This is a genomic window from Ruegeria sp., assembly GCF_965199275.1.
In the GTDB taxonomy this organism is placed as follows: Bacteria; Pseudomonadota; Alphaproteobacteria; order Rhodobacterales; family Rhodobacteraceae; genus Ruegeria.
Genome location: NZ_CBDAQX010000013.1, coordinates 1 through 54,320, shown reverse-complemented (window position 1 = coordinate 54,320; position 54,320 = coordinate 1). Strand labels below are relative to the sequence as shown.

At 61.5% G+C, this 54,320-nt stretch carries 61 protein-coding genes and 1 pseudogene; 19 read left to right on the top strand and 43 right to left on the bottom strand.

From position 1 onward, the window contains the following. Position 1 precedes the first annotated feature (1 nt). The 4 genes from ACOERD_RS08400 to ACOERD_RS08385 all read right to left on the bottom strand — a co-directional run bounded on the left by ACOERD_RS08400 (position 2) and on the right by ACOERD_RS08385 (position 3,138). Positions 2–703, bottom strand: a complete 702-nt coding sequence (locus ACOERD_RS08400) for a hypothetical protein (protein WP_419738709.1) — start codon at positions 701–703, stop codon at positions 2–4. Beyond that, positions 673–2,193: a caspase family protein gene (locus ACOERD_RS08395; RefSeq protein WP_419738708.1), complete on the bottom strand. Its 1,521-nt coding sequence runs from the start codon at positions 2,191–2,193 to the stop codon at positions 673–675. Before ACOERD_RS08395 ends, ACOERD_RS08400 begins: the two co-directional genes overlap by 31 nt. Positions 2,194–2,275: 82 nt before the next feature. Then, positions 2,276–2,788: an RES family NAD+ phosphorylase gene (locus tag ACOERD_RS08390; RefSeq protein WP_419738707.1), complete on the bottom strand. Its 513-nt coding sequence runs from the start codon at positions 2,786–2,788 to the stop codon at positions 2,276–2,278. Beyond that, positions 2,788–3,138, bottom strand: a complete 351-nt coding sequence (locus ACOERD_RS08385; protein ID WP_170378480.1) for an MbcA/ParS/Xre antitoxin family protein — start codon at positions 3,136–3,138, stop codon at positions 2,788–2,790. Before ACOERD_RS08385 ends, ACOERD_RS08390 begins: the two co-directional genes overlap by 1 nt. A 231-nt stretch (positions 3,139–3,369) precedes the next feature. Between ACOERD_RS08385 and ACOERD_RS08380 the strand changes: the two genes are divergently transcribed. The 5 genes from ACOERD_RS08380 to ACOERD_RS08360 are packed head-to-tail and all read left to right on the top strand — an operon-like array spanning position 3,370 to position 6,315. Then, positions 3,370–3,804 carry a hypothetical protein gene (locus ACOERD_RS08380; RefSeq protein ID WP_170689076.1) on the top strand — a complete coding sequence of 145 codons (435 nt, stop codon included), beginning with the start codon at positions 3,370–3,372 and terminating at the stop codon, positions 3,802–3,804. Beyond that, entirely contained in the window at positions 3,801–4,466 is a 666-nt protein-coding gene (locus tag ACOERD_RS08375; protein WP_419738706.1) for a MotA/TolQ/ExbB proton channel family protein, read from the top strand. Before ACOERD_RS08380 ends, ACOERD_RS08375 begins: the two co-directional genes overlap by 4 nt. Positions 4,467–4,497: 31 nt before the next feature. After that, on the top strand, positions 4,498–4,824 hold the full coding sequence (locus ACOERD_RS08370) for a biopolymer transporter ExbD (RefSeq protein ID WP_170378693.1): 327 nt from the start codon (positions 4,498–4,500) through the stop codon (positions 4,822–4,824). Positions 4,825–4,828: 4 nt separating this feature from the next. Next, positions 4,829–5,206, top strand: coding sequence for an ExbD/TolR family protein (locus tag ACOERD_RS08365; RefSeq protein ID WP_419738705.1), 378 nt, complete (start codon positions 4,829–4,831; stop codon positions 5,204–5,206). Next, positions 5,203–6,315 (top strand): TonB family protein, encoded by a 1,113-nt coding sequence (locus ACOERD_RS08360; protein WP_419738704.1) that lies wholly within the window; start codon positions 5,203–5,205, stop codon positions 6,313–6,315. Before ACOERD_RS08365 ends, ACOERD_RS08360 begins: the two co-directional genes overlap by 4 nt. A gap of 20 nt (positions 6,316–6,335) precedes the next feature. Here the strand turns inward: ACOERD_RS08360 and ACOERD_RS08355 are convergent, their stop codons facing one another. The 5 genes and pseudogenes from ACOERD_RS08355 to istA form a co-directional block, all read right to left on the bottom strand. Further along, entirely contained in the window at positions 6,336–8,501 is a 2,166-nt protein-coding gene (locus ACOERD_RS08355; protein ID WP_419738703.1) for a Tex family protein, read from the bottom strand. A gap of 155 nt (positions 8,502–8,656) precedes the next feature. Next, positions 8,657–8,944 (bottom strand): annotated as a pseudogene (locus ACOERD_RS08350) (metal ABC transporter solute-binding protein, Zn/Mn family); the annotation flags it as partial. A gap of 170 nt (positions 8,945–9,114) precedes the next feature. Next, positions 9,115–10,296, bottom strand: coding sequence for an ISNCY family transposase (locus tag ACOERD_RS08345; protein ID WP_419737631.1), 1,182 nt, complete (start codon positions 10,294–10,296; stop codon positions 9,115–9,117). A gap of 1,265 nt (positions 10,297–11,561) precedes the next feature. Beyond that, on the bottom strand, positions 11,562–12,293 hold the full coding sequence (istB, locus tag ACOERD_RS08340) for an IS21-like element helper ATPase IstB (RefSeq protein ID WP_419737606.1): 732 nt from the start codon (positions 12,291–12,293) through the stop codon (positions 11,562–11,564). Further along, positions 12,280–13,788, bottom strand: a complete 1,509-nt coding sequence (gene istA, locus ACOERD_RS08335) for an IS21 family transposase (RefSeq protein WP_419737605.1) — start codon at positions 13,786–13,788, stop codon at positions 12,280–12,282. Before istA ends, istB begins: the two co-directional genes overlap by 14 nt. Positions 13,789–13,932: 144 nt before the next feature. Here istA and ACOERD_RS08330 point away from each other — a divergent pair, with 144 nt between their 5' ends. Together ACOERD_RS08330 and ACOERD_RS08325 are read left to right on the top strand one after the other, a co-directional pair. Then, entirely contained in the window at positions 13,933–14,229 is a 297-nt protein-coding gene (locus ACOERD_RS08330) for a hypothetical protein (RefSeq protein ID WP_419738702.1), read from the top strand. A gap of 166 nt (positions 14,230–14,395) precedes the next feature. Next, entirely contained in the window at positions 14,396–14,518 is a 123-nt protein-coding gene (locus ACOERD_RS08325; RefSeq protein ID WP_419738701.1) for a hypothetical protein, read from the top strand. 63 nt (positions 14,519–14,581) lie between these two features. Here the strand turns inward: ACOERD_RS08325 and ACOERD_RS08320 are convergent, their stop codons facing one another. Beyond that, a complete protein-coding gene (locus ACOERD_RS08320) occupies positions 14,582–14,722 on the bottom strand; it encodes an integrase arm-type DNA-binding domain-containing protein (RefSeq protein WP_419738899.1) in 141 nt (46 codons plus the stop codon). Positions 14,723–15,236: 514 nt separating this feature from the next. Further along, positions 15,237–16,712: an NAD-dependent succinate-semialdehyde dehydrogenase gene (locus ACOERD_RS08315; RefSeq protein ID WP_170479838.1), complete on the bottom strand. Its 1,476-nt coding sequence runs from the start codon at positions 16,710–16,712 to the stop codon at positions 15,237–15,239. A 260-nt stretch (positions 16,713–16,972) separates the two neighbouring features. Between ACOERD_RS08315 and ACOERD_RS08310 the strand changes: the two genes are divergently transcribed. From ACOERD_RS08310 to ACOERD_RS08270, 9 genes are all read left to right on the top strand, one after another. Then, entirely contained in the window at positions 16,973–18,052 is a 1,080-nt protein-coding gene (locus tag ACOERD_RS08310; RefSeq protein ID WP_170470903.1) for a hypothetical protein, read from the top strand. A 251-nt stretch (positions 18,053–18,303) separates the two neighbouring features. After that, positions 18,304–19,422 carry a hypothetical protein gene (locus tag ACOERD_RS08305; RefSeq protein WP_419738700.1) on the top strand — a complete coding sequence of 373 codons (1,119 nt, stop codon included), beginning with the start codon at positions 18,304–18,306 and terminating at the stop codon, positions 19,420–19,422. A gap of 57 nt (positions 19,423–19,479) precedes the next feature. Further along, entirely contained in the window at positions 19,480–21,411 is a 1,932-nt protein-coding gene (locus ACOERD_RS08300) for an ATP-binding protein (RefSeq protein WP_419738699.1), read from the top strand. Next, positions 21,411–21,701, top strand: coding sequence for a hypothetical protein (locus ACOERD_RS08295; protein ID WP_419738698.1), 291 nt, complete (start codon positions 21,411–21,413; stop codon positions 21,699–21,701). Before ACOERD_RS08300 ends, ACOERD_RS08295 begins: the two co-directional genes overlap by 1 nt. 17 nt (positions 21,702–21,718) lie before the next feature. Then, on the top strand, positions 21,719–21,853 hold the full coding sequence (locus ACOERD_RS08290; protein WP_419738911.1) for a hypothetical protein: 135 nt from the start codon (positions 21,719–21,721) through the stop codon (positions 21,851–21,853). A 7-nt stretch (positions 21,854–21,860) separates the two neighbouring features. Beyond that, positions 21,861–22,766: a restriction endonuclease gene (locus tag ACOERD_RS08285; protein ID WP_419738697.1), complete on the top strand. Its 906-nt coding sequence runs from the start codon at positions 21,861–21,863 to the stop codon at positions 22,764–22,766. A 30-nt stretch (positions 22,767–22,796) separates the two neighbouring features. Continuing rightward, complete coding sequence (locus ACOERD_RS08280; protein WP_419738696.1) at positions 22,797–24,134, top strand: DUF6638 family protein; 1,338 nt, start codon at positions 22,797–22,799, stop codon at positions 24,132–24,134. Position 24,135: 1 nt separating this feature from the next. Then, a complete protein-coding gene (locus ACOERD_RS08275; RefSeq protein WP_170720793.1) occupies positions 24,136–24,402 on the top strand; it encodes a hypothetical protein in 267 nt (88 codons plus the stop codon). A 10-nt stretch (positions 24,403–24,412) separates the two neighbouring features. After that, positions 24,413–25,057 (top strand): DUF1523 family protein, encoded by a 645-nt coding sequence (locus ACOERD_RS08270; protein WP_419738695.1) that lies wholly within the window; start codon positions 24,413–24,415, stop codon positions 25,055–25,057. A gap of 24 nt (positions 25,058–25,081) precedes the next feature. Here the strand turns inward: ACOERD_RS08270 and ACOERD_RS08265 are convergent, their stop codons facing one another. From ACOERD_RS08265 to ACOERD_RS08125, 29 genes are all read right to left on the bottom strand, one after another. After that, positions 25,082–26,176: a flagellar basal body P-ring protein FlgI gene (locus tag ACOERD_RS08265; RefSeq protein ID WP_419738694.1), complete on the bottom strand. Its 1,095-nt coding sequence runs from the start codon at positions 26,174–26,176 to the stop codon at positions 25,082–25,084. Next, the gene (locus tag ACOERD_RS08260; protein ID WP_419738693.1) at positions 26,173–27,084 is read right to left on the bottom strand and encodes a flagellin; all 912 of its coding nucleotides are present in this window, start codon (positions 27,082–27,084) and stop codon (positions 26,173–26,175) included. The genes ACOERD_RS08265 and ACOERD_RS08260 overlap by 4 nt, the downstream gene beginning before the upstream one ends. A 98-nt stretch (positions 27,085–27,182) precedes the next feature. After that, complete coding sequence (locus ACOERD_RS08255) at positions 27,183–27,752, bottom strand: flagellar basal body rod C-terminal domain-containing protein (protein WP_419738692.1); 570 nt, start codon at positions 27,750–27,752, stop codon at positions 27,183–27,185. A 171-nt stretch (positions 27,753–27,923) separates the two neighbouring features. Then, on the bottom strand, positions 27,924–29,666 hold the full coding sequence (locus tag ACOERD_RS08250; protein ID WP_419737624.1) for an IS1634 family transposase: 1,743 nt from the start codon (positions 29,664–29,666) through the stop codon (positions 27,924–27,926). A gap of 132 nt (positions 29,667–29,798) precedes the next feature. Beyond that, the gene (gene flgK / locus ACOERD_RS08245; RefSeq protein ID WP_419738691.1) at positions 29,799–30,719 is read right to left on the bottom strand and encodes a flagellar hook-associated protein FlgK; all 921 of its coding nucleotides are present in this window, start codon (positions 30,717–30,719) and stop codon (positions 29,799–29,801) included. Positions 30,720–30,746: 27 nt separating this feature from the next. Then, complete coding sequence (locus ACOERD_RS08240; RefSeq protein WP_419738690.1) at positions 30,747–32,042, bottom strand: flagellar hook protein FlgE; 1,296 nt, start codon at positions 32,040–32,042, stop codon at positions 30,747–30,749. Positions 32,043–32,133: 91 nt separating this feature from the next. Then, a complete protein-coding gene (locus ACOERD_RS08235) occupies positions 32,134–32,973 on the bottom strand; it encodes a flagellar motor protein MotB (protein ID WP_419738689.1) in 840 nt (279 codons plus the stop codon). 513 nt (positions 32,974–33,486) lie between these two features. After that, entirely contained in the window at positions 33,487–33,957 is a 471-nt protein-coding gene (locus tag ACOERD_RS08230) for a hypothetical protein (protein ID WP_419738688.1), read from the bottom strand. Then, the gene (locus ACOERD_RS08225; RefSeq protein WP_419738687.1) at positions 33,942–35,168 is read right to left on the bottom strand and encodes a phage minor head protein; all 1,227 of its coding nucleotides are present in this window, start codon (positions 35,166–35,168) and stop codon (positions 33,942–33,944) included. Before ACOERD_RS08225 ends, ACOERD_RS08230 begins: the two co-directional genes overlap by 16 nt. Before the next feature lie 172 nt (positions 35,169–35,340). After that, positions 35,341–36,912 (bottom strand): phage portal protein family protein, encoded by a 1,572-nt coding sequence (locus tag ACOERD_RS08220; RefSeq protein ID WP_419738686.1) that lies wholly within the window; start codon positions 36,910–36,912, stop codon positions 35,341–35,343. Positions 36,913–36,915: 3 nt separating this feature from the next. Next, positions 36,916–38,343, bottom strand: a complete 1,428-nt coding sequence (locus tag ACOERD_RS08215) for a hypothetical protein (RefSeq protein WP_419738685.1) — start codon at positions 38,341–38,343, stop codon at positions 36,916–36,918. Then, positions 38,340–38,909 carry a phage protein Gp27 family protein gene (locus tag ACOERD_RS08210; RefSeq protein WP_419737724.1) on the bottom strand — a complete coding sequence of 190 codons (570 nt, stop codon included), beginning with the start codon at positions 38,907–38,909 and terminating at the stop codon, positions 38,340–38,342. The genes ACOERD_RS08215 and ACOERD_RS08210 overlap by 4 nt, the downstream gene beginning before the upstream one ends. Before the next feature lies 1 nt (position 38,910). Then, on the bottom strand, positions 38,911–39,210 hold the full coding sequence (locus ACOERD_RS08205) for a hypothetical protein (protein ID WP_419737723.1): 300 nt from the start codon (positions 39,208–39,210) through the stop codon (positions 38,911–38,913). Beyond that, a complete protein-coding gene (locus ACOERD_RS08200; RefSeq protein ID WP_419738523.1) occupies positions 39,207–39,635 on the bottom strand; it encodes a hypothetical protein in 429 nt (142 codons plus the stop codon). Before ACOERD_RS08200 ends, ACOERD_RS08205 begins: the two co-directional genes overlap by 4 nt. Before the next feature lie 49 nt (positions 39,636–39,684). After that, a complete protein-coding gene (locus tag ACOERD_RS08195) occupies positions 39,685–39,939 on the bottom strand; it encodes a hypothetical protein (RefSeq protein WP_419737721.1) in 255 nt (84 codons plus the stop codon). Next, positions 39,929–40,210, bottom strand: a complete 282-nt coding sequence (locus ACOERD_RS08190; RefSeq protein WP_419737720.1) for a hypothetical protein — start codon at positions 40,208–40,210, stop codon at positions 39,929–39,931. The genes ACOERD_RS08195 and ACOERD_RS08190 overlap by 11 nt, the downstream gene beginning before the upstream one ends. Beyond that, on the bottom strand, positions 40,211–41,020 hold the full coding sequence (locus ACOERD_RS08185; protein ID WP_419738330.1) for a phosphoadenosine phosphosulfate reductase family protein: 810 nt from the start codon (positions 41,018–41,020) through the stop codon (positions 40,211–40,213). A 35-nt stretch (positions 41,021–41,055) separates the two neighbouring features. After that, positions 41,056–41,418 (bottom strand): hypothetical protein, encoded by a 363-nt coding sequence (locus ACOERD_RS08180; RefSeq protein ID WP_419738331.1) that lies wholly within the window; start codon positions 41,416–41,418, stop codon positions 41,056–41,058. After that, positions 41,415–41,720, bottom strand: coding sequence for a hypothetical protein (locus ACOERD_RS08175; RefSeq protein ID WP_419738332.1), 306 nt, complete (start codon positions 41,718–41,720; stop codon positions 41,415–41,417). The genes ACOERD_RS08180 and ACOERD_RS08175 overlap by 4 nt, the downstream gene beginning before the upstream one ends. Further along, complete coding sequence (locus ACOERD_RS08170; protein ID WP_419738684.1) at positions 41,717–42,352, bottom strand: hypothetical protein; 636 nt, start codon at positions 42,350–42,352, stop codon at positions 41,717–41,719. The genes ACOERD_RS08175 and ACOERD_RS08170 overlap by 4 nt, the downstream gene beginning before the upstream one ends. After that, positions 42,349–42,570 (bottom strand): hypothetical protein, encoded by a 222-nt coding sequence (locus ACOERD_RS08165; RefSeq protein ID WP_419738334.1) that lies wholly within the window; start codon positions 42,568–42,570, stop codon positions 42,349–42,351. The genes ACOERD_RS08170 and ACOERD_RS08165 overlap by 4 nt, the downstream gene beginning before the upstream one ends. A gap of 24 nt (positions 42,571–42,594) precedes the next feature. Further along, positions 42,595–43,341, bottom strand: coding sequence for a DUF3164 family protein (locus ACOERD_RS08160; RefSeq protein ID WP_419737797.1), 747 nt, complete (start codon positions 43,339–43,341; stop codon positions 42,595–42,597). Between the two features lie 52 nt (positions 43,342–43,393). Beyond that, positions 43,394–43,561: a hypothetical protein gene (locus ACOERD_RS08155; RefSeq protein ID WP_419737798.1), complete on the bottom strand. Its 168-nt coding sequence runs from the start codon at positions 43,559–43,561 to the stop codon at positions 43,394–43,396. Then, positions 43,558–44,565, bottom strand: a complete 1,008-nt coding sequence (locus ACOERD_RS08150; protein WP_419738683.1) for an AAA family ATPase — start codon at positions 44,563–44,565, stop codon at positions 43,558–43,560. The genes ACOERD_RS08155 and ACOERD_RS08150 overlap by 4 nt, the downstream gene beginning before the upstream one ends. 163 nt (positions 44,566–44,728) lie before the next feature. Continuing rightward, on the bottom strand, positions 44,729–46,471 hold the full coding sequence (locus tag ACOERD_RS08145; RefSeq protein ID WP_419737624.1) for an IS1634 family transposase: 1,743 nt from the start codon (positions 46,469–46,471) through the stop codon (positions 44,729–44,731). Between the two features lie 113 nt (positions 46,472–46,584). Then, positions 46,585–48,477: a Mu transposase C-terminal domain-containing protein gene (locus tag ACOERD_RS08140; RefSeq protein WP_419738682.1), complete on the bottom strand. Its 1,893-nt coding sequence runs from the start codon at positions 48,475–48,477 to the stop codon at positions 46,585–46,587. Further along, on the bottom strand, positions 48,474–49,283 hold the full coding sequence (locus tag ACOERD_RS08135) for a hypothetical protein (protein ID WP_419737802.1): 810 nt from the start codon (positions 49,281–49,283) through the stop codon (positions 48,474–48,476). The genes ACOERD_RS08140 and ACOERD_RS08135 overlap by 4 nt, the downstream gene beginning before the upstream one ends. Beyond that, positions 49,280–49,603 carry a hypothetical protein gene (locus ACOERD_RS08130; protein WP_419737803.1) on the bottom strand — a complete coding sequence of 108 codons (324 nt, stop codon included), beginning with the start codon at positions 49,601–49,603 and terminating at the stop codon, positions 49,280–49,282. The genes ACOERD_RS08135 and ACOERD_RS08130 overlap by 4 nt, the downstream gene beginning before the upstream one ends. Further along, complete coding sequence (locus tag ACOERD_RS08125; RefSeq protein WP_419737804.1) at positions 49,600–50,337, bottom strand: helix-turn-helix domain-containing protein; 738 nt, start codon at positions 50,335–50,337, stop codon at positions 49,600–49,602. Before ACOERD_RS08125 ends, ACOERD_RS08130 begins: the two co-directional genes overlap by 4 nt. A gap of 273 nt (positions 50,338–50,610) precedes the next feature. On the opposite strand from ACOERD_RS08125, the gene ACOERD_RS08120 reads away from it, so the two are divergent. Next, positions 50,611–50,880 (top strand): hypothetical protein, encoded by a 270-nt coding sequence (locus tag ACOERD_RS08120; RefSeq protein ID WP_419737805.1) that lies wholly within the window; start codon positions 50,611–50,613, stop codon positions 50,878–50,880. Positions 50,881–51,280: 400 nt separating this feature from the next. Here the strand turns inward: ACOERD_RS08120 and ACOERD_RS08115 are convergent, their stop codons facing one another. Together ACOERD_RS08115 and ACOERD_RS08110 are read right to left on the bottom strand one after the other, a co-directional pair. Beyond that, complete coding sequence (locus ACOERD_RS08115; RefSeq protein ID WP_419738681.1) at positions 51,281–51,562, bottom strand: hypothetical protein; 282 nt, start codon at positions 51,560–51,562, stop codon at positions 51,281–51,283. A gap of 44 nt (positions 51,563–51,606) precedes the next feature. Next, the gene (locus tag ACOERD_RS08110; RefSeq protein ID WP_419738680.1) at positions 51,607–51,837 is read right to left on the bottom strand and encodes a hypothetical protein; all 231 of its coding nucleotides are present in this window, start codon (positions 51,835–51,837) and stop codon (positions 51,607–51,609) included. Between the two features lie 310 nt (positions 51,838–52,147). Between ACOERD_RS08110 and ACOERD_RS08105 the strand changes: the two genes are divergently transcribed. Next, positions 52,148–53,569 (top strand): S24 family peptidase, encoded by a 1,422-nt coding sequence (locus tag ACOERD_RS08105; protein WP_419738679.1) that lies wholly within the window; start codon positions 52,148–52,150, stop codon positions 53,567–53,569. A gap of 40 nt (positions 53,570–53,609) precedes the next feature. Further along, positions 53,610–53,897: a hypothetical protein gene (locus ACOERD_RS08100; RefSeq protein ID WP_419738678.1), complete on the top strand. Its 288-nt coding sequence runs from the start codon at positions 53,610–53,612 to the stop codon at positions 53,895–53,897. A 14-nt stretch (positions 53,898–53,911) separates the two neighbouring features. Here the strand turns inward: ACOERD_RS08100 and ACOERD_RS08095 are convergent. Next, positions 53,912–54,320 (bottom strand): DNA adenine methylase (locus ACOERD_RS08095; RefSeq protein ID WP_419738677.1); only part of this gene is annotated, 409 nt, incomplete at its 5' end.

The window sequence follows — 54,320 nt, the reverse complement described above, 5'->3', positions numbered from 1 at the left end:
TTCACAGCGACGATGCCAGATCGCTGGCGATTCCGCGCATCTGCGAAATCTGGTTGGAAAGCGCCTGTAGATCACCGTCAATAGGCGAGGTGGTCTGGCGGCGCTTGATCGTCAGGCTGCGCGCCTCAGCAAATTCGGCCTGCCGTTTGGTTGCCCCGTCGATGGCCAGTTCCATCTGTTTCAGATTGCCATTGGCCTCGGTCAGTTCGCGTTGCAACTCGGCCTGATCCACGGTTCCCGCTGCGGCGCGGGCGTTCAGTGCGTCCAACTCAGCCTTTTGAGCCACCAGAACTTCGTTCATCACGTTCAACGTGGTCTGCATTTCGGCGGCGTTCCGGTCCAGATCGGATTTGATCTGACGCAACCGTCTTTCGCGCCCGGCATAGCTGCGCTGCACATAGGCCACATAAGTGCCTGCCAGAGCGCCAGCACCCAGTCCGAGGGCGACGCCTGTGCCTACGTCGTCAGAACCGCCCAGCCCAAAGCCGATCGCGCCACCCGCTACACCACCTGCAATCGCCCCTTGCAGGATTGTCTTTTGCAGGGCTGCCGCTTGTTTTGCCAGATCGGCCTCGGCCTGGCTTGAGCCAGCGCCTACGGATCTCAGCGTTTCCGGCTCGCTGCTGCCACCGCAGGCGGACAGAGTCAACGATGCCCCTAACGCGGCGGCGATCAGCCGGGTGGAATTAGATCTGCCAGCCATTGATAACTCCCTTTTTTACTGTCTTCTGCCTGCGCCACATGGCGCAGAAACAATGCGGCATCCTCGCTCAGGCGCGCGTGTGCTTGCCCGAGGTTACGCGAAGTCGCCGCAGCGTCAAAGAAATCTGCGCCTGGCTCGGATGGAAAGAACACCACGGCGCGTGTCAAAAGTTCATCGTAATAACTGCGGCTTTGATCCAACCGCCTTAGAATGACACCGCGTGAGCGATAGATGTCGTAGATATCATTGCGGGCCTGTTGCAGTACTGGCAGCGCGGCAGGGTCCGAGCGGGCGATCTCTTCGATCTGGCCCAAGGCATTTTCGGCAACGGCCAAAGTGCGTTCGACACTGCGCAGTGCAACGATATCGGTACGCAGGCTCTGCAATGTCGTGGCGGCCAGAAAGACCGAGACTTCGGCGGCGTCTTCAAACAGACGCTCTGGCGTTGCGGTTTCCTGCAGCGGCAAGCGACGGCGATACTGATCGAGGGCCGGTTCCAGGTTGCGGCTTGGCCCATCTGGCATCAGCCCAAGGGTGGAAAGGGCCGCGGCCAGCTTATCGGGTTCCGCGGCAGCCAGCGTTGCACTGATCGGCGCGGCTGGGGCGGTTTCGGTGTTCCTCAACAGCTCAATCCGGTCACGCGCGAAAGCGGCGAATAATCCATCGGGATAGGTTTGCAGATAGTCTTTAAAGTCAGCTTGATCGCTGCTTGCGGAAATGCTCCGCCAATGGGCCATATCGGCCTCAAAAGCGTCCGTGGGACTGGCCGAGGGCAAACCCGGCGCAAAACTATGCTCATCCAGAACGGATTCTTCGACCCATGGGATCTGACGACCTTCAGTGTCCAGAACCACTTGTTGACGCACCCGACCGAGCATCAGCCGCACATCCAGATCTGGCGTTGCAATATGATCCAGCAGGCTCGAGGTGAAGACACTGTTGTCGCCCAGCCCGTCATACGCCACGTTGCCGGGGTCAGTGGCATAGGCGATCAGTAGACCTGCACCGCCCCGGATGCGGACGAGACCCTGTTCGACCATCCCTCTCTCCGAGAACGGGTTATTGCGACAAGCGTCGAGCAGAAGGATGCCGACATCCGGCCCAGCCTTGGCAAGCACATCGCGCACGCGGTCGATGGTGATCGAACTTCGGCTGAGGGCGGTTAGGTCACTGCCCGAGAATTCGGTGCCGATCAGGTGGTTCTGACCGCCGATCTGAACCCCGTGACCGGCGTAAAAGAAGACAGCCATTTCAGCGCCTTGCGCCGCTTGCCCAAAGGCGTGGACGGCCCGATCCATCGAGGCTGCGTTCTGATCGGTGGCCTCGGTCACGGCAAAGCCAAGCTCGCGTAGCGCTGCGCCGAGGGCCTCAACATCGTTGACCGGGTTGCGCAAGGCCATATCCGGGGCGCGGTAGTCGGAATTTCCGATCAGCAAGGCCACACGATCAGCCGCCCGGGCCGAGCCTGTCGCCAGAACCAGACAGGACATTATGCAAACCAGCAAAAATCGGAACCGACTCATACCGTCACCTTAGCGCATGGGTTTTGGACTGCACAGACAGATTGGAGCTCTATAGCCTGCCCAGTCGATCCTCATCGTCCACAACGGTCAGCCGCGTATCCGGCCCGCTCCACCGCCAGAGGACGAGGTTGAGGTTTGCCGGTGTTGTCCCCGGCGCGAAGCTGCGCACAAGTAAGCCGACAAAACCGTCCTTGATTAATTGCGCGGCCAGGTCTTGCGTCGGAACTGCGCGACGGTCCAGCATGGCCGATCGCCAACCGGGATCGGCCAGCGCAGGCGCGGTCATTTCGTATTGGGCCAAGGCGGCCTCGTCTCGGGTGTCGAAGATCGGGCCTAAATCAGCGTGGTAAGACACCAGTATCGTCGGCTGCAAATCCCCGACCTGATTGGCCTCACGCAGGGCCGTGGCCGGGTCTGTCGCCGTGTAGAGCGCAGGTGTTCCCTTCGCGTTGAACCGGCCACCATATTTCTCGGCCCCACGACCCGAGAGAGGTTCGCGCGCGTAGACCGGGTTTAAGGCGCGAAAAAGCGGCCCGCGATACCAGCCCTCGTCAAGCGGCATCAGGCATAGACACCGGCATCGACGGCATCAATGTACTCCAACACCTGCTGCGCCTTGCCCTCCTGCACCAGCTGCATGGCGGTACGCCCGTCAAAGCCGGGCAGGGGTTCCGAGCGATACCAGGCATAGGCGATCAGATCCGAGCCAAAACGCGGTTGCACCTTGTTGAGAACTTCGACCAGTTCGCGCAGGCGACGTTGGGTCTTGTCCGATTGAATGCGCGTGCGGCGTTGCAGGGCATCCTTGCCCAACCCCACGGTCAAGGCGACCTCTTCGGCGGATGTACGCAGAGCCGCCGCGATTTTCCGAGGCTCAAACAGCCCCCCTTCGGCGAATTGAGCGATCTGCATGCTACCCTCCATTCCTGTTACTTTGACGGTATATAGCGTCACTATTGCTGATTTTCAAGGGTTCATACCGTTTTGCTGCGTCTCAAACCTCAGCAAACCCCTTGGCAGACGACATGATCCTCACCAACTTGGGACCACCCGTTGATTGACGACAGCCCGAGCGGCCCTTTTACCTGTTCGCAGCCTCGGGTATGAGGTCTCAAATGGTAAGAAAACAGCAGGAGCCCATCCATGTCGTTTCATCGCACCGCTTTTGCGGCATTGTTCGCGGCCGTGTTGCCAGCCGTCAGTTGGGCGCAATCAGAAAGCGCACCGTCTGAGGCGCTGTCCGTCGAATTGAACACGGCGCAGAATGTGGGCAACGCCTGCCGACTGACCTTTCTGGTGCAGAACAGAACTGGAGTCTCAATCGACAAGGCCGTGTTCGAGACCGTGATTTTCGATTCTGAAGGCGGTGTGGTTAGCCTGTCCCTGTTCGATTTCCGAGATCTTCCGGCGGATCGACCGCGCGTGCGGCAGTTTGATCTGCCTGGAAGGGATTGCGCACAGGTGGGCCGAGCCTTGATCAACGGTGCAAACACCTGCGTGGTCGACGGTGCGGATAGCACTATCTGTCGCGATAAGCTCAGCCTCAGCAGCCGGGTCAAAGTGGAGCTTTTGGGATGAACTTCTTGGGCACTTTGCGTGAAATTCTGGCGCTTGGCGGGCCGGTGGTTGGAATCTTGATTGTGATGTCGGTTCTGACGCTTTCGGTCACGCTGTATAAACTGTGGCAGTTCGCGGCTTGTGGTGTTGGTCGGCACACGGTTCTGTCCGAAGCTCTGGCCGCCTGGGATGCAGGGGATCGCGCCGCGGCGCGCACGCGGTTGAACGACAGCAGCAGCTACCTTGCGCCGATCGTTGGGGCCGCGATGGATGGGGTGGACGTCCCCGGCGTGGATGACCGTCTCGATGCCGAGGCAGGTCTTGCCCTTGCCGGGTTGGAGCGTGGCTTTCGACTGTTAGATACGGTGGCGCAGCTTGCCCCGCTGCTTGGATTGTTCGGAACGGTGCTTGGCATGATCAACGCGTTCCAGAGCCTGCAAACCGCTGGTTCCTCGGTGGACCCGTCGCTGCTGGCCGGTGGTATCTGGGTGGCCCTTGTGACAACGGCCGTAGGACTGGCGGTGGCGATGCCGACCTCGATGGTTCTGTCCTGGTTGGAAAGCCGCACATCGCGTGAGCGGGTGTTTGCGGACAAAGCGCTGCGGACCATTCTGGTGCCCGGTCACGCGCTGCAGGCAACGGCCGGGGCACAGAGCCCGCGCGCCGCCCCCGAACATGCGTAACACGGCGCCCTTTGTTAGACGCCCCTTGTCGATGACGCCGTTAATCGACGTCATCTTTCTGCTGCTGCTGTTCTTCATGCTCTCATCCACATTTTCGCGATTTGCTGAGATCGAATTAACGCAGGCCGCTGCTGGCAGTGGCGCGGGCACTGCGCCAGCAGACAGAGTGTTCTTGCAGCTTGGTCCGGATCGGTTGGTTCTGAACGGTGCCTCGATCACGTTGGATGATCTGCTGACACAAGTTGAGACCGGGCAGGTTCTGATCAGCCTCGACGCTGATACCTCGGCGCAGCGTCTTGTCGATGTATTGGTTCCTCTACGAGGTCGCGACGGGTTGACCGTCACGGTGTTGGAGTAGGCCGATGATCCGCCAGACCCCCCAACGCCGCAGACGCGACTCCACGATCCCGCTGATCAATGTGGTGTTCCTGATGCTGGTCTTCTTCCTGATCGCCGGCACCGTGGCCCCCCCTTTGGATCCCGATCTTGAGCTGGTCGACACCGCAGAGTTGGAGGGGCGCGAGCCGCCGGATGCGCTGGTCCTGCATGCGGACGGATCGCTCAGCTTTCGCGGTCAGGCCACGGATGCTGAAACCTACATGGCTGATCATTTGGGCGAAGAGGTCCGTATCGTGCCGGACCGAGCGGCCTCGGGCCCGCGTCTGATCGAGGTGACGGGTGCGCTACGGCGGGCTGGGGCGAAATCGGTCTTTCTGGTCACGCAACAGGCCATCGAATGATCCGAACCTCGGCCATCATTGCCGCCGTGGCCGTTCTGGTTTCGCTGCTGGTGCATATTTTGGGCCTGAGCATGACCACAGCCAGCTTGACCCATTCGCCAAGCGTTGTGGGCGATGACGAAGATGCGGTGACCCTCGGCACAGCCTTTGAGGATTTGGCCGAACAGGTGCCCGAGCCGATCGAGCCAGAAGAAGCGGAGGTGCCCGAACCTCCGCTCGAATCCTCGCCCGAGCCTGAAGAAGCGGAGATTCCGACAAGCGAAGCTCTGGTTGCTTCGCCCGATCCGCAAGAGCAGACCTTCGCGCCCGATACCGGCCCCTCCAATGGCGGTCAGGCCGAGGTGCCAGAGCCTGAGGTAACCGAATCCGTAGACCAGTCCGAGACGCAAACGGCAGCAAGTGATGAGGTCGACACAACGCCTCTGGCCGAGCCATCTGATGTCGTCGAAATACCGCAAGCCAGTGCCGCAGAGCCGGTCGAGCCGGTCGAAACGCTGGAGGCTGAGCAACTGGCCGCCTTGCCGCCCGTCGAGGTCGCGCCTGTGCCGCTGGAACAAGAGGCTGTTGAGCCGGAAATCGCGGTAGAGCCTGTGCCAGAGGAAGCCGAACCCGTGGAAGACAGCGAAGGAACCGAACAGGCGGTGGCAACTTCGCTTCGACCGCGCCTGCCCAATCGGACGCCCTCGGACGAGGTTAAACCTGCGCTGCCCGGTACGCGCAATTTCGACAACCTGAAATTCCCCGAACAAACCATTGAATCCCCACTGGCGGCCTATCAGCGCGAAGGGATTGACGCGTTCACCCGCAATGACCGGGGCAACCAGTCTGGCGGGCGAGGGCCGGGCAATTCCACCACGACCAACTATGCCGGCCAAGTTCTGGTGCATCTGAACCGCGCGCCACAGGTCTACGCTCCGGTTCGCGGCTATGCGCAGGTGTTCTTTCAGATCGACCCGGATGGCTCATTGGCCTGGGTCGAAGTCATCACCAGCTCGGGCTCGGACCAGGTGGATCGGGCTGCGAAGGAGCAGGTCAGGGGGGCCGCACCGTTCCCGCCGCCGCCCGGTGGCGTCAGCCGCAAACTGTCCTTTTACTACCAGAACGGCTGAGCCTAGCGCGGTCCGCGCCGTTACTGCGCACCGCCATCTTTGCGCATTGTCAGGCCAATCCGTTTGCGTGGGACGTCAACCTCGACCACACGCACTTTTACGACCTGACCGGTTTTGACCACCTCATGCGGGTCCTTGACGAACCGATCCGCCACTTGGCTGACATGGACCAACCCGTCCTGATGAACGCCGATATCAACGAAGGCCCCGAAAGCGGCTACATTGGTTACCGTTCCCTCCAGCAGCATGCCAGGTTTGAGGTCGGTGATCTCTTCTATGCCGTCCCGGAACGAGGCGGTGACGAAGCTGGGGCGCGGGTCACGGCCCGGTTTTTCAAGCTCGGCAAAGATATCGCGCACGGTTGGCAGGCCGAAGGTCTCATTGGCGAATTGTTCAGCCCGCAAGCCCTTCAGCGCCCCGTCATGTCCCATGATCTGCCGGATGTCCCGACCGCAGGCAGCGATCACGCGGCGGGCGACGTCATAGGCTTCGGGGTGGACCGATGAGGCATCCAGCGGCTCCTCTCCTTCCCTGATGCGTAGAAATCCTGCGCATTGCTCAAAGGCGCGTGGGCCAAGGCGGTCGACCTTCAGCAAGTCTTTGCGGGACTGGAACGCACCATTGTGATCCCGGTGCTGCACGATGGCCTCGGCCAAACCGGGGCCAAGGCCCGACACATGCGACAGCAGCGGGGCCGAGGCGGTGTTCAGGTCGACACCGACCGCGTTAACCACATCCTCGATCACCGAGGCCAGCGACTGGGACAGGCGATGCTGGTCCACGTCATGCTGGTATTGTCCTACCCCGATGGATTTTGGTTCGATCTTCACCAACTCAGCCAAGGGGTCTTGCAAACGGCGCGCGATTGAGACCGCGCCGCGCAGGGATACGTCCAGATCCGGGAACTCTCGCGCGGCCAGCTCCGACGCGGAATAGACCGAGGCCCCAGCCTCGGACACGACGGTTTTGGTGGGGGCTTTGACCGATTTGGGCAGCAGGCTGAGTATGTCGGCGACCATTCGTTCGGTTTCACGGCTCGCGGTGCCGTTGCCGATGGCGATCAGCTCGATCTCATGGGCCGAGATCAGGTTCAGGATCGCCGCCTGCGCCCCGCGCAGATCGTTTTTCGGCTGAAACGGATAGAGCGTATCCGTTGCCACCACCTTGCCGGTCGCATCTACCACGGCGGCCTTGACGCCGGTTCGAATGCCCGGATCCAGACCCAGCGTGGGACGTGCGCCCGCCGGGGCCGCAAACAAAACATCCTTGAGGTTGCGCGAGAACACCTGAATCGCCTCATCCTGCGCCCGGTTGCGCAGGTCGGCCATCAGTTCGACCATCATCGACAGGGACAGCTTGACCCGCCAGGTCCAGCCCGCAACCTTGCGCAACCATTTGTCGCCGGGGCCATCGCCACGGGTCTGCAGATGTGAGGCAACAATTGCCTCGGCCCGGGCCGCGCCGGCCTCGGGCTCGGGGGCGATATCCAGCGTGACAATCCCCTCTTTTGAGGCCCGCAACATGGCCAATGCCCGGTGCGAGGGGGCAGTCGCCCAAAGCTCAGCATGGTCAAAGTAGTCGCTGAACTTCGCGCCCTCTTTTTCTTTGCCCTCAACGAGTTTTGACGACAATAGCGCCTCTTGCTGCATGAATTTGCGAAGTTCACCCAGCAGAAGGGCGTTTTCCGTCAGCCGCTCGGTCACGATGTCACGGGCGCCGTTCAGTGCGTCCTTGGTCGTTTCGACAGCCTCGGACAGATAGCCCTGAGCAAGGGTTTCCGGGTCGGCATTGCGGTCGGCCAGAATAGCGTCGGCCAGCGGCTCCAGCCCGTTTTCGCGGGCGATCATCGCCTTGGTGCGCCGCTTGGGTTTGTAGGGCAGGTAGATATCTTCCAACTGCGCCTTGGTCTCGGCCCCGGCGATGGATTTCGCCAGATCATCCGACAGCTTGCCCTGATCCTTGATCGACGTCAGGATTGTCTGCCGCCGAGCCTCCAGCTCTCGCAGATAGGTCAGCCGGTCCGAGAGGGTTCGAAGCTGCGTATCGTCCAGCCCGCCCGTCGCCTCCTTGCGATAGCGGGCGACGAAGGGCACGGTCGCGCCTTCGTCCAGCAACCTTACGGCGGCTGAAACCTGATCCGCGCGCGCGTTGATTTCGGTGGCGATTGTGCGGGCGATACGGTCCAAGGGGGCCTTCTGATACTGGGTCGGAAGGACTTCTTAGACAGCGTTTTGGCAGAGGGGAAGAGGGTCAGCGCATCGGGGCAAGATTTCCTGAAACGGTCTGCCCCTTTGCCTGTGTTCGAGGCCCGGCCGCTGAGCCGGCCGGGCGTTGGCGTGCCTTAGAGGCACTCAGCCAATGTGTTTGCCATATTGCGCAGAAGTTGGGGATAGAGCGCCGCGCCGGGCTCAAGTTCGGCGCCAAGCGGGTCGATCACGGCGGTGTTGGCCTCGGACCCTTCCATCACAGTTGCGAACAGGCCGGGGTTGAACTGCGGCTCGGACAGAACGCAATCAATCCCTTCTTCTTTGATACGACCCTGAATTTCCGCAATGCGCGCTGGGCTAGGATCGGACGCATCGCTGATCGAGATCGCACCGGAGGCCGGGAAGTCGAAGTCATTTTCAAAAGGGAATTATATACTTAAGTAACATTTATGATGTCGAGAACATTCTGAATTGTCCGGTGTAGGTAACATGCCAATTGTCCGCTTCAGTTGATTGCGCGGTGGCCCAATTCGGAGGGAGCCGTAGGCGACCGTAGATTTGGGCCACCGCGTTCGCGCCACGTCGAAGCGGGTCACGCGACTTTGTGTTTGCTATCCTCCTGTGTGATGGGTGATCCGTCAGGCTGGTAGCGGCCAATGCATCTCGGGCCGTGGAAGATGACCAGTTGACCATCGGGGTATTCGTGGACCCTGACCTTCGCCTTGACGAAATGATGACGGTGCCTGTCTGCCGCGATCTGCATGACCAGGCCCTTGTAGCGCACCGTATTGTCGTTGCCGACGACGCGGTCTTCCTGCACACACAGGGTGTCGCGCACATTGCCTGTAAACGGCACGAAGGCCGAGGTCGTATCCTCCGGCTCCTTTGCAAACAGGGCATTGTGTTCGGGAAGATAGACCTCTTTCAGGAACTGATTGGCCTCTTCAATGGTTGTGATCCCATGGGACCGCAGTTCCTGCGGCAATCGGTTCTGGAACGTGCCAAACATGCGTTCAGACCGTCCACGGGCCTGCGGTGAATAGGCCGGGATCAGCTCAATGCCGAGTTGCTGCAAGGCGCGCCCGACCTGGGTCAGATTGTCCTTGTCCACTTTGCCGCCCGCTTCGGGCGTATGCCAGTAATGAGAGCCCCGATCGGCATAGAGCGAGCAAAACAGACCTTGCGCCTCGATCACCTCTGTCAGCCCCTGAAAACTGCTCATCGTCCCTTCTTCCTCGACAAAGAATGCCGAATAAACCCGGTTGGTGGCATCGTCCATGGTGACGATCAGATCCCACCACTGACCCGGAACCCATTCATGGCTGGAGCCGTCCTGATGCAACATCATGCCAACCATCGGACGGCGGGGCCGCTTGCGCCGATGGGCACCTCGTCGGGGTGCTGCCTGAACCCGGCCGTGGCGCTGCAGTGTAAGCCGCACCCAGTTGTAGCTCTGTGTGAAACCATGGTGGGCCACCAGCTTCTCGTGGAAATGCTTCGGCGTGTAATCCCAGTACTTGGTATCAAACAGTTCAAGCATCTCCATGACCTTATCCGTGGCAACACGATTGTTGGCCAGTTTGCCAAGCCGACGGTCGTACAGACCTTCTGCACCATCCGCCTCAAATCGATCCTCCCAACGCCTGACGGTGCGCACGGATACACCCAGTATCTCAGCCGCCTGTTCTTGCGTCAGCTTGTTCGCGCTTCGCCGCGAATACACATCTTCAAACTTCATCAGTCGAACTTCCTGTAACACTTCTGCTCGGTTCATAACGCCTCCTCTCAGAGACAGAATAGAACCGGACAGATCGCATGTTACATACACCGGACATATCGCGTGTTAGCGACAACTAAAATACGAGCGCTCGACAAATACAGTTGAACAGTTTGAAATAGAGATTGATATTCTTACAAGTTTCATACTCTTTTTTCCGCCTGAGGATAGTGACAGCTTTGAGTGGGCGCGTACTGGGCTCACGCACAAGGACAAGATTGATCGATTGAATGCTGACTACGCGGCTTCAGAGAAGCTGCTTTCGATCAAGGACCCTCCCGTGAGAACGCAGGACTTGTTCCCTATGAACCCCAATGCGTATGCAAGAGCTGCTCCGGTCTCACTGAGTATCACTCAAGAAATAAGATTTGCTCACTCCAGACTTCTTGATTTGGCTGAGACTCCTGAGTTTTCGCCGATCCTAGCGATGCTGAGAGAATTTCAGCGCTGCTTGAATAGCGGTGATTGCGATGGTGTTTCTCTATGCGCTCGCTTGTCTCCACTTCTCTATACTTGGCGCACGTATCAGGGACGCATTGATAGAGGTATTGACGAATGGCGTAAAAATTCTCCGCATCCAGCTCAGATTGGGATTGTAGCTCAACTGCAGGGACTTACCGAACTGTGTTCTTCCGGTCGAGCTTGACTTACACACTAGAAAATCGCTTGGGCCTAAAGAAAAACTGCGGTAATCGCAGGTTAGATTAAAGCGCAGAGAATTCAACTTTTGGACAAAGGCGATACGGCCAACGGGGTCGGTGTGGTGTTGGTGAAGGAATAGTTGGCGGTTTAGCCCTCAGACAGCCTTTCCAAATGAGAATTAATACTCGAAGCAGGCAGGTTGTCGGTCGAGGAGTTTCCTTCAGGTCTATTTGTTAAGATTTGGTTAACTCGTAGTCACACCAACTTTGAAGCCTTGTACGACAGACGACAAGGCGCCACCTACTCAGACAACCAATTCGATAGTTTGAGAGGCAATCGAGATGAAGAAGACATTGATGGCGTGCGTTCTTGGCGGCTCTCTACTCGTGGCTGCTTGCGGAGCGCCGACAACTCCAACGCAGGCCTGTCAATCGGCATTGAATAATGACCCCCCATCGGCGTCCAAATTTGACCCCCCTTGGAGCTAAGAGGGGCGTTGAGGGGGTCGTGTTTAGGTTGATTCAGGAGGGGGTGGACAGCAGGTCAAACCGAAAAGAGAGCGTAGCTCGACTGAAGGTTTGACCTGCTGTCTGTTTTGAATTTATTCCCCGATTTCGAGGTTAGTCGCGGTGGTTAATTCGCCAGCTTTCGTTCCCGGTTTCGATGATATCGCAATGGTGTGTCAGTCGATCCAGGAGAGCAGTGGTCATTTTGGCATCTGTGAACACACTCGGCCATTCAGCAAATGCGAGGTTGGTTGTTAGCAGAATAGACGTTCGCTCGTACAGTTTGCTGATGAGATGGAAGAGTAATCGTCCACCAGACTCTGCGAACGGCAGATAACCGAGTTCGTCTATAATCACGAGGTCGACGCGGATCAGCTGCTCGCTGAGCCGCCCGGCGTTGCCTTCGCGATGTTCAGCCTCCAGCTTGTTCGCGAGATCCACAGCGCTGAAGAACCTGACCCGCCGGCGGTTATTGACCGCGTGGCCCCCGATCGCTGTTGCGAGATGCGTTTTGCCCGATCCGGTTCCACCGACCAGCACGCCATTCCTGGCCTGGTCCATAAAATCGCCGTCATGAAGATTGCGCACGACTTCCTCGTTGACGGGGCTGACCGTGAAGTCGAACTCAGGTAAGGACTTGCAGACCGGGAACTTTGCGGCACCCATCTGATACCGGATCGAGCGCGCAGTCTTTTCGGCCAGTTCGGCCGTGAGGAGTTCGGCCACGACCTGTTGGGGCCGCCAGTTGTTTTTGGCTGCGGCCTGCATCACTTCGTCAAAGCAGTTGACGATGCCTGGCAACTTCAGTTGACGGGCAAGTTCGAGAATTTCCTTACGCAGTTGCATGGGAGCCTCCAAGCCTGTCATAGCGAGCGCAATCCGCGATCGGTGCCATTTTCAGCTGCAGGTGGGCAGGCGGCTCAATCGCCTTTGGCGGCGGGGGATTGGTGCGCCGAGAGACAATGTTCAGGATCGCATCGGCCTTGCGCAGGCCAGATTTTAGAGCTTCTTCGCAGGCAGCCTCGACCACATCAATGTCGTGCTGGTAAGCAGCGAAAAGAATATCGGCAAGTTGCCGGTCTCCGTCGGATGTGCCCCGCAGATGGGTCCAGATCTGCGTCATTGCCGGTGGTAGGTCCCAGTCACGGAACGGTGCTCCATTGCGCAGAGCGCCAGGCTTGCGCTTGAGGACGGGCACATAGTGCCAAGGGTTGAAGATCGTTTTTCCTCGGCCGAAGCACCGTTCGTGCTCTCCGACAATCTCACCGTCTTGGCGCAGGACAATCCGCGTGGCGTAGACCTGCAACTGGACCTGACGTCCAACAGCTCTTGCCTCAACGCTGTATTTGTTTCTTTCGAAGTTGATCAGGCAGGTTCGGCTCACGGCGACCGTCTTTTCACGGAACCCGACGAAGGGCTTCTGCAGATGCGTCAGCAGCGGCTTTTCCTGCTGGAACTCCTCCCAGACCGTCACCTCCAGGTTTTCCGGATGCCGCAGTTCTTTTGCGCGTTTGATCGCGTCTTTTTGCAGCCGGGCATTCAATTCATCGAAGTCGGCCACCTCCAGACGCGGTGTAAAACTATAGGCGCGGCTCTCCTTGACCAGATTCTCAACCTGACCCTTCTCCCAACCGGCCGCGCGCGTACAGGCGATCGGGTTCACCAGATGATGAGAACACATCCGGGAGAATGCCTTGTTGAACTTTCTTTCCTTGCCCGACAGGATCGCATCGACGGCGGTCGTCATGTTATCGTAGATCCCGTTGATGCAGCCTCCACCAAAGAATTTGAAGGCCTCGTCGTGGGCATCAAAGACCATCTCCTGCGTCTCGCGCGGATAGGCAATGGAGAATGGCATGCGGCTATGGCAAAGTTTGAAATGGGCAACCTTCACGGTCGTGAGTGCACCGTCCATCAAAACCGTCTCCACACTCCAGTCGAACTGGTACGCCTCCCCAGGATCAAAGATCAGCGGGATGAACGCCTGCGCCTGTTGTCGGCCGTGCGCAATGCGCCAATTCTTTGTGTAGCGTCGAACACTGTCATACCCGCCGCCAAAACCATCATCGGAGAGTTCCTTCCAGATTTTGGTCATCCGCTTGCGGTGTTTCTTCGGAAGCGCCTCGTTCTCCTCAAGCGTTTCATCCAGACGCGCGCGCCAAGGCCCGAGCACCGGGTATGGCTGCGATTTGCGCTCATATTTGAACTCCGTCACTCCCGATCGGATTATCTTTCGAACCGTTGCACGGCTCAAATTGAGCGAACGGCAAATTTCCTTGATGCTCTTTTTTTCGATCAGGTGTAAGCGACGCACTTTTCTAATAGTTTCCACGCAAATCATCCCGCTTGCCTCTCCATCGACTGCTCAATGAAAAGGATGTCTACAACCATAGGGAGGGGTCAAATTTGGACGCCGATTTCCCCGCTTAGGGGGTCAAAATTGCACGCTTTTCTACAGATAAACCATTTGTACATCACGGATTCCATGAAGCTCGAAAAGGCTCAGGCAAAATGCAAACGGGAGACGTCAAAAGTCTCGCTCGCCAATCTGTTCGGACAATGCGAGAGCGTCTTCAAACAGTCACAGAAAGATGTTGAAGGGCTGAAATCGAAGTTCATAAAAATGTTTAAGGAGGAAGAACTTAGAGCTGATGCTCTGATTTCAGCCCTAGAAGAAACCAAGAAGATACTAAGCGTTCAAGTCACACTGAAGTATCAACTTCTTAAAGCGCTAAGTCTCGTCGTTGATGAACTGAATGATTTGAGTAGGCAAACCTTTTGACCAGCGCTACTGGAAACTAACCCCCTTCGCGGGCTTTACTGTTCTTGTGGCAGTACCCATCTTGGCCGGTATGACAGTGGCTGACCTATCCATTTTCCAACTCTATTGCGTTGTAATGGCTACAACGGCTGTTTTTGGTTTTGGTTGCTGGGCAGTGTGGAGCGTCTTGGCCGATACAGACCGGCAACTGTCTTTGCTCGGCTATGCCTTTGTCGGTTGGGCTGCGCTTTGTGGCGTAGTAGGCCCCGCGCTGTACGGTGCCTATTTCCTTTATTCGGGCTTTAACTGAGGCCCTACGCCGTTCAACATCAGCACCCGTACTATCGCTTCCTTTACCTTAGGGCAACGTCTTTCAGCAAGTGCAACTTGTTCGCTTCTTCACTCTTGAGGCGTTCCCGTTCTTTGATGGGTCAGAGCTCTTTCGTGCAACTGCGCGCCAGTTGTCCGCTGCCTGACGGGCTTCTTCAAGAGAGACTTCTGGGTAAGAACCCAGCCCAGCCCCATTTCACGCCTGCGACCGTGGACAGTGACACGCAGAAACCGTTGCGCCCCATCATCTTCACGACGATGGAACCATAACCCGTCGCCGTCATAATACTTCCCCGTCTGTACAGATTTCAGCGTCGACGCGCTCAACTTTTGCAAAGGGCGTGACATTCGTCCACGTCTCTATCCACCCTCAAGATATAGTATGCGTTGGGGCATAGTGGAACACGGTGATACAACTAAATTATTGAAAACAGATATATTGGTAGATTCCTGGTGCGCGATGAAACGCGCTGAAACATGAATTAGATGCCCTTCTGCGGCACCAGTTTTTCTCAATATTCATCCCGGCCGAAGGGAATAGCCGAGACGCGCGAAGTGTTGAGACGCGCGCCGTGCTGACGGCCTGCCTACATCCTCGATTCTTCATTCCGTTCTAGAGAATGGAGAAATGTCAGGCGGCGTAGGCTCTGTCATGTCGGTCGCCCCACAACACGATGAGAGAGGGGCAGTCTTCCAGTTCAGACCGACAAGCAGACGTATTTCATTTCCATATAGTCTTCCATGCCGTGGTGGCTGCCTTCGCGGCCAAGGCCGGATTGCTTGACACCGCCGAATGGGCCCAGCTCGGTCGAGATGATGCCGGTGTTCACGCCGACAATTCCGTATTCCAGCGCCTCGGCCACTTTGTAGACGCGGCTCAGGTCCTTGGCATAGAAATACGAAGCCAGACCGAAGATCGTGTCATTGGCCATAGCGATGACGTCATCTTCGTCCTCGAACTTGAACAAGGGCGCTAGTGGGCCAAAGGTTTCGTCCTGTGCGACCATCATGTCCTGAGTCACACCGGTCACGATCGTGGGTTGGAAGAAAGTGCCGCCCAGATCATGAGGCAGGCCGCCGGTGAGAACCGCGCCGCCCTTGTCGGTAACGTCCTTGATATGCTCTTCGACTTTGGCCACCGCGTCGTCGTTGATCAGGGGGCCGGTGGTTGTGCCAGCGGCTAGACCATCGCCGACTTCAAGTGCCTCAACCGCGGCCTTCAGCTTGGCTGCAAAGGCATCATAGACGCCCGCCTGCACGTAAATGCGGTTGGCGCAGACACAGGTCTGGCCGTTATTGCGGAATTTGCACAGCATCGCGCCTTCGACCGCTGCATCCAGATCGGCATCGTCGAACACGATAAAGGGCGCGTTGCCGCCCAGCTCCATCGAGCATTTCATGACCTGATCGGCCGCCTGACGCAGCAGGATGCGTCCCACCTCGGTCGAGCCAGTAAAGGTCAACTTGCGCACGCCCGGGTTTTCGCAGAACTCCTTGCCGGTCTCGCTGGCCTGAGTAGACGGCACGACGTTGAAGACTCCCGCAGGTACGCCCGCCTGTTCCGCCAGCAGCGCCAGAACCAGAGCGGACAGTGGGGTCTCTGTCGCCGGGCGCGCAACAAAGGCGCAGCCCGCAGCCAGTGCCGGGCCCGCCTTGCGGGTGATCATCGCGTTGGGAAAGTTCCACGGCGTGATCGAAGCCGCCACGCCGATCGGCTGTTTCATCACCATGATCCGCTTGTCGCGCTGATGGCCGGGAATGGTCTCGCCATAGACCCGCTTGGCCTCTTCTCCAAAAAATTCGATGAAGGAGGCCCCATAGCCGATTTCGCCAACAGCCTCGGCCAGCGGCTTGCCTTGCTCGGCGGTCAGGATCTTGCCGAGATCCTCGGCGTTTTCCATCATTAGGTCGAACCAGCGGCGCAGGATGGCGGCGCGTTCCTTACCGGTCAGCTTGGCCCATTCCTTCTGCGCGGCTTCGGCCTGTGCGATGGCGCCTGCGACCTGCGCGCGGCTGACATCGGCAACTTCGGCAATCACGTCCCCGCGCGCGGGGTTGGTCACTGCGAACGTGCCGTTATCGCCATCCACCCATTGGCCGCCGATATAGGCTTTGGTCACCAGAAGGTCGGGATTCTTCAGCAGGGATTTCAGATCGGTCGTTGCGTCCAGCATGGGTCAGCCTCCGGCAATATTTGCGTTGCGCGCACCCAAGCAGGTGTCATGCGCTTTGTCTATGTCCATTGTTGCGCGGCGATGAACCCAGTTTGCCCTTTCCCACCGCGAAGCGACTTTGGCACCCTGTCGGTGCCCATATGGCTTTCATTTCTCTTGGGAGTTTGCGACAGTTTTCGAGATTTCCGAGCGATAGGGGATGTAAATGAGTGTTACATTGCCTATCTATATAGAAATATAAAGAAAAAGGGATAGCGTAGATGTCGAACCAGCAATTTGAGGCATTGATCAAAGAGACTCAGTCCAAGGTGCGTGAGTCGCAATCGCAGATCGAAGGCCTGACCTCACGGATCGAGGCCGCACGCGCCAAGATCGGTACGGCCGAGGCGGATATCGACATCGAAAATGCCACGCTTGAGGACGTGCATGCCCATACCGAGGTAATGAACGCCAATATCGCTGAGCTGATCATGGGGCTGGACGATGTCACCAGTGCGTTTTCCAAGGATTTCGATGAGATGCGCTCAAAAACCGGGTGGGAATCGTTTGTTGGCATCTTCTCGAAAGGCAAATCCGAGTCGATGCGGCAGGAGCGGATGCGCACGGCCAATATTGATGACAAACTGCAGGATCTGATCGCCAAATCCGACGTGATCGTGAAGCTGCTGGAGGGTCAACTGTCCGTGCTGGAAGAACAGCGCGTCAAGGTTGAGGACAACCTGACCGTCACGCTGGACGACCGTGAGGCGACCGTTGCAGAGCTCGAGGCGCTGCGGGCCGAGATTCAGGGCATGGACCCGACGATAATCACCTTGGAGAACAAGATCAGCGTCGAACAGGACGCCGCCGCGCGTACCCAGTTGGAAACCGAGTTGGCCGAGCTGAACAAGCAATACAACGCCAAGGTTCAGGAAGAGCAGGTCAAGCTGGCCAAGTCACAGACGCTGGAGCGCTATATCGAAAAGGGCAAGACCTGGGTCGATTCACTGCAAAATCAGGCGGCGACGCAGATGGTGCTGATCAACAAGCTACAGACAGACACGCAACAGCGCGTGGTGCTGTATGACGCCCTGACCAAGTCGCTGAAAACCGCGCAGCAGCAGGACGTGGCCCACCGCATCAACGAGATCGGCGTGCAGACGGATCAAGAGGCGCAAACCGCCATGGCCGCTATCGGTACCGCGACCAACCAGAAAATGGCCGACATGCTTGAGGCGCACGAAGACCATATGGTCTTTGCCCGCGACGTGCTGGAGAAAAAGGCCAAAGCAGATGAACGCTTTGCCCGCCGGTTCGCCTCGATTGTCGAAAAGCATGATAAGAATTTGTATGGTGGGTGAGGACTCAATCCGTTCGCCGCTAAAGATGCTAAGTTCAGCAGTGGGCGTTGCGCTCTTTGGGGCGCTTCTCATCCTATTCGGGTACCTGACCCAATTGATTCCAGCATACCTTGGTCCCGACCTGAGGTTGATGATGTTCTTCGTACCATTGGTCTTCGCGCTTGGATCCTTTGGAGTTTCAGCCGTATTTGCAGTCTGGGGCGCGCTTTGGTTGGCATTCGAGGTATTCCTTCTATTGGTCGGTAATCTAAATGAATAACCCAACCCAAGACCATGTCGGCCTGACCGACACCTTCGCCTCGCGCCGGTATTTCCGCAAATTCGAGGTGATCACCGTCCACCTCCTGCGCGTGGCCGCGACGATGGAGGCTGAGGGCGCGATCAGCAAGCAAGAGGTGCGGATCGTGTCGCGCTACCTTTCGGGGCTGCTCTACACCTTCCGGGCGCTCAGCATGAAATACCTGCTGGTCGGGCGCGAAACGGGGCGGTTCTTTGGCAGCCTCGCCATGGACAAACGCGACAGCGGGTTTCCAGTGGCGGCCGAGCTGCTAACCATGGCCAATGACGCGCAGCAGGCTCAGGTGCATCTGGCGAATATGCCCTCGGAAGATGATCTGAAAACCGAAATGGTGCGAACAATCATCGGCGATCAGGAAATCCCGACCAAGCTGCAATTTGCGCTGTCCCAAAGGCTCTATTACGAGGAATTGCTGAAAGGTCAGCTATTCTGGGCGCGCAACGATCCCGAATGCCACTGGATCGGGAATGAGGGTGAGCGGCGCAAGTTCATGATCCATTGGGCGGTCTATGACAGCCAGATCAATCTGCCGGTCATCTACCTGATGCAGTTGGAGGATAGCGGCAAGACGGCGCTGCCCAAGGATCAACGCCGCTGGCCCGAGGTGCAGGCGCATCTGATGGCGCAATCCTTAGGCGGATTGAAACTGGTGACCATCGCCAAAGGGTTCGATCAGGATTTCGACGACCTGCATCCCAAACACCTACGCCGCATTCACGTGGGGCCGATGTATTCCTCGGCCTTCACGGAACAAACCGGCCCCTTGCGGCAAGTGCTAGAGGACGCGCAGGCGCCTCAGGGGCAGGACTGGGCGCTGGCCTGGACGACTGAGGAGCTAGAAAGCGAAGAGGTGATCGAGGAGCGCGCCGGGTGGTTCTCGACCGTCGAGCGAGAAGTTTTCGCCTTGGACCCGTTTGGCGGGCAAGGGGCCGAGACCGGGGCCACGCGCACGCAGCGCTCGATCATTCTGCCTCAGCGGCCGTTTCAGGTTCTGGCAGAACGAAACCCTCCTGGTTTTGCCGATGTGCGCAAATTCGTGGTCAGCAAATCGGGGCAGGTGTTGCGCTATTAGAATTTTTGCCTCCGGCGGAGGTATTTTTGAACAGAAGAAGAATGGGCGGTTTTTGAGATGAGTTTGACGTCAGATCAGATGGAATTGCGGGAAGACGATATTCGCAAGCATTACCCGGCGGCGACGGCCTTGTTGAACGGGTTCGAACATGCGCCGCGGATTGCGAAACCCGTTGATGTGGCGGTTGAGCGGTCCTCGGGCGTGTCGACGGGGCGGCGGTTTCGGTCCACTACGCCGGGATTGGTGACACGTCGCACTGCTCGGGCCGATGGGGTGCACCTGGTTGAGCGGATCGAGGCCTCGGATGATGGCGATACGCTCGTTTCGCCCCCTCAGGCCACGGCTCAGCAGGCCATTCGGCGGGCGATCTCCATCGCTCTGGCCGTGGCCGAGGCTTATGCGGAGCAGACGCCGTTGGCCGATTTGAAGCGGGCCAATCTGGCGGGGGATTTGCCCGTTGCGCGCAAGACCGAGTTTTCGGAGTTGCTGACGGCTGAGGCACTGATCACCTCTCATGTGCTGGGCAACGCGCTGGCGTATCTGATGTCGTCCCATCTGGGCGAAACCACCGTTGATCTGGGCGAGATCGAAGAGGTTTTGACCGACAACGGCCAGCTGGCCCTGCACGGTGCCTTGTGGGAGCTGGACCAGGTGCTGACCAAACACGCCCCTGACGACGCACATCTGATCGCCGCCATTAGCGCCTATGCCGAGCAGCTGATGGACAAGGTCGCCCTGCGCGTAGGGTCCGCTGGCCATCTGGCCCCGTTCCAGAACGCGGCCTGGCATATCGAGGCCGACGACCTGACGATCCGGGGGTTTGAGCCGGCCTCGAAGGCCAAATCAACCACCCTGACCATGACGTTCAAGAAACCGAACGAGGTGGTCGGCAACCATATCGCCAAGTATCAGGCGATGAAGTTGGCCAAGATGCTGATGGCCTACGACTTCGACCGCCGCCTGAACCCGTTCGCGGAACTCGGCGGGTTCATCTTCACCTTCATGGGCGACGGTAAACCGGGTACCGGCAAGACCACTCTGATCCAGATGATGGCCGGGCTGATCAACGATTATTGCCAGAACGCGGGCTATCCGTTCCGCTATCAGAACCTCAGCACCGACAATATCGACAGCTATCAGGGTAAATCCGGTCAGAACGCCAAGGCGTTTATCAACACGATCATCGACCCCTCGGTCATCGGCTTTGGCACCATCGACGATATCGACCAATTGGCGGGCAAGCGCGGCGACCGGCAGTCCTCGGCCGGGCAGTTGGAAATCACCGCTGTTCTGATGGAGAGCTTTGCGGGTGCCAACACCGTCGTGCGCGGCAATTGCACCTTTGGCATGTTCTCGAACTACCCCGAAAACGTGGACGACGCCCTGCGTCAACGGGCGGGGGCGCGGTTTCTGGTCGACGGCCCGCAAACGCGCGAGGACTACATCGACATCCTGCATCTGTTGATGGGCCGCAACCACGACATCCCGCTGGGCGAACACGAAGCCTATGCCGCGCAGGAGATCAAAAAGGCCGTTGCCGCCAGTTTCGAAAGCCACGCCCGCCCGCATGAGGACGCCTTGCTACAGGTCTATGAACGGGTTTCTGGCGAGATCGGCCAGATGGACACAATTGCCAAGCTGGGCACCTACCTCAAGGCGATCCAGCAGGCGGATGAGCGCTTCACCGGTCGCGCGATCAAGAACATCACCGACGCGGTCAAGGTCCGCGCGATGGATTTCGAACTGCCCGATGAATGGATGGAGAACCCCGACCTGTTCCTGTTCCGCGACTACGACACCAAGAAGGCCATGATCGAGGACCTGCGCCAGCCGATCACTGTGGAAATGGTGATGCAGGAGATCAACCGCTACGCCGACAGCGAGTTCCGCTATGCCGACAAAAGCGACGAGGTCGCCATCGAAAACGCCGTCCGCGAGATGGGCCGGATGGAAGAGGCCAAGCGGCGGTATCTGGAGGGGAAGGGATAATGCTCGTCTACGCGATTGCTGGCCTTGCGTTCGTACTGGGCCTGATCTTGCCTCTGCGCTGGGGCGTGATCGGATTTCTGGCCGCTGTGGCGGTGCTGTTTCTGACCCAGTTCGGTGTCAACGCGGGCAGCGGGTTCGAGGGCACCTCATGGGAAGAGTCCCTGATCCTGTTTGAAGGCAGCGTGGTGTCTTACCTTGGGTTCAACTTGCAGATTACAGGGCGGGCGTTTGCATTGCCGCTGTTGGTGTTGGCGGTTGTGGTTGTTGCACGCTTCAAAAGGGTGGGATGAGACAAGTGGCAGGCAAGATGAAAACCCAACTCGACGGTGAGTTCCGCATAGCCGACAAGAGTGACGAGTTCGCCATCGAGAACGTCGTCCGTGAGATGGGCCGGATGGAAGAGGCCAAGCGGCGGTTTGTTGAAGGAAAGAACATTGAATAGAAGATTTGTGATTGAAGCAGAAGGCTACCCGGAGATGCCGGGCATGATGCTGGCAACTGTAGAGGCTATGAAGCAGGTGGGGGGTTCAGCAAGTATTTACGAACTGGACGAGAAGGTTGCGGAAATTGAAGGCGTCTCTGAGGAAGAACAGTCTTACATGATGACCGGAACCAATCAGGGTCAACCACGATTGAACTACTATCTCGCTTGGGCTCGAACTTTTTTGAAGAAGGGCGGAGCCCTCGAGAATTCCGCTCGCGGTATTTGGGCGCTAACTGAGTTTGGAAGCACGATTGAGACTATTGGTGATACTCAACGGATAATCGACCAGGTTAACGAAGAAGAAAAAGCTAGAGCGCGCGAAAGACGGAAAAAGAAACAGCAGAACGGAGACGAGCCCGAGTTGTTTTCATCGTCTGATCAGAGCGACAAGTCCGAAGAGACACCTGACACAGAGACGTGGAAATCCAGGTTGCTCGCGACATTAAAGCAGATGGACCCTTATGCTTTTGAACGTTTGGCACAGCGTTTGCTACGGGAAGCGGGTTTCACCAAAGTCGAAGTCCGAGGGAAGTCCGGTGATGGTGGAATTGATGGTGTTGGTGTACTTCGCGTGAACCTCGTTTCTTTTCAGGTTTTCTTTCAGTGCAGACGCTACAAAGGAAGTGTCGGGTCGTCAGAAATTCGCGATTTTAGAGGCGCGATGATGGGACGAGCTGACAAAGGGTTATTCATCACAACTGGCAACTTCACCGCGCAAGCATCGGACGAGGCCACACGAGATGGAGCTACTGCGATTGACCTCATTGATGGAGATCGCCTGTGTGATTTGCTCAAAGAAAATGATCTTGGTGTGGCGACACAAATGATTGAGGCGGTGACAATAGATGAGAAGTTTTTTGCCAGCGTATAGTATCAAACAAAGGGAAGGAAAGTTCGCTTCGTGATACGCCTCATCGAAAAAGGCCTGATGTTCGGCAACCTCGTCCACATCTCCAGCCCGGCTCTGGTCGAGCGGTATAACCGCGCGCTGCAGCATCTGGCGGGCAAAACCACGGCGCTGACGGATTTCCATGTCGATATCTCGGGCTATTCGCCGGAGGTGGGGATTGAGCTGGACGATCCGCTCTACCTCAACCCCAATGGGGTCAACCGGCAGTTCATCCTGCTGACGACCGAACAGAAACACGCGCCTTTGCTGAACGTCAAATTCTCGACCTCGCCTGATATTCTGCGTGAATTCATCGAGATGAACGAGGCGCAGCTGTTTGCCCTGACCGCCACCGATGCGGTGGCCGGAGAGCTGGTGAACTCGGTCTTCAAACTCACCACGGCCAATGATCTGCTGAACTTGCGCAAGATCGAGATTGAGGCCGATACCGCAGGCGGCACTCTGCGCAAGGCCGAGCAGCTGGCGGGTATGGTCGAACAGTTCAAAACCGCTGAGGATGCCTGGTTCGATGACGTGCTGATCGCCCGGATGATCGAAACGGCGAAAGAAACCGGAGACGTCACCCGCAACCCGGTCCACCTCCGCCACACGGCGTTTGAGCAGCGCAACTTCTGGACGGCGCATTTCGGCGGGCTGTACCTGTTCCCGGACATGGATCACCCGGCGGCGATTTGCATGGGCGAAAAGCCTGATGATCTGAAAATCAAATATACGTTTGACCCGTCTCAACGGAACCAGATTGCCAAACTCCTCGACTATAACGATCTGGTCGAACCCATAGTGAAGGCGCGCGGCGTGGATGCGGCGGCGATCCTTCAGCAAAAGATGGATTTCCTGACCGTTGCCGCCGCCGCAGATGCTGATGTTGATCTGATGGGGCTGGATCGCCGCGATATGAGGCGGTTGGCGCGAAACCACTCGGATCGCTTGCCCGAGGCATATCACGGTCTCGCCCAACTCTTGCGCTGGGCGACGGATGGGGGGCCTTGGCCGCGGATCACCTCGGACCATCCGGCGTATTTCTACACGTTGCGCGCCGCGGATACGCCGTACCGCGATTTGGTGAATAGGTTGCTGTCCGAACTGGCTCCGCTGGATCCTCGCCAGATGTTTATCTGCCACAAAGAGCTGTTCTACAAAACCTATGCCACATGGCCCGAGGCCAAGAAGGCCTATGTTGCCGAGTTTCTGGCCCGCGAGTATCAAGTGGATAAATCCGGCGCCCGTGCGGCTCTGTTCGGTCATGAACCGGATATGAGTGGAGAAGATCGTGTCAGCGATACAATTCTCGCGCGGGTCGGCCCCTGGGGCGCAGTCGGGAGGAGTTGATATGTTCGGAGCGATGCGCCTGTTTCTGGTCCTGCTGGTTCTGCAGACAATTGCCTATTTCGCGCTGTCGTTCTATTCGCGCGGCGTCCGCCGTCGCAAGCTTGAGACGTGGTGGGACGAGAAGGGCAAACAGGGAAACAAAGAGGCCTTTGTGGAACGCGGGCTGCACGTCTACGACAATTCGTTCCGGCGCAAACTGATCCTGGCGGTTTATATTGTCCCTTGGGTGGCAATCGGCGCATTGATCTACATCGTGAATTATATGTGAGGGTTACAGCATGGCCTATGTGAAATGGGCATTCATTATCATCTTCTGGGGCAGTGTCGCTGTGATCCTGCAATACTCGCTGCCGCAGCATGATGTTGTGCGCATCGTGAACACCTATGAAGAACGGCAAGATCTGAACGACTGGACCCGTATTTTCTGGTCCGAGCCCGAAGACCAATCTGCCAGCCTGTCGAACCGCGACGTGCAGTTTATCCAGGCCGTCCGTGCTAACGGGAAGCCCATCGTCTATCGGAACGAGGATACCGGCTGGGGCTGGCCGTTCTATTTCAAGTTCGACACCGCCAACCTGTACACCGAGGCCAATGACGCGATCTCGGACAAGAACAACCCCGACTGGGTTGTTGTAACCCATTATGGCTGGCGCAATGAGTTCATGTCTATCTTCCCTAACGCCGTCTTTATCAAACCGGTCGAGGGGCCGGACGTGCGGATCATCCCGTGGTTCAACATTGTCTTCCTGACGGTCTTTGCTGCCATTGTCTGGGCGCTTTGGGTACGCTGGCGCCGGTTCCGTCAGGCTCGGATCGACCCAATGCTCGAGTCGATGGAAGATGGGATCTATGCCGCAGGCGACGCTATCGATGAACGGCGCGGTCGCTTCCGCCGTTGGCTGGATAGTTGGAAATCAAAATAGGGGCCCGGCCCGTGAAGGGGGCCTCTATCGTACGATGAATTCGGCATGCAGGGCGCCCGCGGCTTTGATCGTTTTCAAAATGTCGATCATGTCGCGCGGCGAAACCCCCAGGGCGTTCAGCCCGGCCACGACCTCTGACAGGGTGGTGGCTTCGGGGATCTCGGCCAGGCCGGTGCCTTCTTCCTCTTCGATGCCTGCGAAGGTTCTGGGCACCACGACGGTCTCTCCGTCAGCGAACGGGTTGGGTTGTATGGCAATCGGAGCCTCTTCCACTGTCAAAGTCAGGTTGCCTTGAGACACCGCGACCCGAGAAATCCGAACCTCTTGCCCCATGACAATCGTGCCCGAGCGCTGATCGACCACAACGCGGGCCTTGGTTTCAGGCTCAACTAGAATGTTTTCGATCCGACCGATAGCGTGCGCTGTGGACACGGACTGAGTGGCTGCGATGTTCAGCTCAACGGTTCCGGAATCGCGCATTATGGCCACGGCACGGTTGAATTCTCGGTTGATGGCCGTTTCGATCCGGCCCGCTGTTGTAAAGTCAGGCTCACGCAGGGCCAACCGCATTTGGGTCAGGGTGGACAAATCAAAGTCGATCTCGCGCTCGACCCGCGCGCCGGATGGGATCACGCCCGAGGTCGGAACGCCCCGGACGACGGTCGCGGCCTCACCCTCAGCCGATGCGCCGCCTGCCAGAACTGTGCCTTGGGCCACGGCGTAGATCTGCCCGTCCGCTGCGTTTAGAGGGGTCATGATCAACGTACCGCCCAACAGGCTGCTCGAATCCCCGATAGCCGAGACGGTGACGTCGATCTGCCCTCCGACCCGTGAAAACGGGGGTAGGCTGGCCGTCACAAGGACGGCGGCGACATTCTTGGGGCGAAAATCCTCGCCATTCACGTTCACGCCCAACCGTTCGAGGATGTTGGACATGATCTCTTCGGTGAAGGGTGAATTCCGCAACCCGTCACCGGTTCCATTCAGGCCCACGACAAGGCCATAGCCGACCAGATCGTTGCCGCGCACCCCATCGAAATCAACCAGATCTTTCAGACGGATTGCGCCGGCGAAAGCAAGGCTGGGCATCAGAGCCAGAAGAAAAACAAGAACCCTCATCTCAGGAAATTCACCAGTGAGAGGTTCGCATTGCGAACGGTGACGGAATAGAGGCTTTCCAATTGGAACTGCACCGCCTGAAGCTTGGTGGCCGTTTCATAAGGATCGGCCTCGATCAGGGCATTGCGGGTGTATTCCAGGCTGGTGCGCGCGGCGGCATTGCGGCTTGTCGCCTGTTCGACGCGCGCTTCGGCTGCACCGACCTCGGCCCGCAAAATGACCGTGTCATCCTGCGCATTTGCCAGGGCAACGCCCAACTGCTTGAACAACCCGGTGCGCTGATCGTTCGGCACCGCCAAGGCATCGTCGGCAACCAGCGCGGCGATAGCAACATCCCTGAGCGCCGCCTTCAGCGCAGGGTCCGTCGCTGTGATATCGAGATTAATGCGTTCATTTTCGGCAATCTGCATCGATGGCAGCGCGGCGTTCGACCCTTGGTAGATGACCGCGTCAAAACCTGCGGGGTCATTGAACCAAGCCTCGGCTGCGTTGCGAATGTCGGTCACAGTCACCAAGCCCGTCAACTCAGCCTCAAGCGCGGTCAGCAAGGTCTCGGCCGAAGGCAGCGGCGAGACATCCGTCGCCGTGCCCGAAAACAGGCTGCGGCCGCCAATCCGGGTGTTCAGCGCGGACATCATCGTATCAAGCTCATTCCGGGCCTGGACCGAGGCCTGTTCATGCGTCACAGCGTGATTTGCTGTGCCAAAGGCCAGCAACGTCGCCGTCATCTCGCCAGTAGAGTCACTGAACACGCCAAGGCTTTGCTGCATCGCGTCGGAGAACAGCTTGGCCTCGGACGTGGCGATGCCATACGCATCCAAACGCGTCAGGCTACGGTCCAGATCGAGGAGGTGCGAATAGTCCCTGCCCAGATGGCCTGAGACGTCCTGCACCTTGCCGGTCGACATTTCATACGAAAGCGTTTCAATCTGTTGCTTGATCTGGGTGGACCGGGTCTGCAAGGTCAGACCTCGGGCAAGATCGCCTATGGATGTCAGCGTCATGTTCATAGCCTCAATAGGGTGTCCATCAGCTCATCCACGACCGAGATGAGACGAGCGTTGGCCGCATAGGCCTGTTCGATTTGCATCAACTGTTGCAGTTCCTGATCGGTATCAACGCCCTGTTCTGCCTCTAGCTGCTGCATCTGCTTCTGGGCACCGGTGGCGAATGTTTTGCGTTGTTCGGCGACATGGGCATCCGCGCCAACGCGCGACGTCATCGCCTCGGCAATCTCAGAAGCGCGCATGTTTCCGGTGCCAAAGATCGCCCCGGCGACCGGGCGGGCTTCGATCAGAGCGGCGCTGAACGCCTGCAACTGGGTCGAATCTCCGGGATCGTTCGGGGCAGCAGCGCCGAGACCAGCGCGCAGCCTCCAGCTGTCGCCGCCGGAATCCGGGTCAACGACCGTGTTGAGGTTGATGCGAGCGGCAAGCCCCGTCAGCATCGTCAAATCTAGACGGTTTCCGCCATCGGTAAACAAGCCCGGATCAGTGGCCAATGCGGTCGGATCCAACCCGGGTGTTTCAAACCGCTCCACTAAATCACGCGCAACCGTGTCGAGTTGGGTTTGCACCTCGGGCGCAAGCTGGTCGCGGATTTCAAATTGGGCCGCCAGAGCCCCGCCGCGGATCTCCTGACTTCCGACATTTTTTCGTATAAGTCATTGATATTATTATGCCTTGGTTGCCAAAAGGCACTACACGGACTTTTTTCGCCAGCGATTGTTTCGGAGTGTTGAGGGAGCTCAGGCTTTGGTCTGGCCAGTTTTTCGGGTGCGCCCGGGGGGTATCTTGAAAGGGGCTTCGTTCCAGGTCAGGCCGACGCAGGTGAGGATGCGTCTGGCATCGACCGTGGCATGGCTTGGCATGCCGTAGCGGTCAGGGGTGCCTTTGTGGCGCAGGATCGAGAGCTGCAATGCGTTCAACTCGTTGCGGATACGAGCCGGGCTCATCGGGTGTCCGAGCAGGTCCAGATGCTTGCGCAGGTGCTGCAGGCAGCAGAAGGCCATGTAGCAGATGGCGATATGGGCCCGGACCCGACGCGGCGACCAGTGATAGATGGGCCGGATTTTCAGATCGTGCTTGTTGGTGCGGAAGCAGGCTTCGATCTCCCACAACTGGTGATAGCGGGCAATGACGTCCTGTGCCTCCAGTTCGTCCGCACCATGAACAACAATGGCATGCAGCCCGTCCCATTGTGCCGCTGCCTTGATCTTTGCATCATCCAGCGTGACGTCCCCGCTGTCGGGGAAGGCCAGGAAGCGGCCATATCCCCGGCTGCTGAAGCTGCCGGGTTTGCGAGAGCGCTTGAGCTTCTTGTGCAGCTTTTCGATTGCCTTGTCGCGCTTGTGGGCATCATTGCGTGCCCGGGTGGGTGACCAGGTCACAATGACCCGCGCTCCCTCCTGGTCGATCACCTTGTACCAGCCCTTCTCGGTTGCCTCTTCAGAACCGTGTCCAGCCCAAGGCTGGCGTCCCTCCGGGCTCAAAATGTTCGCCTTCACGGCGGCCGGGGCGGACTTCATGCGATAGCCGAGGATGTAGGGCAGACCCTTGTTCTGCAACATCTGCTGGTTGTCCTTGCTGAGCATGGCGGCATCGGCCACGAACGTGACCCTGGCCACGTCGAAGCGTCCCTCCAACGCCTTCAGCGCAGCTTCCAGCGTATGACCTTCCCAGGTGTTTCCCGGGAAGAGTTCATAGCCCACAGGCAGCCCATCGGAGGTGACGATCAGCGCCAGCATGACCTGAGCGCGGTGATGCTTGCCATCCTTGCTGAAGCCCTTGGCCAGAAGATGATCCTGCTCGACCCCGTCCGCATCCTCGGCCGGGTCCTCGCGCTCGGTGTCAAAGGCCAGGGTCGTGCAATCGTAGAACAGCACGGTCACTGGCCCGCCCAGCAACTTCTCTGCCGCCGCGTGAGAGGTTTTGCAAATCCCGTCTATCACCGGCGTATTGATGTAATCCATGCTCCGATAGACCACGTCCAGATTGAGCGTGATGCCTGCCTGGTTCTCCAACGCCTCCACGGTCGCGCGCTTGCTCTCGGGCTGTGCGATCCGCGCCATAACCAGCTCTTTCACAATGCGATTGGCACTTTTACGCGCCGCCCCCAGAAGGGCCCCCCAACCCAGTTGGTCATACATCGTCCCCATGACATCCCGCAGACCCAGAGAGACCCGCGCCTCCTCACGGCACTCGGCAAGATCAACGCCAAGCTTGTCCGGCCGCGGAGCGCGGCGCACCAGCGCCTGCAGATCGGCATATTCCGTGGGCGTGAACAGTTCCATTTGCGGCGAGCGATCAATGCGTAATTGCTCCATCAAGCGGCCCGCCAGACGCTTGATATCCTCAATCTCGCTGTCGTTATGGGCCACACCCACATGGCGCAGGATCTTCTGGCGTACCTTGGAGCCGGTGCGGACGGATTCAACGATCTGGATCCGTGTGCGGTTGAGCTTTGCGTCATGTTTGGTGCGGATGAACATGGGCGAAGAGGTTAGCCATCTGAAGGCCCATGTCAATACTTTTTATAATAATGGGGCACTACAACGCGCCTCTGAGCAACCACACCTGAAAACAAACCAAAAACCCAGTCAGATCAACAAAAAGGTCGGAAGTCAGGAATCACGCGCAACCGTGTCGAGTTGGGTTTGCACCTCGGGCGCAAGCTGGTCGCGGATTTCAAATTGGGCCGCCAGAGCCCCGCCGCGGATCTGTGCGGTATCACCGCTGGTCCGGACCGGGTTTCCGTTCATCTCCAGCCCCGACAGCAGGCTGTTGCCAACGGTCATATGAGGTTGAATGTCGCCTGTGGTGGTGAAGGAAAACTCAGCCGCTTTGCCTTCAAGCAGGATCAGCCCGCCATCGGAGTAGAGAGAAACACGGTCATTGTCGCGCGGGACGACATTGACCGGAATCAGCTTATTGACTTGGTCGATCAGAACCTGCCGTTGATCCAGAAAGGCATTGATGTCACCGCCCGAGTTTCGGATCGCAGGGATTCTGGCGTTCAGATCTTCGATATCCTTGAGGGTCTGGTTCAGGCTTGCAACCTGCGCCCCGATTGTCCGATCAGCGTCCGAGCGCAATTGGCGCAGACCTTCGGAGGCTCGGTTCAGGCTGGCAGTTAGATCGCGTCCGCTGCGGGCCACCTGATCCAGCCGTTCGACCGAATCCGGCAGGCTGGCCGCCGTGATCAGGCTGCTTTCAAATCCGGCCAATCGGTTTGAGATCGATGTCGGGTCCTCGGGCATGCCAACAAACCCTTCGAAGCGCGTGTGAAAATCCGATTTGGCAGAGTGATGGGCCAGATCGGCGTCAGTGGCGCGGCGATTGGCCGTCAGGACAGGGTCCTGATGTCGAACGATGCCAGCAGTGCGCACCCCATTGCCCGAGATCAGGCTGGTTGTCAGTTCCAGTGAGCGTTTCGCATAGCCGGGCGTCAGGGCGTTTGCGATATTCCCGGAAACGACCGACGCACCGCGGCTGGTGGCGGTCAGGCCGCTCATGGCGTTGTTCAAAGCTGTCGACAGGTTCATCCGACGGGTCCTTTCCGAGGGTCAAAGTCAGCGTTTGATATTGGTGGTTTCCTGCAACATCTCATCAACGGTCTGGATCACCTTTGCGCTTGAGGAATAGGCGCGCTGGGTCTGGATCATCGAGGTCAGTTCGGTCGCGACATCCGTAGTGGATTCCTCGCGCGCGAAGGAGACGAGGTCGCCTGTCGGGCCCTCGCCCGCGTTCCACAGGAAGAAAGTGCCGCTTTCGCGCGACGGTGCGTAGGTCTGGCTATCCAGCGCGGTCAGGCCGTTTGGGTTTGGGACATCTGCCAGAGGGATCTGGAACATGCGACGGCTGACACCAGTGTCGTAGAAGGCGTAGACATATCCGTTTTCATCGACTTGAACGCTGGTCATCGTTCCCACCGCTGACCCGTCGCGCGTGATCGAGACGGGAGCGAAGGTGTCCGACAATTGCGTGATCCCATCCGCATCGCCGATCTGGCCGATATTGATCTCCATCGGGCCGCCCGCGACGTTCACCACCACGCTGCCGGTTGCCGGATCATACGCGCCACCTGTTACCGGAGTGACCGTGGCAAGCGTACCGCCTGCGGTCCGGCTGTCGGTGAAGGTCAGAGTGTATTCGCCGATCACCGCCCCTCCTGACGCCGAATCGCGCATGATCATGGTCCATTCATTGCTCGACCCTGCTGCCGGGACGGTTGGCACCAGCTCGATATCGACGCTTTCGGATTTGCCCAGGTTGTCGAAATATTCAACGGATAGGGGCTGCGAATCTCCTGGCGCGCCCGCATCTGTGGCAGTGGCGGGCAGGTTCATGCGCAGGTTCATCTGTGTTGTCGGAGCGCCGGACAGCTGGTTCACACTCAGCTGAATGGGTTCAAGCGCCGCGGGCGTATCCCGTGGCACAGCAGGGATCGAGCCATCCGGATTCGCACGCCATCCCAGAAGCACGAGACCCGATTCGGTGACCAGATAGCCCTGATCATTGGTGCGAAACGACCCGGTGGTGGTCAGCAACATCTCATTCGAACCGCCCGCGATTTGCGAGCTTGGTCGCACCGGCAGCATCCCGCGCCCGCGCACCGCCAGATCGGTCGAGTTATTTGTCGTGACAAGCGACCCGCGCTGATCAATCAGCCGCTGGCTTGTGGTGCGAACACCTCCGGCAGAATAGCTGCCACCCTGGCCCGAGGTGACCATGGAATGAAAATCCGTCTCCACCCGCTTGTAGCCGAAGGTCGAGGAGTTGGCGATGTTATCTGAAATTGTCGCCAACCTGTTGGCATTGGCCTTCAGCGCCGCCACACCGGCATTCAGCGAAGAGGAAATGGTCATTGGCACGCCCTTCTGTTGCGTCAATCGTTGATGCAACAGGTAACGCGCTGGGCCTTAACAGCGCGCTAACAGGTAAAATGCGACCTATCCTTTAGCGGTTGCGCAGAAAAATCACTTCGATCCGGTTGTTGCGCGGGGCCATCGGGTTCCCGTCGGACAACTCGCGATCAGCATTTCCGGTCACGCGGTCAAGCCGTTGATCCAGAACGCCTTTATCCTCAAGCATTTGACGGACCACCTGAGCGCGCGCGGTGGACAGATCCCATGCCGGATTGCGCGCCAGAACAACCGGGGACGCGCTGACATGCCCTTCGACGGCAATTTGATTTTTGACCAGATCGGATGAGCGGGCCACCAGCAGGGTAAGCGCGCGCATCACTGCGGTCGGTTTGTCGGTTCCCGATTCGAACAGGGGCTGATCTTCTGTATCAAACAGCTCGACCACCAGCCCTTCGTCTGTGACGCGGGTCACGATGTGTTTGAGGACCTTGTCCGACACCATGCTCTCGCCCGTGCGGCCCAACAGCTGCGCTTCGAGCGTCGAGAAATCCTGCGTCGTCCCCGTGCTGCCGCCGTTAGGCTCCACCCCCGTCGACCCGCGCGCCTGCTTGGCAGGGCTTGGGTGACGGGCGCTTGCGCCCGATCCGTCCATCACCATCGTTTTCTCGGAAAACATGTTGTTGCCGCCAAAGGCCCCATCGCCACCACCCGAGACCGGGTTCACCGGAATCGTTGGCGAGAAGTAATCCGCCAGCCCTTTGCGTTGTTTTTCGGTCGTTGCATTCAGCAGCCACATCAACATGAAGAAAGCCATCATGGCCGTGACGAAGTCCGCATATGCGACTTTCCACGCGCCACCGTGATGGCCATCGCCACCTGATACACGCTTCTTCTTGATGATGATTGGCGCCGCGTTGGTTTGCGCACCCATCTCCACCACCTTTTTATCACCCAGTTACAGGCGTAGCAGTGCAGGTCTTAAGGGCGGCTTAACACTTAAAATGCTTCGGATTTCGCCTCATCGTGGCAAGCCGGCCGACGCCCTGCGCAGTATCAGGGACAGCCGGTTGAAGCTGTTCTCAATGCCCTCCTGTGCCCCGACAGAATTAATGCTCAATCGGGCCTATCCGGGCCTATCCGGGCCTATCTGGGATGAGGGGCGTTAAACCGCGCAGAATAAGGGGTTTTTCGGGTGCTTGAGGAGGCGTGACGATGAGGGCTCAAAATCGGGCTTGCGACAGTGATTTGCCCAATCTCGACCGCTCAGTGGTTCAGATCGCCGGAAAACGCTGGTTTTTTCTTCGCATTTCAGGGCCCGGAATCGGGCGGATTTTCCACGATCTGCGCAGGCCAGAACACCCGGATTGCGCCGATCGGTCAGAGCGCGTGGCATTGGCGTTTAACGGGGCTTTGAAGATGCGTTTAGGGCCTGTGTTAGGGCGGTTCAGGGACGGCCCCACCAGTCGGGCGGTTCGATCCCGAGGATGTCCCATGGCGGTGTCCAGGCCTTGCCCTCGGCATCAGGCCATCCCTGCCGGGCTGCGGCCTCTTCCTCAGGGGTATCAAGGCAGTCGATACCGTGCAGATCGACCCATGCGGTGATCTGCGCAATGGCCTCGCGGACGCAATCCCGCAATCGGTGAATCTCTGCGGGTTCGGGCAGGCCCGCACCCCAGGGGAACCGCAGGCCGTTTCTGACAGCCCCGATGGAGCATCTCAGTTCCACGGCGAATCCGGCGCCGCAGGTCGGTTTGCCGGATTTGAGTGTTTGACGGAGCCAGTCCACGGATTGCCCTGGCTCATGATCGTAGAGGAAATCACCGAACAGCCGATCATCGAGCTCTTCGCGATCGCGTGGGTCGCACTCGGTGAGACCGTGCCTTTCGAGGTCTTCCCATGTCAGGAAACCAGCCATTCGAGAAGTCCTGCGATCAGTTGCTCCATGCGGTCTTCGCCAAAGCGCATCAGGTTGACGCGGCTGCCCCCGGCGATGGCGTGAGCATAGTTGACGTAGCCTGCGCGGTCCAGTGCGCTGGCGGCGGCATGGGAGGCCAGCCGCTGCATGGCGGGGGCGTTCATGTCGAGACCGGCCGCTTGCTCGTTGATGCGCAGCGTGGCCAGTTGCCAGAGGCGATTGGCGGTGTGGCCAAGCCCGGGGCGGGGATCGGTGGCGCGGAAGAGCGAGCCATCATGGCCCACGGCGACGACGCGCACGAGGCCGGGTCGCTTTTCCAGCTGCTCAAGATCAACAGATGACAGGGCTGCGGAATCGGGATGATTGTGCACGACGCCGATACGGCGGGCCGGGTCTCTCAATATGTCGAGCATCTCCGGAGACAAGTCGACCCGGTCTCGCGCGCCCTCCACCCATTCCACGGGTGCGGCATTGCCGCCACGCACGGGGGTGTCGGCGTCGAGATCGATGGCGGCGAGATGTTCATTGCCGGTTCTGAGGCCGCGTGCGCGGGCTTCGTGGATCAGCCCCAGTTCGATGCCGCGCGCCACCGGGTCCAGGCCCTCGGCGATGGCATCATGGCGGCCCTGCTCGGCGAGGAATGTGGCCCCGGGGTTGGTCTCAAAGCCCGGCGTGATGCCCTTGGGAACCTCAAGGCTGCGCCCGGTGCGGGGATCGGTCAGGCTGCGGGTTTCCATTGGTGGCTCGGTGGCGACGGTCAGGCCCCGGCGTTCCAGCGCGCGGGCGGAGAGCTGGCGGGTGGTACAGGCGCAGAAATAGCCGTTGGGCGGGAAATGCGCGGCCCACCAGATATGATCGACCGGCACAACCAGCCCGTGGAAAGGCTGATGCGCCGCGCGGCGGCTGGCGCGCTGGAGCTGGATATATTCGAGATAGGGAAAGACCTCTTTGGTGCGCTGGATGCGCATCCAGCGTCCGGCGGCATATGCGGTGCGCAGGTTGGTGTCGAATATGACGGCAAGGCGGCGTTTCGAGCCAAGCTGTACGATGCGGGTCTCGCCGGTGAGCGGATCGGTCATGCTCTTGCGGCCCCACCATCCGGCGGCCTTGAGCTTTGGCTCCAGCGCCGCGCGGAACTGCTCCATGGTCCAGCCCCCGGCGATGGCCTCGTCCACGGCTTCGCGGATCGTGGCCAGCAGATCGTCCTGCATCGCCTTGGCGACCACGAAGCCGCGCGCATGGGAGGCGCCCCACCAGTCGCGCCAGGAATAGCGCCCTTCAGGCGGGGCGTAGCCCTTGGCGCGAAAGAACTCTATGGCTTCCCGGGGCTGAAGCGCTGTGGCGGTGGCCAGTGGCGTGAGATCGATCGGGTCAGCCATGGGGTCACGCCTCCGGATCGCTTTCGGGCATCACCGGCGCATCGGCGGTGCCTGCGAGCTGGGCTGCAAAATCAGCGCGCGCGTAAAGCCCGGCCAGCGCTTCGGCGGCTGGGTGGGTGGCCAGTTCCGCCAGCCGGTCGCGCAACGCTTGAAGCGTTTCCGCCTCATCCAGTGCGCCCTGAACGGGAATGAGCGTGGCAGCGGCGGCCTCTGTGGCAATATCGGGGCCGATGAGATGGCCGACCAGCCCGGTGATGGCATCACCCGGGGCGCCGCCGGGCGGCGCGGCAAACTCTGCGGTGGGATCAGACATGTCGGGCGGCCTGTCGGGCCGGGGGGCCGGCTCTTCCCAGACCCCACCATAGGTCTCTTCGATATAGCTGCGCGCGGGGCGCAGGCCGGAGGCCTGGGTGATGTAATAATCGCGTTTTGCGCGGATCTCGAGGTCCTCGGGTGGTGCGGTATCGCGGTAAAGCCGGGGCACGGCAGCCCCGGGAAAGTTCCAGTGGGTGAGCCATGTGGCCACGCTGGCGTGCAGGCATTCGGAAAGCCGGTGTTCGTCACTGGCGATGAGGGCCTGAAGGGTTTCATTCTGGACCCTGGCTGTGCCCACATGCTGGCCGATCTCGGAGGTGGCGTGCTGGCCCACCACCGCTTCGGCGATCATGCGGTCCAGAGCGGACAGCATGGAGCGGAAGTCTCCGCCCCCCGAGCCTCTACCACCGGCTCCACCGCCGGAACCGGCGGCGGCCAGCGTTTCCACCGACTGGCCCTCGGGCAGCGCGATGCAGCTGGCTGTCACCGCCTGTCCCATGATTGCCAGCAGCGCATCGATCTCCGGTTGCAGCGCATCCTGTCTGTATTTGCCCACCAGCACCGGCGCCCCGAACTTCTCCAGCGCCACCGACCACATGCGCAGCACCTGCCGCTTGAGCCAGACCGGCCAGATGCACCAATGCGCGGCCCCCAGCCCGAAGGGTTGCCCGCCATGGCGCGGCGGGGTGCGGTGCAGGATGTATTTTGCTGGCGGCAGCGGGATCCCGGCCGGATGGCTCCGGGTGATCAGCAGCGGCTCGAGCGTGGTCCGGTCATGGCGGATGAGGCGCGGATCGCGACTGCGGATATCGACCAGCCGGACGCGGTGCCCCTCCACCGCCCAAAGGCATTCGGAGATCGCATAGCCATACCAGATCGCGTGCAGAAGCGCCCGGCTGACCCGGTTCATGTCGAGGCCGCCCAACTGCAAGCGCAGATCGTCGGCGGCCGCCACGTCCCGCGCGCGCGTGCCGCCGGGTTCGATCACCAGGGGGGCCGCCAGCAACCCGTCGATGCGCTGGCCCAGCACGGCGGTGGCCTTGCTGTCGGTCAGGGCGATCTCGGCGGCGTCCAGTCCGGCGTCATCGCCCGGGACACCGCCAAAGCCGCCCGGCCCGCCGGCCAGCGCGCTGCCCAGACCTTCCAGCCAGCCTGCGGTCTGACCCCAGATGCCGGTTCCGCCCAGCCGGGCGGTCTGGGCCGGTGCGGCCCGCTCTGCGGTATCGGGGCGCTTGGGGACATCACTGTCACGGGGATCCATGGCTTACCTCCAGCCAACAGGGCCCGCCAGCGGCGAGCGGATGATGTCGAGATCGGGATCGGCGCGGTAGCCCGCGCCCGCGCCTGGCCCGCCGCCCAGCCCGGCGGAGCTGAGTTGCGGACCCGGCCGCATCTCGAAGGGCCCTGCCACCGAGGCGGCTCCGAAGGCCGCGAGCGCCAGGGCCCAGAAGCGATCGGCATGCCCGTCACTGTCCTTGCGGTCGGCAACAAGGCGCGGCGCCCCGGAGACCGAGGGTTCGGCGCGCACGGAATGCAGATCATCCCAGAGCGCGGGATCGGCGGGAATGCGAATGCGGCGATCCTCGAAGGCCTCGCGCAGGGCGCCGGCCACATCGAGCTTGCGGGCCGCCGACAGCAGCACCCCTTCCACGGTGAGCGCGCCATGGTCTTCCTGGTACTGCTCGACCACCGCCTCGCCCATGCCGGTCTGATCGACCAGGATGCGCAAGGGGCGGTGCGCGCGCGCAAGACGGCGCATTTCGGCGCGCTGTTCGGCAAAGGTTTTGTTGTCCAGTGTGACAATCTCGCGCAGCCAGAGCGTGCCCCCATCATCTTCCAGCACGGCGGCCACCCAGAGGTCGCGACGGCGCGCCACATCAACACCGATATAGCAGGGACCGGAGCCGCGATGGTCGGGGTTTCCGGCGCGCGCGTCGCGTGAGGCGGCGCGGATGAGATCATAAAGCAGCCAGGCCCCGCCGCCCGCCGAAGGCACGCAGTCGAGCTCTTCCGGCCCGTGGCGGCCATATTGGGCGCGGATGGCGGCCTCCCAGGCGGTTTCGGCCGGCTGCGTGAGCGGTTGATCGGTAAGCTGTGCAATCCGCCCATAGAGCCCCTGAGCGAGCGCGTCACGCAGTGTCACCCGGTGGAGCGTGCCCGGCTGGCGAGCCTCCCGGATATCGCGCACCAGCGTGTTGAACGGGTTGGCCTCGCCGTTATGGGTGGAGATGATCCGCACCCGGCCGCCCCAGGTCAGAAACGCAAGCGCCGCTTTCAGCACCGCGTCGAGCGTGTCGACAAAGGCGGCCTCATCGATCACCGCCACATCGCCCGGACGGCCCTTGCCCCGAAACCCGCGTGGGGAAGAGGTCATGGCGAGGATCTGTTTGCCCGAGGCCAGCGCGATCCGGAAGGCCTGGATGTCGCGGCCCTCATCATGGATCAGAACCTCGCCGGCCGCCCCGGCCGCGATGTCGAGGTCCTCGGCCCAGCCCGCGCAATCGTCGATGAAGCCGCGCGTCATGTCGCGTGCGTAGCTCTGATAGTAGATATCGCCCCGGCCCGTGCCTGCATGCATCACCGCGTGATAGGCCTCGGCCCAGCTGATCCCGATGCGGCGGGACTTCTCGATCACGGCCAGCGGGGCGGGGTCCCCCACCCAGGCCGATTGATAGGGCAGAAGGGTCCTCATGCATCACCACCCTCGACCGCCTGCCGGATCAGGGCGGCAACATCCGGGCTGAGACCGGCCCCGCGCGCGGCCGCCCCGGCCCGTTCTCCCCCGGCGCGGCGCTCGGCCTCGGCCAGGCGTTTGCGTTCCTTGTCGGCCATTGCCTCGCGCAAGCCCGATGAGCTCATGACATCCTTCATCATCCGGCCCAGGAAATGCAGATCACGCGGATCGATCTCCCCGGCCTCCCGGGTCATCTGCGCTTTCATCACCTTGAAGGCCACGGTGGTGATCATCTCGAAGAGCACCGATTGGCGGCGGGCTTCCTCTTCCAGCCCGATCTCGTCCAGCCACCCCGCCGCCCAGCCGGTGGCCTCCTGCTGAAGGCGCGAGAACTCCCGGTGTTCCTGGCCGAACCGCTGCACCGTTGAGCGCCCGATCGTGACCAGCAGCCCCTTCTCGGCCAGGCGGTCATTGAGCGCGTCGGTGATCGTGTCATAGTCGGCAAACCCCTGCGCGGCGAGCTCTTCGCGCAGCCAGTCACGGATGGCCGAGGGCAGAAGATCGATCTTGCGCCGTCGCGGCATGTCACGGCCCCTTTGGTGCGGGCCGCCTCACGCCGGGATGGAGGGCCCGGCCTTGCGCGATATCCACGCCGCGCGCGGTGGCCGAGGCCAGAACGAAGCCCTCATGGTCCTCCAGCGTCACAAGCTCCTGTTCGCTGAGCCAGGCCAGCGTTGAGACCAGCCGGTCGCGCGAGGTGGTAATGCCCAGCCCATTGCAGACATCCATGAGGATCTCCGAGTTGGAGGCATATTCGAGACAGGCCGAAAGATGGGTGAGGATGGCCAGGCGGCGGTGGGCGTCCAGTGTTGCGGCATAGCTCATCTGCGGCTCTCTCCCAGAAGATGGTCCTCGATCCGGGTGATGGCGGCCGAAAGGGTGCCCACGGCCCTGGCATCGCGCTCCATGGCGGTGCGCAACTCCGAGACCGCGCCCGCCTGGCGTTCGATGGCAAGCTGCAGTCCGTGAATGTCCTCGCGGCTGGCCAGTCCGGCCACCGCGCCTTCCAGCCGCGTCAGCCGTTCGGCGTGGCGGTCGAGCCGGTCGGTGACATCTGCCCCGGGTTCGGATCGGGATGGGTGCGGGGAGGCGCTGCGCCGCAAAAGACCCAGCCGCTGCAGGGCCACCACGGCGCCGCCCAGAAGGCCCAGGATCGCAAGGAGCGCGGCAAAGCTCTGCCAGTCTTCAGGGGTGGGCATCATCAGCAGGCCTCCGGGAAAGATATGCGGGCAAAAGGGTCCTGCCCACATTAGCGGCTTTGCGCCACATCAGTCAGCGGACCATGGTCCGCTGCTCTGGTTATACCCGGGGCGGTGCGGGATCGTTGCAGACCGGACAGGGCACACCGCGCCGCACTTCACTGTCGGTCATGTCAAAAAGCCAGCCCGCCTCATGGCCGCAGCGGCCACATGTGAAATGCCCGCCCTTTGCGGTGCGCCAGCCGGGCATCAGGCCCGGAGCCTGCCCCCGGTCATCGGCATGCATCATCACGCGGCGCATCCGGGGTGGGGGCGTCAAACCCGGAAGCCAGGGCTGGCGGCGTTCAGTCTTCACTGTGAACCGCCCGCGCCGCCTCCAGCCACATCAGACAGGCCGCACCCAGATCGCCCCCGTGGGCGACGAGGCCGTAAAGCTGTATTTCCACGATGCCGCAGGCGAGCTGGGGGATTTCCACCTTTGCCCCGGTCTCGATGAGCGCCGTGGTTACCGCCTCGGTGATCGTCTCCACATCCTCCATCCCCGAAAGCCGCTCCAGAAGGGCGGTGCGGGCTGTGGTGCCGGGATCGGCGTTTTTGTCCTGTTCTTCCATATCCATATCCTTCATCTAGGTACATTCTCCCGCTTCCGCCTGGCACAGAGCGCCTTCGGTCTCAAATATCCAGTCCCCCTGGCGCGCCACGAAATCGGCCAGCTCCGCGCAGCTTCCATCCTTGCGCCAGTATGCGCCTGAGGGGGTGTTGCTGAGGCGCGAGGCCAGCGCTTCCATCTCTATCCACCAGGCAAAGCGGTCGGGGTCATCGCGGGCCAGGGCGGCGCGCACGGCCTCTGACTTGAGAAAGCAGCCATCGCAATTGCCCAGGGGTGTGCGCCCGTCCTCACCTGCCAGCGCCAGATCGAAAGGCTGCGCGGCCCAGAACGCGGCCACGTCGCGCCGGGCAATGCCGGCCCCGGCCAGCGGATACCAATTTTGCCATCTTTCTTTGGGATCATATTTCAAGCGCGATTGTTCATCCGCTCGTATACCCAATGCCGTCGTCCAGTTTTTCCAGCCCTGACCCACCAGCCAGCGCTTGGCGGTGCGCACTTTGAGCTCGGCGGTGCAGTAGCGCGCGGCCACATTGGGCAGATGCCGCTTGCGGCGAATGAGCGCCTCAAAAGGCTCGCCGTTTTGCGACGCGGTTGCGTGATCAACCTCGACCGCGCGAGGACCATTGCCATAGCGGTATTCCAGCCAGACAATCTCCACGCCCCAGCGGGTGCCGCATGTCGCGACAAAATCCAGCGTCTCTTCCCTCTCGCGGCCGGTGTTGGTGAAGATCACCCGCACGTGGTCGGGGTCAAGCCCGCCATTGTTTTCAAGAATATGATGCAGCATCAGGGCCGAGGAGCGGCCGCCGGAAAAGGCGATCTGCACCGGGCCTTCAGGCAGGCGGAAGGGATCGGGGGCATTCATCGCGCGCGCGCCTCGCGCCGGTAGCGCCGCACGGTGCCGGTTGCAATACGCAAGGCGCGGGCGATCTCGCCTGTTCCCAGGCCGCGCCCTGTCAGCCACAGCACCACCGCGCGGCGCGCCAGCGGCACCTCCAGCACATGACCGCCACAGCCCTGCATGAGCGCCTGTGCAGGTGCGTGACCCAGAAGGGCGATCAGGGCCTGGCCCTCGGGGCTTTGATCGCGCGCGGGCACCCGCCAGCTCCGCCCGCCATGTTCCAGCGCGATGGCAAGTGCTGCCTCGCGCCCGGCGTGATCGGCAATCTCGGCCAGGGAGGCCGGCAGGGGCGCGGATGCGCAAGTCTGATGCGGGCGGGTCAATGGTCAGGTCTCCGGTGGGCGCTCCTTTGGTGCCGCAGGCTCAGCCGTTCGGCGCGGTTCGAGATCGGCCCGGCCTGGGCGCTGGTTATGGTGACGAGTGCGACCGTGCCATCTGCCGTGCGCCGCAGATGAAACCGCAGGCCCTCGCGGATCACCGCGCCCTCGCCAAAGGTGCGCATGGCGGCCTCCGCGCCCGGCACCTGCGCCGCAATCCGCGCCCTCAGCCCCTCCACATCCACACCCCAGCTGCGCTCGAGCCAGCGCAGCACCGCGTGATCGGTGACATGCAGCGACCCGGTCATGCGCCCTCCTCCGGTGCGGGCCCGGAGCGGGCCAGCATCGCGCGCAGCGACCGGATCACATCGGTGATGCAGCCCGTATCGGTCAGCGCATCCACATCGAGGGGCACAAAGGCCCAATGCGCCCCGAAGCGCGCGCGGATGAAGGCGTTGAGCCCGGCGCGGCCCGGGCGTTTCAGCGCGCCCCGGCGCCCCAGTTCGCCCCAGAGCGCGTGAATGAGGCGCACGTCACCCCTTTTGGCTTTGGGGTGGGGGTTTGCGCCGCTGTGGCTGTCCCGGTGGGCCGCGCTGGCGCCCTTCTGACCGCCCCTGTGGACGCGCCCTGTGCCATCCGGGGCTCCGCCCCTGTGGCCGCCCCCTGTGCCATCCGGGGCTCCGCCCGTTCGGCGCTTCATCCGTCCACTGGACGGATGACCGGTTGCACCGGACCGCGCCTCACCCTGCAGCGTGTTGAGATGGGCCAGCAGCAGGACCAGGTCGCGGGCGGACATGTCCCGCATCGACGCCTTGCCGGTCACAGCCAGTTGCACATCATGGCGTGCGTCCGCATCGAGCCCGAGGGCGCGGCAGGCCCCGTGCGCCCCGCGCATCAGCCGGGCGCAGTCCCCTTCGGCATATCGGCGGGTGCGGGTCATGTCACCGCCGCCCCGCCCTGCGCTTTGCGCGCCGCGCGTTCGAACCTCTTCTGCCGCCGCGCGATCCGCATCCGCTGCGCTTTGTGTTCGGGCGCCTTCATCGGCAGGTGCGTGACGGGCAGACCGGAGACCCCCTCGGGGATATGCCTGATCCGCCCGGCCGCCACCGCCGCGTCGATGAGCCTGCGCGCCTCGGCGGAGAGCGGGTCGCGCGTCATGCGGGTGCCAAAGACCGCCACCGCTCAGCCCGCCTTGGCCAGATCGATGCTGATCGGCTCCCAGGCCGCATCGGGGGTGGCGCGGCGATAACAGCGCATATAGGTTTTCGAACCCACCACCCGCATCGCATCGCGGATCGCTTCCATCGCCCTGCGCCAGCGCCCGTCCGCGATATCGAGCCGCAGCAGGCTGTAGATGCCGGCGCGCGCGATCTCGCCCTCCTTGTCGACCTGGAAGGCGTGGGAGACGATGGTGCGGATCTCGGCGCGGCTGCCCTCGGCCCATTCGGCCAGGCATTCCTCCACCAGGTCGCGCGCCACCTGCAATTCGGGGCCGAAGGCGATGCGATCGGCGATCTGCACCTGCACCTTCATCGTGCCGTCATAGGACATATAGGTGCGGTTGCCCTTGACCGAGCGGCGGCTATGGCCGCCATATTCGGCCTCCAGGATCGCATCAAACCCGCCGATCTCATCAAAGCAATGGGACCGGAACCGCCCGATCTGCCCCGAGAGATCACCGGCAAAATGAATGACCCGGCGCACCATCTCATCCTGCAACTGGTCCTGCGGGCGCACCATCTCGAGCGGCGTCAGGCGCCCTTGTGCGTCGCGCATGTAGCGCGCACCATCAATGTCCACCGTGGCCGCATCGATCCAGTTCAGCGGCGGCAGGCCCAGAGATACGGGACCGGCTTCGCTCTCCGGGTCACAGCCCTGGTCGATCCGGGCCTCGGGGCCCCTGTCGGGATGCGGGTTTGTCTGTGCCATAACATGTCCTTTCGATGTGTTGACTGTTGCAGGGGGTCTTTTGCATCCGCCGTCAGCCCTCGGCCGCGTCCTCAAAATCCACATGCGCGAAGATCGCCGGCAGCCCGTCTTCCAGCCCGACCGCCTCGATCTCGTGAAAGCCGCCCGGGATGTCGGCGATCCAGACCTCCTCATGGGCGGGCAGCTCAGAGAGCCGTTCGATCAGCTCCTCTACGCTCATGACAGCTCTCCCGCCGCCGCTTCGATATCCGCCTCGGAGATCGCCTCGCGCCCGGCCCCGCGCGCGATCATCCAGGCCCGCGCCAGATGGCGGCGCAACCCGTGCAGCCCGCCGGGGCCTGCGGCGGCGGCGATCAGATGTTTCATCTCGCGGGCGCCCGGTTTGCGTCCCAGGGGCCCTGCGGCAATGGCGGCCACATCGTCGCGGGCCAGCGCCTTGAGATCGACCCGCATGCCGATCCGCCCCGTCACCTGCGGACAGCGCGCCAGCGTCATGCGGATGGTGTCATCGCCGATGAGCGCCAGCCCGCAGCCGGCCATGTCGCGAATGCAGCGGAGCTCATCAAGCAGGGGTGCGCGCAGATGATGCGCCTCATCGACCACGATGAGCGCGCCGCGCCCCTCAAGGCCGGCCACAATCGCCTGCTCGGCCTCCATGGAATGGGTCGGGCGTGCCCCCGCGCCAAGGGCTGTGCCGAGCCGCGAAAGCAGCCGGGGCAGGGTCGTGAGCGTCGGCGAGGCGCGCAGCCAGATCGCCTGCGCCCGGCCCGCGCAATGGGTCTCGGCCGCCCAGGTCTTGCCGCGCCCCGAGGGGCCGTGGATCAGCGCCAGATCGCCGGCGGCCTGCGCATAGGCCAGGGCGGCACTGACCGCCCGCGTGGCACAGGTCTCGGCATGGGCATCGAGCCGGGCCCCGCCAAAGGCATGGGCGGCGCGCTCGGCGCGGGTATCAAGCCAGCGCCCGATCCGCGCCTCCACGGCGTCATTGTCGCCGCCATAGCTGCCGTTCAGCCAGCTTGAGAGCGTGGGGGCGCTGACCCCGGGACCGATCTCGGCCGCAGCCCTGGCGCGCGACAGGCCAAAGGCGGCCATTTCCGCCTCCACCCGCGCCCGCAGCTCCGCCGGGGCGGGGGCGGGATCGAGGGCGGCAGAAGCGGGATCGGGGTTCGCAGACTTCCCGCGCGCCTCACGCGCAAGGGGTGTGATGTTTTCTGCCGGTTCCATCGGGGGCTTCTCCTCTCTCAGATGTCTTCATCCAGAAACAGTTTCGCGGCCCCTGACTTCCGACATTTTTTCGTATAAGTCATTGATATTATTATGCCTTGGTTGCCAAAAGGCACTACACGGACTTTTTTCGCCAGCGATTGTTTCGGAGTGTTGAGGGAGCTCAGGCTTTGGTCTGGCCAGTTTTTCGGGTGCGCCCGGGGGGTATCTTGAAAGGGGCTTCGTTCCAGGTCAGGCCGACGCAGGTGAGGATGCGTCTGGCATCGACCGTGGCATGGCTTGGCATGCCGTAGCGGTCAGGGGTGCCTTTGTGGCGCAGGATCGAGAGCTGCAATGCGTTCAACTCGTTGCGGATACGAGCCGGGCTCATCGGGTGTCCGAGCAGGTCCAGATGCTTGCGCAGGTGCTGCAGGCAGCAGAAGGCCATGTAGCAGATGGCGATATGGGCCCGGACCCGACGCGGCGACCAGTGATAGATGGGCCGGATTTTCAGATCGTGCTTGTTGGTGCGGAAGCAGGCTTCGATCTCCCACAACTGGTGATAGCGGGCAATGACGTCCTGTGCCTCCAGTTCGTCCGCACCATGAACAACAATGGCATGCAGCCCGTCCCATTGTGCCGCTGCCTTGATCTTTGCATCATCCAGCGTGACGTCCCCGCTGTCGGGGAAGGCCAGGAAGCGGCCATATCCCCGGCTGCTGAAGCTGCCGGGTTTGCGAGAGCGCTTGAGCTTCTTGTGCAGCTTTTCGATTGCCTTGTCGCGCTTGTGGGCATCATTGCGTGCCCGGGTGGGTGACCAGGTCACAATGACCCGCGCTCCCTCCTGGTCGATCACCTTGTACCAGCCCTTCTCGGTTGCCTCTTCAGAACCGTGTCCAGCCCAAGGCTGGCGTCCCTCCGGGCTCAAAATGTTCGCCTTCACGGCGGCCGGGGCGGACTTCATGCGATAGCCGAGGATGTAGGGCAGACCCTTGTTCTGCAACATCTGCTGGTTGTCCTTGCTGAGCATGGCGGCATCGGCCACGAACGTGACCCTGGCCACGTCGAAGCGTCCCTCCAACGCCTTCAGCGCAGCTTCCAGCGTATGACCTTCCCAGGTGTTTCCCGGGAAGAGTTCATAGCCCACAGGCAGCCCATCGGAGGTGACGATCAGCGCCAGCATGACCTGAGCGCGGTGATGCTTGCCATCCTTGCTGAAGCCCTTGGCCAGAAGATGATCCTGCTCGACCCCGTCCGCATCCTCGGCCGGGTCCTCGCGCTCGGTGTCAAAGGCCAGGGTCGTGCAATCGTAGAACAGCACGGTCACTGGCCCGCCCAGCAACTTCTCTGCCGCCGCGTGAGAGGTTTTGCAAATCCCGTCTATCACCGGCGTATTGATGTAATCCATGCTCCGATAGACCACGTCCAGATTGAGCGTGATGCCTGCCTGGTTCTCCAACGCCTCCACGGTCGCGCGCTTGCTCTCGGGCTGTGCGATCCGCGCCATAACCAGCTCTTTCACAATGCGATTGGCACTTTTACGCGCCGCCCCCAGAAGGGCCCCCCAACCCAGTTGGTCATACATCGTCCCCATGACATCCCGCAGACCCAGAGAGACCCGCGCCTCCTCACGGCACTCGGCAAGATCAACGCCAAGCTTGTCCGGCCGCGGAGCGCGGCGCACCAGCGCCTGCAGATCGGCATATTCCGTGGGCGTGAACAGTTCCATTTGCGGCGAGCGATCAATGCGTAATTGCTCCATCAAGCGGCCCGCCAGACGCTTGATATCCTCAATCTCGCTGTCGTTATGGGCCACACCCACATGGCGCAGGATCTTCTGGCGTACCTTGGAGCCGGTGCGGACGGATTCAACGATCTGGATCCGTGTGCGGTTGAGCTTTGCGTCATGTTTGGTGCGGATGAACATGGGCGAAGAGGTTAGCCATCTGAAGGCCCATGTCAATACTTTTTATAATAATGGGGCACTACAACGCGCCTCTGAGCAACCACACCTGAAAACAAACCAAAAACCCAGTCAGATCAACAAAAAGGTCGGAAGTCAGGAAACAGTTTCGCGGCCGCCTCCAGCGCGGGGCTGGCGCCCCCGGCCGTCCGGCGGGAGGCTTTGGGTGGGCCGCTGCCCGCAGACCCGCCTGCGCCTGCGCCATCACGCGCCTCGGCCGCCTTGCCGGCCTCCTTGAGTGCCGGCGTCTCGTGGGGTTGATCCGCCCGTGCCCCGGTGCTGGAAAAGGCGATCACCTTGCCCGCCGCCTCCTCAGACGCGCTGAGCACATCCTCCATCGCCCCCTTGGGATTGTGGGCGCGGGCCAGATCGCGGGCGTCCTTGCGGGCGGCCCTGTCGGCCTTGCGGGCCCGGGTTTTCGCCTGCGCCGCAATACGAGCCAGATCAGCCCCGGTGCGCGCGGGGTCCTCGGCCATGAAGAGAAACCGCCCCTCAGGCGAAAACACGAAAAGACGCGCGGGATCGGCAGGGTCATAGCGCAGCTCCACGCGCTCGCCCACGCGGGTGCCCATCTCCGGGGCCATGTACCAGATACCCCCCACCGAAAGGCCGTGCTTGGAAATGGTGCGGCGCGGCCCGTCTCCCGAGCGGCTCACCGGCTCGGCCAGCAGCGGATCAAGCGCGCGCGGATCGCTGATCTTTCTCAGCGGCTCCGCCCAAGCCGCCATGCGCTGAAAAGGGCTCCCGCCGGTGCCGCCATGGGCGCGGCGCCCATAGATGGCCTCGACCCAGATGTCGCATTTGCGCTGCAGCTCCGCCCCGGAAAGCGCGATGTCAAAGGTCTCGGCCGCGTCCGTGCCGCGTCTCTGGGACATGGACTTTTTTGCCTCAAGCTTCTTGCGGTCCATCACGTCATGGCCGGTAAAGCCCGGCAGGAAGGCAAAGAGATCGCGCGTCATCGTGCCGAAAAAGCGCTCGATATAAGGTTTTGCCTCGGGCGTATAGGGCGGGCAGATGTCATGCTGGATGCCCAGGTCCGAGAGCACCCGGGTGAGATGGCGCGAGGTGTAGTCCCGGCCCTCATCGGTGCGCGCCACCTCCGGCACGCCCCAGTCGACAAGGCAGCGCCGCAGGAGCGCGCAGATCGCCGTTGCCCGGCTGGTGGGCACCACCAGAACCTTCGCCCGGCGCGCCCAGACATCAATGGCCCCCACGATCGTATGCCGCCCGTCGGTGCAGATCACATCCGCAGGCGTCGAATCCAGTTCCCAGAGCGCGTTGGGCGCGCGCACTTCCGCCGCCGCGCACCCAAGCGCAGGGGCCAGCCGCGCGCGATGCCCGTCAGGATCAGAGACGGCCGAGAGCGCACGGGCGTTCTCCGCATCGCCCCGCCAGGCCTTCAGCCAGCGTTGTGTCGCGCGCAAGGACGGCGCCTTGCCATAGCGCGCCTTCAGCACCCGCTGCACATGGGAGGCGGTCAGGTGTCCCCCGTGCTCATGGATCAGCGCAAGGGCGCAGTCGCGCATCTGCGCGTCACTGAGCGGCCCGCAGCGCCCGCGCCCGGGCCGGTCGGTCAGCACCGCCAGCCGCGCCTCGGGTGCCAGGCCCTGGCAGGTCAAACGCCAGCGGCGCACGGTGTCACCTGTCACCCCGGCCTCGCGCGCGGCCCGGGCATCCGCATCCGCCCGCGCTATCCCTGTGGCTATCAATCGCTCGGAGGCCGCCACCGCATCGAGCCGCATCCGCGCCTGCGCCAGTGCGGCAGACGAGCGGGGTGCGCTCGGGGGTGCGTCTGAACGAGACGGAAGACCGGCGGAAGGCACCGTGCCTGAACGGGTCTTTGAGGGGGCCTTGAGAGCCCCTTTAGCGGGTTTTGAATTGGACAGGCAGGGGGTCGTGCGGGCGCCTTGCAGGGGTGCTGCAGGGGGCGGGTTTGGCGATATGGCGGGTTTGGGTGGTGCGAATGTCATGGGCTATGGCCTGAAATCCCTGCCGGCAAGGGGCCGGCTTGTTCCGGGGTGGCGTCATCAACCGTCATGGCGTCGTGACGGTTTGCATCCGTCGCCAGGCGGGTGAGCGACGCGCTGACTTTTCCGGCCAGCTTCGTAACCCTCTCCTCCAGCGCCCGTCCGATCAGGGCCTCCAGTGACGGGGCCAGGCGGCGGCGTGCATTGCCGTGCAGACTTGCAACCGCGACCGCAAGATCCTCCGATTCCGTCGCAGCGAGAATGCGGCGATAACCCTCCTCCACCATATCAAGGCCTGCCTCGATATCGGCGCGCACACCATCAACCACGCGCCGCGCCGCATCGGGCCCCGCCCGCTCGGCCTTCAGCGCCTCGATCTCCGCCTTCAGTCGCGCGTTTTCACGCTCGGCACGGCCCCTTGCGGAGCGCTCCGCCATCACGCCGCGCAGCCGGTCCACGGACCAGTTGTAAAGCGAGGCCTCGGCCAGAACCGCGTCGCCCTCTTCCGGCTCCAGCCCCGCCACTTCGGCATGATGCGACCAGCTCAGTTCGTCCCGGCGTCGGGACGGTTCGATCCGCCGCGCCACCGAGGCGCGGTTCTTCAATGTGCCCAAAGGCACGTCCAGCTTTTCCGCCAGCCGCGTCATGTCGCCATAGGCCGTCGGGCGCTCGGCAACCCAGTCACCCATCTCCCAGGCAATGCCGTCAAGGCCACGGTCGAACGCCCTTTCGCGCGCCACAATCGAAAGGCCCTTCTCTTCCCATTCGGCATCAAGGCGCGCCTCTATCTGTTCGCGGGGCTCAATCATTGCGCGTCCTCTTTTCCAGTGTGGCCTTGCTGATCTTCGGGTTCCGGCAACACGGGGGCGCGTTCGGGCGCCCCTTGAGCCGGTGGCGGGACCGGCCTCACAAGCCGGTAGAGAAAGATGCGCTCCATCGTCATCGGATCGATACCCTGGCGGCAGGCAATCTCCGCGCCGTTGGCGCGCAATTCCGCCACGGCCGCATTCACGGCGCAGACATCCGCCCCCGTCACGATCTCGCGCGTCGAGTGCTCCCGCCCGTCGCGCAAAAACGCGTGCAGGCGCTGCAGGCGCGGGGAGCGGGAGAGGCGCGCCGCATGCATCATGAGCGCCCTCCCCCACAGGGCGCACCGCCACCCGCAGGGGTCTCGTTGAGATGCGCAAGCACCTCCGCCACCATCAGCGCCGCCCCATCACAGGCCTCGATGCGCGCCTGCGCCCGGGCAATGCCACGGGTCACCGCCTTATGATCGCGCCCGCCAAGGGCCGCACCGATGCGCCCATACGTGGCTTGCGTGAGGGCAGCGCACAGGCACATGGCCATCTGCCGCGCCTGTGCAACCTCCCGATCCTTGAAACCCCCGCGCAGCGCATCCGCCTCCAGCCCGGCCACATGGGCGCTCACCAGGACAATCCGCGCCAGCGCGCGGTCCTGCCCGCCCGGCAGATGCGGCAGCGGCGCAAGCTCGCTGAGCAGGGCGCGCAGCTCCGCGCGCGAAAGGGGCGGTGTGTCGCTTTGCGGGACGGGTGCGTGCCCCGTCGCAGGGGATGTTTCCGGGGTTATCTCGGGGAGTGTTTCGGGGGCGGTCTTGTCGTCCGCCTCGCGCCCGATCCTGTCGCCCGTCTCAAACGCCATCACGCCGGTGAGCGCCGCCTCTGCGCGGGCCATCGCGCCGCAGGCTTCAAGCTCTGCGCCAAGGGCCGCCGCCTTGCGCAGTCCGCCCAAGGTGGCTTTGGCGGTGCGGGCATCCATGCGGCCGCAGGGTTCGGCCGGGCCGATCGACCGGCCCGCCTCCGCAAGGGCGCGGCGCAATTGCCGGAAATCGGAGGCGGCGCTCATGGGCTCACCGCCCAGGCAAGCACCAGCAGAACCCAGAGTGCCCCGAACAGCGAGACCGCGCCAATGAGATCGCTCAGCCAGTGATCGTCCAGGGCGCGGACGAGCCGGGCAAGAAGGCCTCCACGGACAGGGCCGTGGGGGCAGGTGCTGCGCGCTACAGGCGGGCGCGCAGAGCCAGGGAGTAACCGGTCAGGGGTGGCGGCCGGGTCAGGCGTGACGCCCTCCCCCGCCGCCGGTACCATCGGAGATGCAAACCAACCGATGGAGGAAAAGATGGATCCAGATAACGCCGAAATAATCGCCAAGGTCGCAAGCCGCTCAGCCCGAAGCACACACCATTTACTGATCGCGCTGATTGCCTCCCTGATCGACAGCGGCGCGCTATCAGCGGAGGTATTTGCGGAAAAACTCAACGATATGGAGCGCACCATTCGGAGCGTCAGCCCCGAAGACGCCTGGGATGAACTGGAGATGAGGGTCACGATCAGCCTCATTGATCAAATTCGTGATCTTGTTTCTGGCGGCGAGAAAACGTCACCCTGAGCGCGGCGGCGATCGGCCCCCTGCAATCCATCTCGTCGACGAGCACATTGATCAGCCGATCAGCCGGATCGGCAATCTCGTCAAGATTCGGAGTAGGATGGTTATGCATGGCCGTTACCTCGTTGCTGCAGGGGTGTCGGGCGGGCGGATCATGACAGACCCTCCGCTTTGGCAGGACCGGGCGTAACGCCTGGTCCCGCCGCCGGTTCCATCGGAGATGCAAACCAACCGATGGAGAGATAAATGGATGCGGAAAAATACATGTTAATGACGGAGATCGACCGGCGTATAAGTGAGGCCGGCAATCGGGATTTTGAAACGATCATGAGCATTATGCGCCCCCTCATGGCTGTGGTCAGGGCAGGCCTGCTTTCGGGCGCGATTTCTGTTGATGACGCCATTAAGCTGCTGCCCCCGGGCCGGAATGAGGATCAGGATCGCGGGACGATTGAGCAGTGGGCAAACCCGCGATCCGGCGAATGAACGCACGATCATAGTCGTTTATCTCGATACCCGCCCCGGAGAGATCGTACTCAATCCAGAACACGCCAAGGTCCGAAGATGCGGTGGCAAAGGCGGCGATGACCTTGCGGGTCGCAAGGCGTTCCACCGGGTCTTTCCGGGTTGCCAGAACATCCACGCCACAGATGTATTGTTGCCTGTCGAAGAGTGTGGTGATCATGCAGTCCGGTCCTTGTTCATAGCGTGAGGCGGGCGTGGGGGAGATCATGACAGGCCCTCCGCTTGCGGCCCGGGCGTGCCGTCCCCGCCGCCCTCCCAGACCGGCAAGAGGCCCGCCACGCGGGTGGCCAGCGCGTCCCGGCACGGTGCGCAAAGTGCTGTCATGCGCGCGCAGGCCACGGCGTCGGGCTCCATCAGGTGATCATCCACCCGGATCAGCGCCAGCTCGTAGACGCCCGCAGGGCCGCCGCCGCAGTGATCGCAGCGCCCGCTCATGCAGCCGCCTCCGCAGCAGGCGAGCCCGGCGTCGGTGTCGGGCGCGGGATGTCAGAGGGCCAGTCAAGGTCCGAAGGCCAGTGGTCGGAAAACCATTGGGTGACGCGGATGTGGAGACCGGTCGTACAGGTCCGCTTTCCCGAAGCGAGGTCCACGAAGAAAGAGCCCCGACCAGCAGCAAGATGCCCAGCCCGCCACAAGCCGATATTGCGGGCTTTGGCGTAGGTGCGCGCAAGGATGACGAGTTTTGCGTCTAGGACATTCATACCCCACCTAATGGGGTAAATATGTCCTTGTGTCAACTTAGATGATGACGAATAGGGTAGATATGACCTATTTGAATCCCGTATTTGAAGCACTGGCCGCGAGCGGTCGCTCTGCCCGCGATGTTTCATTAGAAGCCGTTGGTCACGATGCAGCAGTTAAAAACATAAAGCGGGGGGTTGATCCAAGAGGGCTTACGCTCATTAATCTCTGCCGCGCCCTTGGCCTCGAGTTCTACATCGGCCCGCCGCGCGATGGTGCGCCTGTCGGCCTGCCGCGCGCGCCGAACTGGAGCGCCTTCACCGAGGCGACCCTGCCGCACCGGGGGCTGGCCACCTGCTCGGTGCAGGGCTGGTCGAAGAGCCAGCCCTTGCGCGACCCCCTGCCCAGACCGGAGGATATCATGGACGATGACGCTTTCTGGGTTTCGGCCACGGGGCAGTCGATGATCCCCGAAGGCATCGACGGGGGCTGCGTGTGTCTTGTTTCGCCGGGCCGTGAGGTGCGGGACGGGGACCGGGTCTGGATACTGGATTTTCAGGGGCGCGCGGCGATCAAGCGTCTGGTGGAAAAGACAGAAACCGGTTCCCTCAAGCTCCGGGGCTGGCTTCCCAAACGCGACGGCGAGCAGCAGAGCTTTGACGAGGAGCGGCTGCCGGCGGGCATCCGCGAGGTCTACCCGGTGGTGGCGGTGTTCCGGGGCAAGCCGGGTACGGAAGGGGCCGAATATATCCCCGACCCGAAAGCGCCTGCCCCCGCCGCGCCACCCGAGGGATCAAATGTCGCCCCTGTGGAGCGGGTGCCGAAGGCGATCACCGACATGCTGGGCCTGCCCGAGGGCGCAAGCGCGGATGCGGTGCTGAAAGCGATGGAGGCAAAGATTGCCACCCGGGGCACGGCCCATGCCACGCCCGTGGCGGCGCTGGAGCGGAAGGTGGCGCGCGCGCTCAAGTCCGAGACGCGGTCCCTGAAGGACGATCTGGAAGCCAAGCTGGATGCGCTTGCCGCCCGCCTGCCGCCCGCACCGGACGAGGACGAGACCCGAATCAGTCTGCCCTTTGCCGGCGACGTGCGCGCGGCGGCGGGTGCGGGCGAAGAGGTGTTCGAGGAAACGGAAATGAACTTAAGCATTCCGAGCGAGGCCCTGCCACCGGGCCTGAAGCCCGAGCGCGCCATTGCGCTCCGCGCCGAGGGCACATCAATGCACCCCACGATTCGCTCGGGCGATATCCTGGTGATCGATCACGGCGACCGGGAGGCGCGCGAGGGCACGGCTTTCGTAATCCGCACCGAGACCGGTCTTGTGGTCAAGCGGCTCAGACAGAAGGGGCACGGGGGCACGGGGGAATGGATCATGACCAGCGACAACCCTGAGGGCTACCCGCCGCGCCCGGTCGGGCCGGGGGACCATATCCTGGGCCGGGTGATCTGGTTCGGGCCGGAGAAGGCCGTTGTGGTGGGGGGGTGATGATAGGATCAAACGGCGAATCAGTGATGAGGATGGAGATATGGACAGCAACCGAATTATTAACGGCGCTATTAACGGCGCGATAAGTGCAGTATTGGCAACGGTGTTTATTGGGCTGCTCACCGCCGCCGCAAATTTGTTGTCCAACGGCAAAATGGCTGAAGCCCTGGGCGCGGTATCTGATCGAGAGATGAAACAGGTCATCAGCGATTTCGACAAAAAGATCGCACCGAAGCTTGAGGCTTGCAGGGTGTGTTTTCGGGAGGTGGCTAAATCACCAAATCAGTGCAAGCCTCAATATCCGGAAGCGGAAACTTGTAGCGCTTGAACTCCAGCAGTGCCTCACCCGCCGCCTGAGATCAGCAACTCGCTGACCCGCTTGCTGGCCTTTGCATTGGCCGAATAGCGCGTCTCGACCTCTTCGCAATCGGCCCATGCGAAGATCTCGCGGATCTCTGCCCGGTCATTGATCGACAGGATGAACCTTCCCTTGATGCCTTTCAGCAATTCCGCCATGCGCGCAAAATCGGCGCGCGCGAACATGTGCGGGCCATAATCGCCCTCATGGCCCAGGTAGGGCGGGTCGAGATAGAAGAGCGTGCCCGGCGCGTCATAGCGGGCAATGAAGGCCTCCCAGTCCAGGCATTCGATCACGACCCCTGCCAGGCGGGTGTGCAGGTCTTCCAGCAGGGGCTCCAGCGTTGTGAGGTTGAAGCGCGCGGGCCGCTCCTTGCTGACCCCGAAGCTGCGC

Bases quoted from the DNA above. Each gene is read 5' to 3' on its own strand.
- ACOERD_RS08390 (WP_419738707.1), bottom strand. From the start codon at position 2,788: ATGCCGCTTGACGAGGGCTGGTATCGCGGGCCGCTTTTTCGCGCCTTA.
- ACOERD_RS08395 (WP_419738708.1), bottom strand. From the start codon at position 2,193: ATGTCCTGTCTGGTTCTGGCGACAGGCTCGGCCCGGGCGGCTGATCGT.
- ACOERD_RS08115 (WP_419738681.1), bottom strand. From the start codon at position 51,562: ATGATCACCACACTCTTCGACAGGCAACAATACATCTGTGGCGTGGAT.
- ACOERD_RS08310 (WP_170470903.1), top strand. From the start codon at position 16,973: ATGTCGAACCAGCAATTTGAGGCATTGATCAAAGAGACTCAGTCCAAG.
- istB (WP_419737606.1), bottom strand. From the start codon at position 12,293: ATGCAACTGCGTAAGGAAATTCTCGAACTTGCCCGTCAACTGAAGTTG.
- ACOERD_RS08130 (WP_419737803.1), bottom strand. From the start codon at position 49,603: ATGATGCATGCGGCGCGCCTCTCCCGCTCCCCGCGCCTGCAGCGCCTG.
- ACOERD_RS08105 (WP_419738679.1), top strand. From the start codon at position 52,148: ATGACGAATAGGGTAGATATGACCTATTTGAATCCCGTATTTGAAGCA.
- ACOERD_RS08140 (WP_419738682.1), bottom strand. From the start codon at position 48,477: ATGACATTCGCACCACCCAAACCCGCCATATCGCCAAACCCGCCCCCT.
- ACOERD_RS08300 (WP_419738699.1), top strand. From the start codon at position 19,480: ATGAGTTTGACGTCAGATCAGATGGAATTGCGGGAAGACGATATTCGC.
- ACOERD_RS08125 (WP_419737804.1), bottom strand. From the start codon at position 50,337: ATGAGCGCCGCCTCCGATTTCCGGCAATTGCGCCGCGCCCTTGCGGAG.
- ACOERD_RS08235 (WP_419738689.1), bottom strand. From the start codon at position 32,973: ATGGGTGCGCAAACCAACGCGGCGCCAATCATCATCAAGAAGAAGCGT.
- ACOERD_RS08290 (WP_419738911.1), top strand. From the start codon at position 21,719: ATGAAAACCCAACTCGACGGTGAGTTCCGCATAGCCGACAAGAGTGAC.
- ACOERD_RS08315 (WP_170479838.1), bottom strand. From the start codon at position 16,712: ATGCTGGACGCAACGACCGATCTGAAATCCCTGCTGAAGAATCCCGAC.
- ACOERD_RS08240 (WP_419738690.1), bottom strand. From the start codon at position 32,042: ATGACCATTTCCTCTTCGCTGAATGCCGGTGTGGCGGCGCTGAAGGCC.
- ACOERD_RS08295 (WP_419738698.1), top strand. From the start codon at position 21,411: ATGCTCGTCTACGCGATTGCTGGCCTTGCGTTCGTACTGGGCCTGATC.
- ACOERD_RS08145 (WP_419737624.1), bottom strand. From the start codon at position 46,471: ATGTTCATCCGCACCAAACATGACGCAAAGCTCAACCGCACACGGATC.
- ACOERD_RS08225 (WP_419738687.1), bottom strand. From the start codon at position 35,168: ATGCAGGACGATCTGCTGGCCACGATCCGCGAAGCCGTGGACGAGGCC.
- ACOERD_RS08270 (WP_419738695.1), top strand. From the start codon at position 24,413: ATGGCCTATGTGAAATGGGCATTCATTATCATCTTCTGGGGCAGTGTC.
- ACOERD_RS08375 (WP_419738706.1), top strand. From the start codon at position 3,801: ATGAACTTCTTGGGCACTTTGCGTGAAATTCTGGCGCTTGGCGGGCCG.
- ACOERD_RS08230 (WP_419738688.1), bottom strand. From the start codon at position 33,957: ATGGCTGGTTTCCTGACATGGGAAGACCTCGAAAGGCACGGTCTCACC.
- ACOERD_RS08305 (WP_419738700.1), top strand. From the start codon at position 18,304: ATGAATAACCCAACCCAAGACCATGTCGGCCTGACCGACACCTTCGCC.
- ACOERD_RS08150 (WP_419738683.1), bottom strand. From the start codon at position 44,565: ATGGAACCGGCAGAAAACATCACACCCCTTGCGCGTGAGGCGCGCGGG.
- ACOERD_RS08330 (WP_419738702.1), top strand. From the start codon at position 13,933: ATGAAGCTCGAAAAGGCTCAGGCAAAATGCAAACGGGAGACGTCAAAA.
- ACOERD_RS08135 (WP_419737802.1), bottom strand. From the start codon at position 49,283: ATGATTGAGCCCCGCGAACAGATAGAGGCGCGCCTTGATGCCGAATGG.
- ACOERD_RS08385 (WP_170378480.1), bottom strand. From the start codon at position 3,138: ATGCAGATCGCTCAATTCGCCGAAGGGGGGCTGTTTGAGCCTCGGAAA.
- ACOERD_RS08205 (WP_419737723.1), bottom strand. From the start codon at position 39,210: ATGAGCTATGCCGCAACACTGGACGCCCACCGCCGCCTGGCCATCCTC.
- ACOERD_RS08100 (WP_419738678.1), top strand. From the start codon at position 53,610: ATGGACAGCAACCGAATTATTAACGGCGCTATTAACGGCGCGATAAGT.
- ACOERD_RS08260 (WP_419738693.1), bottom strand. From the start codon at position 27,084: ATGTCGACCGGCAAGGTGCAGGACGTCTCAGGCCATCTGGGCAGGGAC.
- ACOERD_RS08190 (WP_419737720.1), bottom strand. From the start codon at position 40,210: ATGAAGGATATGGATATGGAAGAACAGGACAAAAACGCCGATCCCGGC.
- ACOERD_RS08155 (WP_419737798.1), bottom strand. From the start codon at position 43,561: ATGAGCGTAGAGGAGCTGATCGAACGGCTCTCTGAGCTGCCCGCCCAT.
- ACOERD_RS08360 (WP_419738704.1), top strand. From the start codon at position 5,203: ATGATCCGAACCTCGGCCATCATTGCCGCCGTGGCCGTTCTGGTTTCG.
- ACOERD_RS08200 (WP_419738523.1), bottom strand. From the start codon at position 39,635: ATGTGGGCAGGACCCTTTTGCCCGCATATCTTTCCCGGAGGCCTGCTG.
- ACOERD_RS08275 (WP_170720793.1), top strand. From the start codon at position 24,136: ATGTTCGGAGCGATGCGCCTGTTTCTGGTCCTGCTGGTTCTGCAGACA.
- ACOERD_RS08220 (WP_419738686.1), bottom strand. From the start codon at position 36,912: ATGGATCCCCGTGACAGTGATGTCCCCAAGCGCCCCGATACCGCAGAG.
- flgK (WP_419738691.1), bottom strand. From the start codon at position 30,719: ATGAACCTGTCGACAGCTTTGAACAACGCCATGAGCGGCCTGACCGCC.
- ACOERD_RS08170 (WP_419738684.1), bottom strand. From the start codon at position 42,352: ATGACCCGCACCCGCCGATATGCCGAAGGGGACTGCGCCCGGCTGATG.
- ACOERD_RS08165 (WP_419738334.1), bottom strand. From the start codon at position 42,570: ATGACGCGCGACCCGCTCTCCGCCGAGGCGCGCAGGCTCATCGACGCG.
- ACOERD_RS08175 (WP_419738332.1), bottom strand. From the start codon at position 41,720: ATGACCGGGTCGCTGCATGTCACCGATCACGCGGTGCTGCGCTGGCTC.
- ACOERD_RS08160 (WP_419737797.1), bottom strand. From the start codon at position 43,341: ATGGCACAGACAAACCCGCATCCCGACAGGGGCCCCGAGGCCCGGATC.
- ACOERD_RS08365 (WP_419738705.1), top strand. From the start codon at position 4,829: ATGATCCGCCAGACCCCCCAACGCCGCAGACGCGACTCCACGATCCCG.
- ACOERD_RS08215 (WP_419738685.1), bottom strand. From the start codon at position 38,343: ATGAGGACCCTTCTGCCCTATCAATCGGCCTGGGTGGGGGACCCCGCC.
- ACOERD_RS08370 (WP_170378693.1), top strand. From the start codon at position 4,498: ATGACGCCGTTAATCGACGTCATCTTTCTGCTGCTGCTGTTCTTCATG.
- ACOERD_RS08265 (WP_419738694.1), bottom strand. From the start codon at position 26,176: ATGAGGGTTCTTGTTTTTCTTCTGGCTCTGATGCCCAGCCTTGCTTTC.
- ACOERD_RS08380 (WP_170689076.1), top strand. From the start codon at position 3,370: ATGTCGTTTCATCGCACCGCTTTTGCGGCATTGTTCGCGGCCGTGTTG.
- ACOERD_RS08400 (WP_419738709.1), bottom strand. From the start codon at position 703: ATGGCTGGCAGATCTAATTCCACCCGGCTGATCGCCGCCGCGTTAGGG.
- ACOERD_RS08250 (WP_419737624.1), bottom strand. From the start codon at position 29,666: ATGTTCATCCGCACCAAACATGACGCAAAGCTCAACCGCACACGGATC.
- istA (WP_419737605.1), bottom strand. From the start codon at position 13,788: ATGATTTGCGTGGAAACTATTAGAAAAGTGCGTCGCTTACACCTGATC.
- ACOERD_RS08345 (WP_419737631.1), bottom strand. From the start codon at position 10,296: ATGAACCGAGCAGAAGTGTTACAGGAAGTTCGACTGATGAAGTTTGAA.
- ACOERD_RS08120 (WP_419737805.1), top strand. From the start codon at position 50,611: ATGGATCCAGATAACGCCGAAATAATCGCCAAGGTCGCAAGCCGCTCA.
- ACOERD_RS08210 (WP_419737724.1), bottom strand. From the start codon at position 38,909: ATGCCGCGACGGCGCAAGATCGATCTTCTGCCCTCGGCCATCCGTGAC.
- ACOERD_RS08110 (WP_419738680.1), bottom strand. From the start codon at position 51,837: ATGAGCGGGCGCTGCGATCACTGCGGCGGCGGCCCTGCGGGCGTCTAC.